Annotated in this window: 58 protein-coding genes (1 of these 58 running past the window's edge); 37 read left to right on the top strand and 21 right to left on the bottom strand. The window is 71.5% G+C overall.

The window, feature by feature from the left end; genetic code table 11:
* On the top strand, positions 1-57 hold the final stretch of the coding sequence (locus ABD709_RS19905) for a prenyltransferase (RefSeq protein ID WP_344778754.1). 1,092 nt of this gene lie to the left of the window's left edge; 57 of the gene's 1,149 nt are visible here — the last part of the coding sequence; its start codon lies off the left edge, out of view; the stop codon is at positions 55-57.
* On the opposite strand, the gene ABD709_RS19900 is transcribed toward ABD709_RS19905, so the two are convergent.
* Positions 47-706, bottom strand: a complete 660-nt coding sequence (locus tag ABD709_RS19900; RefSeq protein WP_344778752.1) for a class I SAM-dependent methyltransferase — start codon at positions 704-706, stop codon at positions 47-49. The genes ABD709_RS19905 and ABD709_RS19900 overlap by 11 nt on opposite strands.
* 57 nt (positions 707-763) lie before the next feature.
* Here ABD709_RS19900 and ABD709_RS19895 point away from each other — a divergent pair, with 57 nt between their 5' ends.
* Positions 764-2,734 carry an acyl-CoA dehydrogenase family protein gene (locus ABD709_RS19895; RefSeq protein WP_344778750.1) on the top strand — a complete coding sequence of 657 codons (1,971 nt, stop codon included), beginning with the start codon at positions 764-766 and terminating at the stop codon, positions 2,732-2,734.
* Here ABD709_RS19895 and ABD709_RS19890 read toward each other — a convergent pair.
* A complete protein-coding gene (locus tag ABD709_RS19890) occupies positions 2,723-3,970 on the bottom strand; it encodes an alpha/beta hydrolase fold domain-containing protein (RefSeq protein WP_344778748.1) in 1,248 nt (415 codons plus the stop codon). The genes ABD709_RS19895 and ABD709_RS19890 overlap by 12 nt on opposite strands.
* 61 nt (positions 3,971-4,031) lie before the next feature.
* On the opposite strand from ABD709_RS19890, the gene ABD709_RS19885 reads away from it, so the two are divergent.
* A complete protein-coding gene (locus ABD709_RS19885) occupies positions 4,032-5,453 on the top strand; it encodes a WS/DGAT/MGAT family O-acyltransferase (protein ID WP_344778746.1) in 1,422 nt (473 codons plus the stop codon).
* A 171-nt stretch (positions 5,454-5,624) separates the two neighbouring features.
* Here the strand turns inward: ABD709_RS19885 and ABD709_RS19880 are convergent, their stop codons facing one another.
* Entirely contained in the window at positions 5,625-6,533 is a 909-nt protein-coding gene (locus tag ABD709_RS19880; RefSeq protein ID WP_344778744.1) for an alpha/beta fold hydrolase, read from the bottom strand.
* Positions 6,534-6,567: 34 nt separating this feature from the next.
* Between ABD709_RS19880 and ABD709_RS19875 the strand changes: the two genes are divergently transcribed.
* The 5 genes from ABD709_RS19875 to ABD709_RS19855 are packed head-to-tail and all read left to right on the top strand — an operon-like array spanning position 6,568 to position 11,221.
* Complete coding sequence (locus tag ABD709_RS19875) at positions 6,568-8,751, top strand: acyl-CoA dehydrogenase family protein (protein ID WP_344778742.1); 2,184 nt, start codon at positions 6,568-6,570, stop codon at positions 8,749-8,751.
* The gene (locus ABD709_RS19870) at positions 8,748-9,263 is read left to right on the top strand and encodes an FAS1-like dehydratase domain-containing protein (RefSeq protein ID WP_344778740.1); all 516 of its coding nucleotides are present in this window, start codon (positions 8,748-8,750) and stop codon (positions 9,261-9,263) included. The genes ABD709_RS19875 and ABD709_RS19870 overlap by 4 nt, the downstream gene beginning before the upstream one ends.
* Positions 9,260-9,667: a Zn-ribbon domain-containing OB-fold protein gene (locus ABD709_RS19865; RefSeq protein WP_344778738.1), complete on the top strand. Its 408-nt coding sequence runs from the start codon at positions 9,260-9,262 to the stop codon at positions 9,665-9,667. The genes ABD709_RS19870 and ABD709_RS19865 overlap by 4 nt, the downstream gene beginning before the upstream one ends.
* A complete protein-coding gene (locus ABD709_RS19860) occupies positions 9,664-10,056 on the top strand; it encodes a MaoC family dehydratase (protein WP_344778736.1) in 393 nt (130 codons plus the stop codon). The genes ABD709_RS19865 and ABD709_RS19860 overlap by 4 nt, the downstream gene beginning before the upstream one ends.
* Positions 10,049-11,221 carry a lipid-transfer protein gene (locus ABD709_RS19855; RefSeq protein ID WP_344778734.1) on the top strand — a complete coding sequence of 391 codons (1,173 nt, stop codon included), beginning with the start codon at positions 10,049-10,051 and terminating at the stop codon, positions 11,219-11,221. Before ABD709_RS19860 ends, ABD709_RS19855 begins: the two co-directional genes overlap by 8 nt.
* A 3-nt stretch (positions 11,222-11,224) precedes the next feature.
* Here the strand turns inward: ABD709_RS19855 and ABD709_RS19850 are convergent, their stop codons facing one another.
* On the bottom strand, positions 11,225-11,716 hold the full coding sequence (locus tag ABD709_RS19850) for a cupin domain-containing protein (RefSeq protein ID WP_344778732.1): 492 nt from the start codon (positions 11,714-11,716) through the stop codon (positions 11,225-11,227).
* Between the two features lie 36 nt (positions 11,717-11,752).
* Between ABD709_RS19850 and ABD709_RS19845 the strand changes: the two genes are divergently transcribed.
* Positions 11,753-12,241, top strand: a complete 489-nt coding sequence (locus ABD709_RS19845; protein WP_344778730.1) for a DinB family protein — start codon at positions 11,753-11,755, stop codon at positions 12,239-12,241.
* 12 nt (positions 12,242-12,253) lie between these two features.
* Here ABD709_RS19845 and ABD709_RS19840 read toward each other — a convergent pair whose 3' ends face one another.
* Positions 12,254-13,018: a L,D-transpeptidase family protein gene (locus ABD709_RS19840; protein WP_344778728.1), complete on the bottom strand. Its 765-nt coding sequence runs from the start codon at positions 13,016-13,018 to the stop codon at positions 12,254-12,256.
* Between the two features lie 28 nt (positions 13,019-13,046).
* Here ABD709_RS19840 and ABD709_RS19835 point away from each other — a divergent pair, with 28 nt between their 5' ends.
* Positions 13,047-13,433 carry an MmcQ/YjbR family DNA-binding protein gene (locus ABD709_RS19835; RefSeq protein ID WP_344778725.1) on the top strand — a complete coding sequence of 129 codons (387 nt, stop codon included), beginning with the start codon at positions 13,047-13,049 and terminating at the stop codon, positions 13,431-13,433.
* A gap of 191 nt (positions 13,434-13,624) precedes the next feature.
* Here ABD709_RS19835 and ABD709_RS19830 read toward each other — a convergent pair whose 3' ends face one another.
* Entirely contained in the window at positions 13,625-13,954 is a 330-nt protein-coding gene (locus ABD709_RS19830; RefSeq protein ID WP_344778723.1) for a GIY-YIG nuclease family protein, read from the bottom strand.
* A gap of 312 nt (positions 13,955-14,266) precedes the next feature.
* Between ABD709_RS19830 and ABD709_RS19825 the strand changes: the two genes are divergently transcribed.
* From ABD709_RS19825 to ABD709_RS19815, 3 genes are read left to right on the top strand one after another with little or no spacing between them, the layout of a single operon-like run.
* Complete coding sequence (locus ABD709_RS19825) at positions 14,267-14,680, top strand: MOSC domain-containing protein (RefSeq protein WP_344778721.1); 414 nt, start codon at positions 14,267-14,269, stop codon at positions 14,678-14,680.
* Positions 14,681-14,740: 60 nt separating this feature from the next.
* Positions 14,741-16,483: a sodium:solute symporter family protein gene (locus tag ABD709_RS19820; protein ID WP_344778719.1), complete on the top strand. Its 1,743-nt coding sequence runs from the start codon at positions 14,741-14,743 to the stop codon at positions 16,481-16,483.
* Between the two features lie 9 nt (positions 16,484-16,492).
* Positions 16,493-16,798, top strand: coding sequence for a hypothetical protein (locus ABD709_RS19815; RefSeq protein WP_344778717.1), 306 nt, complete (start codon positions 16,493-16,495; stop codon positions 16,796-16,798).
* Between the two features lie 6 nt (positions 16,799-16,804).
* Here the strand turns inward: ABD709_RS19815 and ABD709_RS19810 are convergent, their stop codons facing one another.
* Genes ABD709_RS19810 through kstD form a run of 3 tightly spaced genes read right to left on the bottom strand, consistent with a single transcriptional unit; the run spans position 16,805 to position 19,877 of the window.
* The gene (locus ABD709_RS19810) at positions 16,805-17,245 is read right to left on the bottom strand and encodes an OsmC family peroxiredoxin (RefSeq protein WP_344778715.1); all 441 of its coding nucleotides are present in this window, start codon (positions 17,243-17,245) and stop codon (positions 16,805-16,807) included.
* Positions 17,246-17,269: 24 nt separating this feature from the next.
* Positions 17,270-18,145 (bottom strand): MaoC/PaaZ C-terminal domain-containing protein, encoded by an 876-nt coding sequence (locus tag ABD709_RS19805; RefSeq protein ID WP_344778713.1) that lies wholly within the window; start codon positions 18,143-18,145, stop codon positions 17,270-17,272.
* Between the two features lies 1 nt (position 18,146).
* The gene (gene kstD, locus ABD709_RS19800; RefSeq protein ID WP_344778711.1) at positions 18,147-19,877 is read right to left on the bottom strand and encodes a 3-oxosteroid 1-dehydrogenase; all 1,731 of its coding nucleotides are present in this window, start codon (positions 19,875-19,877) and stop codon (positions 18,147-18,149) included.
* A 34-nt stretch (positions 19,878-19,911) separates the two neighbouring features.
* On the opposite strand from kstD, the gene ABD709_RS19795 reads away from it, so the two are divergent.
* The 9 genes from ABD709_RS19795 (at position 19,912) to ABD709_RS19755 (ending at position 28,114) form a co-directional block, all read left to right on the top strand.
* Complete coding sequence (locus ABD709_RS19795; protein WP_344778709.1) at positions 19,912-20,709, top strand: 2-keto-4-pentenoate hydratase; 798 nt, start codon at positions 19,912-19,914, stop codon at positions 20,707-20,709.
* Position 20,710: 1 nt separating this feature from the next.
* Positions 20,711-21,637 carry an acetaldehyde dehydrogenase (acetylating) gene (locus ABD709_RS19790; protein WP_344778707.1) on the top strand — a complete coding sequence of 309 codons (927 nt, stop codon included), beginning with the start codon at positions 20,711-20,713 and terminating at the stop codon, positions 21,635-21,637.
* On the top strand, positions 21,634-22,773 hold the full coding sequence (gene dmpG, locus ABD709_RS19785; protein WP_344778705.1) for a 4-hydroxy-2-oxovalerate aldolase: 1,140 nt from the start codon (positions 21,634-21,636) through the stop codon (positions 22,771-22,773). Before ABD709_RS19790 ends, dmpG begins: the two co-directional genes overlap by 4 nt.
* Before the next feature lie 60 nt (positions 22,774-22,833).
* Positions 22,834-24,024: a 3-hydroxy-9,10-secoandrosta-1,3,5(10)-triene-9,17-dione monooxygenase oxygenase subunit gene (gene hsaA / locus ABD709_RS19780; protein WP_344778704.1), complete on the top strand. Its 1,191-nt coding sequence runs from the start codon at positions 22,834-22,836 to the stop codon at positions 24,022-24,024.
* Complete coding sequence (hsaD, locus tag ABD709_RS19775) at positions 24,024-24,950, top strand: 4,5:9,10-diseco-3-hydroxy-5,9,17-trioxoandrosta-1(10),2-diene-4-oate hydrolase (protein ID WP_344778702.1); 927 nt, start codon at positions 24,024-24,026, stop codon at positions 24,948-24,950. The genes hsaA and hsaD overlap by 1 nt, the downstream gene beginning before the upstream one ends.
* A 5-nt stretch (positions 24,951-24,955) precedes the next feature.
* Positions 24,956-25,855, top strand: a complete 900-nt coding sequence (gene hsaC / locus ABD709_RS19770) for an iron-dependent extradiol dioxygenase HsaC (protein ID WP_344778808.1) — start codon at positions 24,956-24,958, stop codon at positions 25,853-25,855.
* Positions 25,856-25,874: 19 nt separating this feature from the next.
* Entirely contained in the window at positions 25,875-26,540 is a 666-nt protein-coding gene (locus ABD709_RS19765; RefSeq protein ID WP_344778700.1) for a flavin reductase family protein, read from the top strand.
* A 99-nt stretch (positions 26,541-26,639) separates the two neighbouring features.
* The gene (locus ABD709_RS19760; RefSeq protein WP_344778698.1) at positions 26,640-27,587 is read left to right on the top strand and encodes a trypsin-like serine peptidase; all 948 of its coding nucleotides are present in this window, start codon (positions 26,640-26,642) and stop codon (positions 27,585-27,587) included.
* An 11-nt stretch (positions 27,588-27,598) separates the two neighbouring features.
* Entirely contained in the window at positions 27,599-28,114 is a 516-nt protein-coding gene (locus tag ABD709_RS19755; protein WP_344778696.1) for a TetR/AcrR family transcriptional regulator, read from the top strand.
* On the opposite strand, the gene ABD709_RS19750 is transcribed toward ABD709_RS19755, so the two are convergent.
* Genes ABD709_RS19750 through ABD709_RS19730 form a run of 5 tightly spaced genes read right to left on the bottom strand, consistent with a single transcriptional unit; the run spans position 28,044 to position 33,830 of the window.
* Complete coding sequence (locus ABD709_RS19750; RefSeq protein ID WP_344778694.1) at positions 28,044-29,045, bottom strand: acyl-CoA dehydrogenase family protein; 1,002 nt, start codon at positions 29,043-29,045, stop codon at positions 28,044-28,046. The genes ABD709_RS19755 and ABD709_RS19750 overlap by 71 nt on opposite strands.
* A complete protein-coding gene (locus ABD709_RS19745; protein WP_344778692.1) occupies positions 29,045-29,692 on the bottom strand; it encodes an acyl-CoA dehydrogenase family protein in 648 nt (215 codons plus the stop codon). Before ABD709_RS19745 ends, ABD709_RS19750 begins: the two co-directional genes overlap by 1 nt.
* A complete protein-coding gene (locus ABD709_RS19740) occupies positions 29,689-30,849 on the bottom strand; it encodes an acyl-CoA dehydrogenase family protein (protein WP_344778690.1) in 1,161 nt (386 codons plus the stop codon). The genes ABD709_RS19745 and ABD709_RS19740 overlap by 4 nt, the downstream gene beginning before the upstream one ends.
* On the bottom strand, positions 30,846-32,384 hold the full coding sequence (locus ABD709_RS19735; protein WP_344778688.1) for a FadD3 family acyl-CoA ligase: 1,539 nt from the start codon (positions 32,382-32,384) through the stop codon (positions 30,846-30,848). Before ABD709_RS19735 ends, ABD709_RS19740 begins: the two co-directional genes overlap by 4 nt.
* Positions 32,385-32,429: 45 nt before the next feature.
* Positions 32,430-33,830: an MFS transporter gene (locus ABD709_RS19730; RefSeq protein ID WP_344778686.1), complete on the bottom strand. Its 1,401-nt coding sequence runs from the start codon at positions 33,828-33,830 to the stop codon at positions 32,430-32,432.
* Between the two features lie 57 nt (positions 33,831-33,887).
* Here ABD709_RS19730 and ABD709_RS19725 point away from each other — a divergent pair, with 57 nt between their 5' ends.
* From ABD709_RS19725 to ABD709_RS19705, 5 genes are read left to right on the top strand one after another with little or no spacing between them, the layout of a single operon-like run.
* Positions 33,888-34,367 (top strand): winged helix-turn-helix transcriptional regulator, encoded by a 480-nt coding sequence (locus tag ABD709_RS19725; RefSeq protein ID WP_344778684.1) that lies wholly within the window; start codon positions 33,888-33,890, stop codon positions 34,365-34,367.
* A gap of 36 nt (positions 34,368-34,403) precedes the next feature.
* Positions 34,404-35,594: an acyl-CoA dehydrogenase family protein gene (locus tag ABD709_RS19720; RefSeq protein ID WP_344778682.1), complete on the top strand. Its 1,191-nt coding sequence runs from the start codon at positions 34,404-34,406 to the stop codon at positions 35,592-35,594.
* Positions 35,591-36,394: an SDR family oxidoreductase gene (locus ABD709_RS19715; protein WP_344778680.1), complete on the top strand. Its 804-nt coding sequence runs from the start codon at positions 35,591-35,593 to the stop codon at positions 36,392-36,394. The genes ABD709_RS19720 and ABD709_RS19715 overlap by 4 nt, the downstream gene beginning before the upstream one ends.
* Entirely contained in the window at positions 36,372-36,986 is a 615-nt protein-coding gene (locus ABD709_RS19710) for a TetR/AcrR family transcriptional regulator (protein WP_344778678.1), read from the top strand. The genes ABD709_RS19715 and ABD709_RS19710 overlap by 23 nt, the downstream gene beginning before the upstream one ends.
* Positions 36,979-38,142, top strand: coding sequence for an acetyl-CoA C-acetyltransferase (locus ABD709_RS19705; RefSeq protein ID WP_344778676.1), 1,164 nt, complete (start codon positions 36,979-36,981; stop codon positions 38,140-38,142). The genes ABD709_RS19710 and ABD709_RS19705 overlap by 8 nt, the downstream gene beginning before the upstream one ends.
* Positions 38,143-38,145: 3 nt before the next feature.
* Here ABD709_RS19705 and ABD709_RS19700 read toward each other — a convergent pair whose 3' ends face one another.
* Positions 38,146-38,505: a hypothetical protein gene (locus ABD709_RS19700; protein ID WP_344778674.1), complete on the bottom strand. Its 360-nt coding sequence runs from the start codon at positions 38,503-38,505 to the stop codon at positions 38,146-38,148.
* A 65-nt stretch (positions 38,506-38,570) separates the two neighbouring features.
* Between ABD709_RS19700 and ABD709_RS19695 the strand changes: the two genes are divergently transcribed.
* A complete protein-coding gene (locus tag ABD709_RS19695) occupies positions 38,571-39,557 on the top strand; it encodes a GNAT family N-acetyltransferase (RefSeq protein ID WP_344778672.1) in 987 nt (328 codons plus the stop codon).
* A 16-nt stretch (positions 39,558-39,573) separates the two neighbouring features.
* Here ABD709_RS19695 and ABD709_RS19690 read toward each other — a convergent pair whose 3' ends face one another.
* Positions 39,574-40,245 (bottom strand): PilZ domain-containing protein, encoded by a 672-nt coding sequence (locus ABD709_RS19690; protein WP_344778670.1) that lies wholly within the window; start codon positions 40,243-40,245, stop codon positions 39,574-39,576.
* A 272-nt stretch (positions 40,246-40,517) separates the two neighbouring features.
* Between ABD709_RS19690 and ABD709_RS19685 the strand changes: the two genes are divergently transcribed.
* The 3 genes from ABD709_RS19685 (at position 40,518) to ABD709_RS19675 (ending at position 44,414) form a co-directional block, all read left to right on the top strand.
* Positions 40,518-42,779, top strand: coding sequence for a M4 family metallopeptidase (locus tag ABD709_RS19685; RefSeq protein WP_344778668.1), 2,262 nt, complete (start codon positions 40,518-40,520; stop codon positions 42,777-42,779).
* A gap of 91 nt (positions 42,780-42,870) precedes the next feature.
* Entirely contained in the window at positions 42,871-43,929 is a 1,059-nt protein-coding gene (locus ABD709_RS19680) for an alpha/beta fold hydrolase (protein ID WP_344778666.1), read from the top strand.
* 119 nt (positions 43,930-44,048) lie between these two features.
* The gene (locus ABD709_RS19675; RefSeq protein WP_344778664.1) at positions 44,049-44,414 is read left to right on the top strand and encodes a DsrE family protein; all 366 of its coding nucleotides are present in this window, start codon (positions 44,049-44,051) and stop codon (positions 44,412-44,414) included.
* Here ABD709_RS19675 and ABD709_RS19670 read toward each other — a convergent pair.
* Genes ABD709_RS19670 through ABD709_RS19655 form a run of 4 tightly spaced genes read right to left on the bottom strand, consistent with a single transcriptional unit; the run spans position 44,408 to position 47,896 of the window.
* Entirely contained in the window at positions 44,408-45,496 is a 1,089-nt protein-coding gene (locus ABD709_RS19670) for an NAD(P)H-dependent flavin oxidoreductase (RefSeq protein ID WP_344778663.1), read from the bottom strand. The two genes, ABD709_RS19675 and ABD709_RS19670, sit on opposite strands and share 7 nt — an antisense overlap.
* Positions 45,493-46,266: a CoA-transferase subunit beta gene (locus ABD709_RS19665; protein ID WP_344778661.1), complete on the bottom strand. Its 774-nt coding sequence runs from the start codon at positions 46,264-46,266 to the stop codon at positions 45,493-45,495. Before ABD709_RS19665 ends, ABD709_RS19670 begins: the two co-directional genes overlap by 4 nt.
* Complete coding sequence (locus ABD709_RS19660) at positions 46,263-47,147, bottom strand: CoA transferase subunit A (RefSeq protein ID WP_344778659.1); 885 nt, start codon at positions 47,145-47,147, stop codon at positions 46,263-46,265. Before ABD709_RS19660 ends, ABD709_RS19665 begins: the two co-directional genes overlap by 4 nt.
* Entirely contained in the window at positions 47,144-47,896 is a 753-nt protein-coding gene (locus tag ABD709_RS19655; protein ID WP_344778657.1) for an enoyl-CoA hydratase family protein, read from the bottom strand. The genes ABD709_RS19660 and ABD709_RS19655 overlap by 4 nt, the downstream gene beginning before the upstream one ends.
* A gap of 41 nt (positions 47,897-47,937) precedes the next feature.
* On the opposite strand from ABD709_RS19655, the gene ABD709_RS19650 reads away from it, so the two are divergent.
* Together ABD709_RS19650 and ABD709_RS19645 are read left to right on the top strand one after the other, a co-directional pair.
* Positions 47,938-48,717: an SDR family oxidoreductase gene (locus tag ABD709_RS19650; protein WP_344778655.1), complete on the top strand. Its 780-nt coding sequence runs from the start codon at positions 47,938-47,940 to the stop codon at positions 48,715-48,717.
* A complete protein-coding gene (locus tag ABD709_RS19645) occupies positions 48,718-49,599 on the top strand; it encodes an SDR family oxidoreductase (RefSeq protein ID WP_344778653.1) in 882 nt (293 codons plus the stop codon). It abuts the gene before it with no gap.
* Here ABD709_RS19645 and ABD709_RS19640 read toward each other — a convergent pair.
* Positions 49,596-50,759 (bottom strand): steroid 3-ketoacyl-CoA thiolase, encoded by a 1,164-nt coding sequence (locus ABD709_RS19640; RefSeq protein ID WP_344778651.1) that lies wholly within the window; start codon positions 50,757-50,759, stop codon positions 49,596-49,598. The genes ABD709_RS19645 and ABD709_RS19640 overlap by 4 nt on opposite strands.
* 162 nt (positions 50,760-50,921) lie before the next feature.
* On the opposite strand from ABD709_RS19640, the gene ABD709_RS19635 reads away from it, so the two are divergent.
* From ABD709_RS19635 to ABD709_RS19620, 4 genes are all read left to right on the top strand, one after another.
* Positions 50,922-52,160, top strand: a complete 1,239-nt coding sequence (locus ABD709_RS19635) for a cytochrome P450 (RefSeq protein ID WP_344778649.1) — start codon at positions 50,922-50,924, stop codon at positions 52,158-52,160.
* Between the two features lie 13 nt (positions 52,161-52,173).
* Positions 52,174-53,427, top strand: coding sequence for a cytochrome P450 (locus ABD709_RS19630; protein ID WP_344778647.1), 1,254 nt, complete (start codon positions 52,174-52,176; stop codon positions 53,425-53,427).
* A 66-nt stretch (positions 53,428-53,493) separates the two neighbouring features.
* The gene (locus ABD709_RS19625) at positions 53,494-53,649 is read left to right on the top strand and encodes a hypothetical protein (RefSeq protein ID WP_344778645.1); all 156 of its coding nucleotides are present in this window, start codon (positions 53,494-53,496) and stop codon (positions 53,647-53,649) included.
* A gap of 499 nt (positions 53,650-54,148) precedes the next feature.
* Positions 54,149-54,710, top strand: a 562-nt coding sequence (locus tag ABD709_RS19620) for a DUF222 domain-containing protein (RefSeq protein ID WP_344778643.1), incomplete at its 3' end; no start/stop codon positions are given.

Genomic DNA, 54,710 nt, shown 5'->3' with positions numbered 1-54,710 from the left:
TTCGAGGAGCTCGCGCTGGAGTGCGACTGCCCGTCGGGCGACCGCGTCAGCTCCTGACCCGTCTGAGGATCCGCATCGAACCGACCGCCTCGACCTCCTCGAAGCGGCCGCTGTCGAGCGCCGGCAGGTAGATCTGCTCGTAGGGCGGCCGGCCACCGTCGGCGGGGTCGGGGAAGACGTCGTGGATGGCGAGGTAGCCGCCCGGCATGACGTGCGGTGTCCAGCCCTCGTAGTCGGCGCGAGCGGGCTGCTCGCCGTGCCCGCCGTCGATGAAGAGCAGGCTGAGCGGCGTGCGCCAGAGTGCCGCGACGGTGGCCGACTGCCCGACGACCGCGACGACGTGGTCCTCGAGCCCGGCGCGGGCGAGATTCCTGCGGAACTCGCCGAGGGTGTCCATCAGGCCGAGCTCGGGGTCCACCACGGTCGGGTCGTGGTGCTCCCAGCCGGCCTGGTTCTCCTCCGAGCCCCGGTGGTGGTCGACGGTGAACACGACGCCGCCGGGCGTCCCGACCTCCCGGGCCGCCGCCCCCAGGTAGATCGCGGACTTGCCGCAGTAGGTGCCGACCTCGAGCGCCGGCCCGTGGGGGAGCCGCTCGCGGGCCACGCGGTGCAGGAGCTCGCCCTCCTCGGGGGGCATGAAGCCCTTGGCGTCGAGGGCGTGCTGGAGCAGGTCGGACGGAATCCGGTCGGACGAGGTGTCGGGCACGCCCCGACTCTAGTAAACTGGAACGTGTTCTAGTTCGACCGACCACCGAGGAGCCCGATGTCGATCGCAGTTTCCGACGACCAGGTCGAGCTGGCCGCCAGCCTGCGCAAGTGGGCGGCGAGCCTGGGTGCGATCGAGGCCGTCCGGGCCGCGGCGGAGGACCCCGGCGCGCGCTTCGACGACGTGTGGGGTGCCGTCGAGGAGATGGGCGTGCACGCGATCGCGGTGCCGGAGTCGGCCGGCGGCGGGGGCGGGACGGTGGTCGACCAGTCGATCGCCCTGGAGGCCTGTGCCTACGAGCTGGTGCCGGGCGGGCTGCTCGGCGCTGCCGTGGGCTCCCTCGTCAGTGGCACGCCGGGCCGGCACGCGGTGCAGGTGTTCCCGGGCGGGGTCGTGTGGGACGGGGGCACCGGGACGGGTCTCGACCTCAGCACCCGGCACGGCGCGGCGGGCGAGGGCGACGGGCTGGACGACCGCGGTCGTCGTACGGCGATCACGTTGGCGGCCGCGGAGGCCTCCGGCGTCGCGCGGTGGTGCCTGGACACCGCGGTGGAGTACGCGAAGGTGCGCGAGCAGTTCGGAGCCCGGATCGGGTCCTTCCAGGCGGTCAAGCACCTGTGCGCCGAGATGCTGGAGACCTGCGAGGCGGTGACCGCCGCGGCCTGGGACGCCGCGGTCGCGGCCGATGCCGGCGACGACGAGCAGTGGGCGTTCGCGGTCGACGTGGCGCTCGCGACCTGCTTCGACGGAGCCGTGGAGGTCGCCAAGGGCTGCGTCCAGGTGCTGGGCGGGATCGGCTTCACCTACGAGCACGACGCGCACCTCTACCTGCGCCGCGGGCTGTCGCTGCGGGCCCTGGTCGGCTCCGCCGACGACGCCGCGGAGCGGATCACGGCGGCGGCGACGTCCGGCGTACGACGACGCGTGGACCTCGACCTCGACGGCCTGGACGAGCCGATCCGGCCCGACATCCGGGCCGAGGCCGAGCGGGTCGCGGCGCTGCCGGAGGGCGAGCGCCGCGCGGAGCTGGTCGAGGACGGGTACCTGACGCCGCACTGGCCCGCGCCGTACGGCCTGGGCGCGGACCCGGTGACCCAGGTCGTCATCGACCAGGAGCTGGCGCGGGCCGAGGTCGAGCGTCCGGACCTGGTGATCGCGGGCTGGGCGGTGCCGACGATCCTGCAGCACGGGACCGACGAGCAGCGGGAGCGGTTCGTGCGCCCGTCCCTCCTCGGCGAGATCACCTGGTGCCAGCTGTTCTCCGAGCCGGGCGCCGGCTCCGACCTGGCCTCGCTGCGGACCCGCGCCGAGCGGGTCGACGGCGGCTGGTCGCTGACCGGGCAGAAGGTGTGGACGTCGGTGGCCGAGCGCGCGGACTGGGCGATCTGCCTCGCGCGGACCGACCCGGACGTGCCGCAGCACAAGGGGATCACCTACTTCCTCGTCGAGATGCGCACCGCCGGCATCGAGGTGCGGCCGCTGCGCGAGATCACCGGCGAGACGCTGTTCAACGAGGTCTTCCTCGACGAGGTGTTCGTGCCCGACGAGTGCGTGGTCGCCGAGCCCGGCGACGGCTGGCGGCTGGCGCGGACCACCCTCGCCAACGAGCGCGTCGCGATGGCCGGCGCGCGGCTGGGGAAGAGCGTCGAGCGGGCGGTCGACCTGGCCTCCACCGGCGACCTCGGGCCGGTCGGCCGGGTCGCGGTCGGGCACGCGGTCGCCCTGGCGACCGTGTGCGGGCTGCTCGGCGTACGGACGACGATGCGGGCCATCGGCGGCCACGGACCCGGCCCGGAGTCGAGCGTGGCCAAGCTGCTCGGCGTACGCAGCCGTCAGGACTCCTCCGAGCTGGTGGTGAAGCTCCAGGGCGATGCGCTGGCCCTCGTCGGCGAGGTGGCCCGCGACGAGCCGGGCCTGACCGCCGACGTCTGGGAGATGCTCAACACCCGCTGCCTGTCCATCGCCGGCGGCACCACCCAGATCCTCCGGAACGTTGCCGCCGAGCGGATCCTCGGCCTACCCCGCTGAGGCGGTCTCCCGGCGCCAGGTCGTCCAGTGGTGGTTGAGGTAGCGCTCGATCGCGTGGACGACCTGCTGGGAGCGGATCGACGGGAACACGTCGAAGGCGTGCTGGGCGCCAGGGAGCTCGGCGTACACGACCGTCCGCTTGGAGATCTCGCGCAGCTTGGCCACGAACTGGCGTGCCTGGCCGACCCCGACGAGGGTGTCGTGCGAGCCGTGCAGCACGAAGAAGTCCGGTGCGTCCGGCGTGATCCGCAGGATCGGCGAGGCCGCCTCGTAGACGTCCGGCGCGTCCGCGTACCGCTTCCTCATCACGCGCGGCCCCATGAACTTGTCGCGCATGAGGGCGACGTTGCGGATGCCGGTGACCCCTGCGAGGTCGTAGACCCCGTAGTGGGGGACCGCGACCTGGACCGTGGTGTCCGCGTCCTCGAACCCCTCCTGGAACGCGGGGTCGTTCGGCGTGAGGGCCGCGAGGGCGCTCAGGTGGCCGCCGGCGGAGCCGCCGGTGATCGCGAGGTACGACGGGTGGCCGCCGTACTCGTGGATGTGCTCCTTGATCCAGGCGATCGCCGCCTTGACGTCGGTGATCTGGGCGGGCCAGGGATCACGCGGCGCGAGCCGGTAGTTGATCGCGACGCAGACCCAGCCGCGGGTGGCGAGGTGCTGCATCAGCGGGATGCCCTGCTGGTCCTTGGTGCCGATCACCCAGGCGCCGCCGTGCACCTGGAGCAGCACCGGTGCGCCCTCGGCCGGGGTGGCGTCCGAGGCGTAGACGTCGAGCATGCCGCGCTTGCCGTACGGCGCGAACTCGATGTTGTGGTGGACCCTCACGCCGGCGCGCTTGCCCGCGCGGCGCATGGCGAAGGGGTTGACCAGGCTGCGCCACTGCGTCGCGACGGCAGCCGGGGTCGGCTCCGCCTCCAGCTGCTCCATGTAGTCGACGCCCAGCCCCTCGACCAGCGCGTCCTCGGCCTCCTTCCCGACCGCCCGGCTCTGGGCGATCAGGTAGCCGAGCCCGACCGCGGACCCGGCGGCGAGCGCCAGGCCGAGCTTGTCGCGCCGGCCCCGCGCGAGCTGGGCAGCGGTGTCCGCCGTGGTGAGCGCGAGGATGTGCGGCGCGAGCTCACCGGTCAGCCAGCCGGCGAAGAACGCCGGGATGCCGGCACGGAAGCCCGGGAGCGGTCGGATCGCGTTGGCGGTGAGGGCCGCGGTGACCGCGCGCCGTCGTACGAAGCCCATGACGTGAGACTAACCGCCTCGTTGGGCGATACTGGAACCTGTTCCACCGAGGAGGTCAGGTATGGACCGGCTGTCGGGGCTCGACGCGAGCTTCCTCTACCTGGAGACGCCCGCACAGCTGATGCACGTCTGCGCGGTGATGGTGCTCGATCCGAGCACGATGCCCGAGCCGTACAGCTTCGACCGTCTGCAGAGCGCGCTCGACGGGCAGGTGCGAGACGTCCCGGAGTTCACCCGGAAGCTCCGCCGTGTGCCGCTGCGGCTCGACCACCCGATCTGGGTGCGTGATCAAGGCTTCGACATCGAGAGGCACGTCCACCGGCTCGCGCTCCCGTCGCCGGGCGGTTACGACGAGCTGGTGAGCCTGTGCGCGCACCTCGCAGCACTGCCGCTCGACCGCTCCCGCCCGCTGTGGGAGATGTGGGTGATCGAGGGCTACCGGCCGGACGGCGAGGACGGTGTCGAGCAGGTCGTCGTCTTCACGAAGATCCACCACGCGACCGTCGACGGCGTCTCGGGCGCGAGCCTGATCTCGCACCTCTGCTCGCTCGAGCCGGAGGCCGAGCCGATGGGCGAGGCGAAGGCCAGGTTCGGACGTGACCCGGGATATCCGGAGCTGCTCGGCAGGAGTCTGATCGGTACGGCGACGAGGCCCCTCACGCTCGCGAAGGTGCTCAAGCCGTCGGCCCAGATCGTGACCCGCAGCATCGCTCGCGCGCGCGCCGGGACGGCCATGGCGGCGCCCTTCTCGGCTCCGCGGACCTCGTTCAACGGCACCATCACCGGGCACCGCACCATCGCCCTTGCCGACGCCTCCCTCGACGAGATCCGCGAGATCAAGCGCGCGACGGGCACGACGGTCAACGACGTCGTGCTCACCCTCGCGGGCGGTGCTCTGCGCGCCTACCTCGAGGAGCGCGGCGAGCTGCCGTCCACCTCGCTGCTGGCGACGGTGCCGGTGAGCGTCCGCGAGTCCTCCCAGCGGGAGGGCGGGGCCAACAAGGTCTCGGCGCTGTTCACCAAGCTGGGCACCGACATCGAGCACCCGCTGGAGCGGCTGCAGATGCTCGCCGAGCGCAACCGGAACGCCAAGGAGCACCACAAGGCGATCGACGCCGACACGCTCCAGGACTGGGCGGAGTTCGCCGCGCCGCGCACCTTCGGGCTCGCGGTGCGCACCTACGCCAACCTGCGGCTCGCCGAGAAGCACCCCGTGGTCCACAACCTGGTGATCTCCAACGTGCCCGGCCCGCCGATGCCGCTCTACTTCATGGGCGCCCGGATCGCCGCTCTCTACCCCCTCGGACCCGTCTTCCACGGCGCCGGCCTCAACATCACGGTGATGTCCAACGCCGGCGAGGTGCACATCGGCGCCATCGCCTGCCGCGAGTCGGTACCCGACGCCGACGCCCTCGTCCGCCACTTCCCGAAGGAGCTCGAGCGCCTCCGGAAGCAGGTTGAATCGAAGGTCGCTAGCAGTTGATTCGAAGGTCTGTCGTGGTCGAATCGATGGTCTGTACGGGGTGAGTCGACGATCGGTGCGAGCGCGCCGCACGGATCTTCGATTCACCGTCAACCGATCTTCGATTCAACCTCGACCGATCATCGATTCAACGGCGACGGGGCTTTGATTCAACCCCGAGAGACCTTCGATTCAACGGCGGCGGAGGTCGCGGCGGCGGGCGTTGACGGTGGCGACGGCCTCGAGGAAGCCGGGGACGAACCGCTCGGCGCCGAGCACGCAGGCGGCGTGCCCGTCCTCGACCTCGTGCACGGTCGCGCCGGGGATGGCGCGGGCCAGGGCGTACTGGCGCGCCGTCGGGACCACCCGGTCCCGCGTGTTCACGACGACAGCCGTCGGCACGTCGATCCGACCCAGCCAGGGCCGCGAGTGGTGCCGGCCGAGCGCGGCGAGCGCCTGGCCGACCGCCCACGGGCTGGTCGAGCGGAACTCCCGCAGCGCCCAGGCCTGGATGTCCGTCGGCTCGAGGTCGACCCGCTCGGCAGCGGCCCGCGCGGCGCGGACGGCTGAGCGGGACCGCGAGAGCTCCCGGGTCGCGAGCATCGTCGCGCCCATGCCCGCGAAGAAGAAGCGCTCGTACGGCGTGCGCTGGAAGCGGTCCGTCGACGCCGCGAGCACCAGCCCCTGGAGGCAGTCGGGGTGCTGCCGCCACACGCGCTGGGCGACGATCGAGCCCATCGAGTAGCCGGCCACGATCACGTCCTCGAGCCCTAGCAGGCCGATCAGGGCCGCCACGTCGTCCGCGCAGTCCACGAGCGAGAACTCCTCGCTCCGGATGCCCTGGCCGTGCCAGCGCAGGTCGAGGGTGACCACCCGGAACCGCTCGGACAGCGGCTCGATCGCCGGGAACCACGTCAGCAGCCCGGTGCAGCCGAGCGCGTGCAGCAGCACGACCGTCGGAGAGTCCGGGCTCGGCCCTGCCGTGTCCGTGACGTACGTCGACCCGCCCCGCCCGGGCAGGTCGACCATCCGGCCCTCGGGGATCGGCACGTCCGGGACGTCGATCCGGTTCCGGACGACGTCGAGCGGCAGGACCCCCATGCGCCGCATACTAGAACACGTTACAGTTCTGCTCGTGGATGCTGTGGCACAGAGCGAGTCCCTCGAGGCCGTCCGCTCCGTCGTGACCGACCTGCTCGGCCGCGAGGACCGGGCCGGCGACTGGTCCGCGTGGGCGGGAGCGGGCCTCACCGCGCTGCCGGTCCCCGAGGAGCACGGCGGCGACGGGCTCGGCCTGCCCGAGGTCGCCGTCCTGCTGCGCGAGGCTGGTCGTGCCGCGGCGCGGGTACCTGCCTGGGAGACGCTCTGCTGCGGCGCGCTCACGCTCGCCGCGCACGGGAGCGAGGCCCAGCGCTCCGGCCTGCTGGCCGCCGTGGCTTCGGGGGAGACGGTCCTCACGCCGGCACTGCACGACCCCCACGGTACGACCACGACCTTCGCCGACGGCGCCGTGACCGGCCGCAAGACGGGGGTGACCTACGCAGAGACCGCGGCCCGGCTGCTCGTGACCGCGCGCGACGGCGACCGCGAGGTCGTCGCCCTGATCGACCCGAACGATCCCGGCGTCACGCTGCTCGCCGCCTCCGCGTCGAGCGAGGTCCCCCAGCACACCGTCGTGCTGGACGGCGCGTCGGCCGAGCTGCTCGGCGACGGTGCGGCGGCCTACCTGCGCCAGGTCGCCGCCGGGGGCCTCGCCGTCACGGCGGCGGGCGTCCTGGCGGGTGCGCGCGACCTCACCGCCGTCTACGTCAAGGGACGGCGCCAGTTCGGACGCTCCCTCGCCGAGTTCCAGGCCGTCAGCCTGCAGATGGCCGACGTCTACGTCGCCTCACGCACGCTCGACCTCGCCGCCGACAACGCCGTGGCCCGGGTGTCCGCCGGTCTCCCGGCGACGTCCGACCTCGCGGTGGCCGGCTACTGGGCGAGCCGCGTGGCGCCGTACGCCCTCCGCACCTGCCACCACCTGCACGGCGGCATGGGCGTCGACGTCACCTACCCCCTGGTCGGCTTCACGACGTGGGGCACCGACCTCGCGCACGCGCTCGACACCAACGGCGCCGACGTGCCGGTCGAGGCCGCGGACGAGAAGAACCTCGAGCTGTCCGAGGACCAGCGCGCGCTCAAGGACCGGCTGCGCGGCTACTTCGCCGGCCTGTCCGAGGAGTTCGGGCACCTCGACGACCCCGACCCGGTCGAGGGTGCCTGGGACCGGCACGGCCCGTCCTACGAGCGCCTGATCAAGCAGCTCGGGAGCGACGGCTGGATGGGCGTCGGCTGGCCCGAGGAGTTCGGCGGCCACGGCCTCGGCGAGGTCGAGCAGACGATCTTCGCCAACGAGGCGCAGTACGCCGACGTGCACCTGCCGTCCGTCACGCTGCAGACCGTCGGCCCGACGCTGATCCGCTACGGCTCGCAGAAGCAGAAGGAGATGTTCCTCCCGCGGATCCTCGCCGGCGACGTGCACTTCGCGATCGGCTACTCCGAGCCCGACGCCGGGACCGATCTCGCGTCGCTGCGCACCACGGCCCGGCGGGACGGCGACGAGTTCGTCGTCAACGGGCAGAAGATGTGGACCACCGGCGGCCACCAGGCCGACTACGTCTGGCTCGCGGTCCGGACCGACCCCGACGCGCCCAAGCACAAGGGCATCTCGATCCTCATCGTCGACACCCGCGACCCGGGGTACAGCTGGACGCCCATCATCACCGCCGACGGCTCGCACCACGTCAACGCGACCTACTACAACGACGTCCGGGTGCCGGCCGACATGCTCGTCGGCGAGGAGAACCAGGGCTGGCGGCTGATCACCACCCAGCTCAACCACGAGCGGGTCATGCTCGGCCCGGCCGGCCGGATCGAGGGCCTGCGCGACCGGGTCGCGACCTGGGCGGAGACCGCCGGCGTACGCAACGAGCCCGACGTCGCCGAGCTGCTCGGCAAGGCCACCGCGGTCTTCCGCGTCAACGAGCTCCTGAACTGGCAGGTCGCGCGCCAGGCGGCCGCGGGCGAGGTCGAGGTGGCCGACGCGTCGGCGACCAAGGTGTTCGCGTCCGACCAGGTCCAGCACCTGCTCGCCGACCTGATCTCGCTCATCCACCGGTACGGCGATCCCGCCGACCCGCCAACGAAGGACCTGATCGACTACCTGGACGCCCAGGCGAAGCGGAACCTGGTGCTGACCTTCGGCGGCGGCGTGCAGGAGGTGCAGCGCGAGCTGATCGCGATGTTCGGGCTCGGGCTGCCGAGGGTGCCGCGATGAGCACGACGCAGGACCTCGTGGCCGCCGACGTGCACGAGCGGATCATGGCGGAGGCCGAGCGGCTCGAGGCGCTCGGCGAGGCGTCGGAGTCGCTGGCTCCTTACCCGGTCAACCAGCCGACGATCGGCACCTGGCTGGACGCGATGGACTACGACAACGAGCGGTTCCGCAACGGCGAGGCCCCGCCGTCGATGGCGCAGGTGTGGACGATGCCCGGCCTCGGCCGGCGGCGGCCGGACGACGACCCGCTGAGCAAGATGATGGAGGTGCTGACCCGCGAGGGCTTCACCGCCGTCCTCGGGACCAACTGCGAGCAGACCTACGAGCGCTACCTGCGGGTCGGCGAGCACGTCCGGGTCACCTCCGCGCTGCACGCGGTCGCCGGCCCGAAGAACACCGCGATGGGCGTCGGCTACTTCGTGACCTCGCGCAACACCTGGTACGTCGGCGAGGAGAAGGTCGCGACCATGCTGTTCCGGGTGCTCAAGTTCATCCCGAGGGAACGCGCATGACCGCCGCGATCCGGCCGATGGTCAACCGCGACTCGGCGTACTTCTGGGAAGGCACCCTGAAGGGCGAGCTCCGCATCCAGTCCTGCAACGCCTGCGGGGTGCTGCGGCACCCGCCCGGCCCGGCCTGCCCGGAGTGCGGCGCCCTGGACCGCGGCTACGTCGTGGCGTCCGGGCTCGGCACGGTCTTCTCCTACGTCGTGCACCGGCACCCGCCGGTCCCGGGCAAGGAGCTGCCGATCGTGATCGCGCTGATCGACCTCGACGAGGGCGTGCGGATGATCGGAGAGGTGGTCGGCGACGGCGTCGCCGAGATGGTCGCCATCGGGACCAGGCTGCGGGTCGACTTCAACCGCGTCGACGACGACCTGGCGATGCCGATCTGGCACGTCGAGGAGGGGCGATGAGGACCATCGAGACCGGCCAGCAGATCCCGGAGTGGAGCCTGCCGATGACGCCGACGACCATCGTGAGCACCGCGATCGCGACCCGGGACTGGCAGGACGTCCACCACGACCGGGACGTCGCGCAGGCGGCCGGGTCCAAGGACATCTTCATGAACATCCTGACCAGCAACGGCCTGGTGGAGAAGTACGTCGCCGACTGGCTCGGGCACGACTGCGAGCTCGCGGGCATCGCGATCCGGCTGGGGGCACCGGCGCACCCCTACGACACGCTGACGTTCAGCGGCACGGTCGGCGAGATCGCGGACGGAATCGCGACGATCGACGTCGTCGGACGGGTCTCGCTCGGCGACCACGTCACCGGCACGGTGAAGGTGCGCTGCGATGGCTGACGACCGACTGAGCGGCCGCGCCGCGATCGCCGGCATCGGCGCGACGGAGTTCTCCAAGGAGTCGGGCCGCTCCGAGCTGCAGCTCTCGGTCGAGGCCGTCCAGCACGCGCTCGCCGACTGCGGGCTGACGGTCGCCGACGTCGACGGGCTGACCACCTTCACCATGGACACGTCCTCGGAGATCGCCCTGGCCCGCGAGCTGGGGATCGACGAGCTGCGGTTCTTCAGCCGGATCAACTACGGCGGCGGAGCCGCCTGCGCCACGGTGCAGCAGGCCGCGATGGCGGTCGCGACCGGGGTCGCGGACGTGGTCGTCGCCTACCGCGGCTTCAACGAGCGCTCGGAGTCGCGGTTCGGTCAGTTCTCGGTCGCCGCGGCCACGCAGGTCAACACCAACGGCCTCGACAACGCCTGGACCTACCCGATGGGCCTCGGCACGCCGGCAGCGACGGTCGCGATGCAGGCGCGGCGCTACATGCACGAGTACGGCGCCACGTCCGAGGACTTCGGCCGGGTCGCGGTCGCGGACCGGCGGCACGCCGCGAACAACCCCAACGCGTTCTTCCACGGCAAGCCGATCACGCTCGAGGACCACCAGGCCTCGCGGATGATCGTCGACCCGCTCCACCTGCTCGACTGCTGCCAGGAGAGCGACGGAGCCGTGGCGCTGGTCGTCACCTCGGCCGAGCGTGCCCGCGACCTGAAGCAGCGGCCGGCGTACATCGCCGCTGCGGCGCAGGGGAGCGGCCGCGACCAGTTCGTGATGACGTCCTACTACCGCGACGACATCGGCATCCCCGAGATGGGCGTCGTCGGCCGCGAGCTGTGGCGCCAGTCGGGGCTCACGCCGGGCGACATGCCGATGGCGATCCTCTACGACCACTTCACGCCGTACGTCCTCATGCAGCTGGAGGAGCTCGGCTTCTGCGGCCGCGGCGAGGCGAAGGACTTCGTCAAGGACGGCGCGATCGAGGTGGGCGGCCGGCTGCCGCTGAACACCCACGGCGGCCAGCTCGGCGAGGCCTACATCCACGGCATGAACGGCATCGCCGAGGGCGTGCGGCAGATCCGCGGCACCTCGGTCAACCCTGTGGCCGACGCGCACCACGTGCTCGTCACCGCCGGCACGGGGGTGCCGACGAGCGGCCTGGTGCTGTCGGCCTGAGGCTCACTCCACCCAGAGGTTGTCGTGCTCGACCATGAAGGCGGTCAGCTCGTCGTGCGACCACTCCTCGCCGCCGGCAAGCCGCTGCAGCCCTTCGAAGTAGGCCTCGCGAGGAGCACCGGGCGCGAAGTGCAGCAGCATCGAGGCCTCGGCACCTGACTCGTTCCGGAAGCCGTGCAGGCCTCCCGGCGGCACGTGGATGAAGTCGCCCGACGTCGCGGTCACCCAGCCGTTGCCGTCGTAGACCCGCACCTCGCCGGCGAGGATGTAGAACGACTCGGCGATGGTGCGGTGGAAGTGCGGGCCGGGGCCGCTCGGAGCGCCAGAGAAGTCCCAGCGGTAGAGGCCGAACAGCCCAGCCGTCGACTCACCCGTGGCCAGGTAGCTGACCCGGTTGCCGTCCGGGTAGACGAGGTCCGGCTCCGCGCCGGCGGGGCGGACCCACGCCGAGACCTCGCCGGAGTCGCCGTCGTAGAGCGGGGGAGGGTAGGACATGCGCTCACCGTACGGCGGGTCGATAGCCTGCGCGGCGTGAGCAGCGAAGATCCGGACACCACCGCCTCCGAGCGGAAGACCCTGGCCGACCTCCTGGCCGGCAACCGGGACGAGATCCTCGCCCTGCTCGACGGGCTCACCGAGGAGCAGGCGCGCCGCAGTCTCGTCCCGTCGCTGACCACGCTCCTCGGCCTGGTCAAGCACGCGTCGTTCGCCGAGCAGGTCTGGTTCCACGTCACGCTCCAGGGGCGCACGCGTGCCGAGCTCGGCGTGCCCGTGACCGTCGACGAGAGCTTCACGCTGACCGACGACGACTCGATCGCATCCGTCAGCGAGACGTTCCGCCGGGTGTGCACGGAGTCCGACCGGATCGCGTCCGAGCACTCCCTGGACGACACGGGCGACCACCACCGGCTGGGTGCGGTGAGCGTGCGCTGGATGTACGGCCACATGATCGAGGAGCTCGCCCGGCACGCCGGGCACGGCGACATCCTGCGCGAGCAGATCCTCGCCGCCGACGGCTGATCCGGCGCCCGCTCAGGTGTCCTGGACGACCCGCGGGTCGGCGCCCGGGCGCAGCCAGGTGAGCAGCCAGTGCATGTCGTCGGGGTCACCGACCTGGGTGCAGCCCTCGGTCGGCGACCACCGGGCTCCGGGCCGCGAGGTGTGGTAGAAGATCCCGCTGCCTGCGTCGGGCACCGGCGCCGGCCCCGCGCCGGGCTGCAGCCTGACGTTGTTGTAGTCGACGACGAAGCCCCACCGCATCGCTGGCCGGTTGCCGTCGGTGCGTCCGGGCTCCTCGATCCAGGTGTTGTAGAGCGGGCCGTCCTCGTCGGTCACGTTGGACGTCGGCAGGCGGCGCCGCCACGGCATCCGGCCCGGGTTCGCCTCCGAGGTGGAGAAGGTGACCTTGATCCGGTAGACGCCGATCGGCGTACCGAAGTCGTCCTGCTTCTCCTTGCCCCACCCGCCCGAGGCGATCGACGAGCGGAACTCACGCACCAGCCGCCAGCCGTCGGCGCCGCGCGCCCAGGCCTGCGTGATCGTGCACCATGGCTTCGTGCACCACCGGTCGCTGGAGACGGTACGGACCACCTGGGTGGTGTCAGCCGGCACCTCGTCGGCCCAGGAGGGCTGCGGGTAGCTCGCGGTGGTCGGTGCCGAGGTCGGCACCCGGTGGGTGCCGTGCGCGGATCGCGTGTCCTTGGCGGGGCTCGGCTGCGCTGCCGGCGACTGGTCCGCGCACCCGGCAGCGCAGGCCAGCAGTGCCGCCAGCGCCGCGATCGTCCGGGTCGCCCCCATGGGCTCGATCGTCGCATAGCCTGCACGGGTGGACCTCGACAATGCCGCTGCGCTCGCGCGCTCGCTCCCCGGTGTCGAGGAGGGCGAGCGCCGCGGAACGCTCACGTGGTCCGTCGGTGGCAAGACGTTCGCCTGGGAGCGCGGCTACAGCAAGGCCGACATCCGCCGCTTCGGCGACGACCCCTACCCGCAGCCGCCGCTCGTCGCGGTCCGCACCGCCGGCCTCGCCGAGAAGGAGGCGCTGCTCGCCAGCAGCTCACCCGCGGTGTTCACCATCGAGCACTTCAACGGCTACGCCGCCGTCCTCGTCGAGCTCGCCGCGGTCAGCGACGACGAGCTGCGCGAGGTGCTCGTCGACGGCTGGTCGCTCTACGCCCCACCCGACGCCCTCGCCGAGTACGACGCCCGCGGGTAGCCATCACCGGTCGTTGAGGTGCGAGACGACCCAGCGCCGGGGAGGGCGTCGGTGGTTGAGGTGCGAGGCGCCCCAGCGCCGGGGAGGGCGCCGGTGGTTGAGGTGCGAGGCGCCCCAGCGCCGGGGAGGGCGCCGGTGGTTGAGGTGCGAGGCGCCCCAGCGCCGAGCCTCGAAACCTCCGGCGCACCCGGTCAGGAAGGATCCGTCTCGACCTGCTGACGTGCGAGCCGCTCCTGGACGGCCGGACGTCGGGACAGGTCCGGCAGGCGCTCCCACTCGCCCCGGATCAGCGCCTCCCTCTTGCGGCGGTTCCAGCCCTGGACCTGCTTCTCGAACGCGAACGCGTCCTCGACGCGGTCGTAGAAACAGCTCCAGACCAGCTCGACAGGCCGGCGGCGGCGCGTGTAGGCCGCCCCCAGCTCGTCGCTGTGGTTGTGCTGCCACAGGCGGCCTTCGAGGTCGACGGTGCTGCCGACGTAGTAGGTGCCGTCAGCGCAGCGGAGCAGGTAGGTCCAGGCCATCGTGGTTGCTCGTTTCTGTCGGGGCCGGGGGTTTCGAGGCTCGGCGCTGGGGCGCCTCGCACCTCAACCACCGGCCGGTGGTGGGGGCTGGGGGTTTCGAGGCTCGGCGCTGGGGCGCCTCGCACCTCAACCACCGGCGGGTGGTGGGAGCCGGGGCGCCTCGCACCTCAACCACCGGCGGGTGGTGGAGCCGGGGGTTTCGAGGTTCATGCGCCTAGTTCTGGCACCGAGGGCCGACACATCCCAGGTGCGTGTCGGGATACTGCTCCCGTGTCGGGAGGGGAGCAGGAGCCCACGGTGGTGAGGATCCACGTGGCGAAGGCGAGCCGACTGCCGATGCAGGAGAAGCAGGCCGTCGAGGTCGAGGCGGGCAAGGGGATCGTGGGGGACCGCTATCACGGCACCAGGCACCGGCACGTGACCGTGCAGAGCAGGGAGCGGCTCGCGGAGGCGGCGGCGGTGTTCGGGGCGGACGTGCCGGAAGGACTGACCCGTCGCAACGTGACGATCAGTCATGGCGACGTGCCGCGCGAGCCCGGCGCCCGGCTGCGGATCGGCGACGTGCTCCTCGAGGCGGTGCGCGTGTCGGCGCCGTGCAAGCTCCTCGTCGACACGATCGGTCGCGGTGCGCAGGAGGCGCTGCGCCGGCGGGCGGGAACGGTGTTCCGGGTGCTGGAGGGCGGCACGATCGCCGTCGGCGACACGGTGCGGCGCTCGCCGGACTGAGGGCTGCCCGGGTCTAACTTGGGTACCGGCTCGCCGACCACGGAGTAGAAGGCCGAACAAATGAACCTCGGGAACACCGCACCACCGACGGCGCTCACGACACTGATCGACGCCAACGCCATCGACTACGTCATCCTCGCGACGTACTTCGTCTTCGTCCTCGGGATCGGTCTGCTGGCGCGCCGCCAGGTCTCCGACTCCGTCGACTTCTTCCTGTCCGGACGATCGCTCCCGGCGTGGGTGACCGGGCTGGCGTTCATCTCGGCGAACCTCGGCGCCGTCGAGATCATGGGCATGTCGGCCAACGGCGCCCAGTTCGGGCTGCCGTCGGTCCACTACTTCTGGGTGGGCGCCATCCCGGCGATGCTGTTCCTCGGCATCGTGATGATGCCGTTCTACTACGGCTCCAAGGTCCGGTCGGTCCCGGAGTTCATGCTCCGCCGGTTCGGGCCGGGCGCGCACCTGGTCAATTCGATCTCGTTCGCCGTCGCGCAGCTGCTCATCGCGGGCGTCAACCTGTTCCTGCTGGGGACCGTGATCCACGCGCTGCTCGGGTGGCCGCTGTGGATCGCGCTCACCGTCGCGGCCCTGGTGGTCCTCTCCTACATCACCCTCGGCGGCCTGTCGGCGGCGATCTACAACGAGGTGCTGCAGTTCTTCGTGATCGTCGCCGCCCTGCTGCCGCTCACGATCATCGGGCTGCACGAGGTGGGCGGCTGGAACGGGCTGATGGACGCCGTCCAGCCCGAGAAGGGCGGCGCGACCGTCGGCCAGCAGACCGAGTCCTGGCCCGGCCAGGCGCTGTCCGGGTTCGACTCCGGCTTCTGGTCGGTCGTCGGCATCGTCTTCGGCCTGGGCTTCGTGCTGTCCTTCGGCTACTGGACGACGAACTTCGTCGAGGTCCAGCGGGCGATGGCCACCAACTCGATCTCGTCGGCGCGGAAGACGCCGATCATCGGGGCCTTCCCCAAGATGTTCGTCCCCTTCATCACGATCGTGCCGGGCATGCTCGCTGCCGTCCTGGTCAAGGAGCTCGCCGAGCTGAAGGCCGGCGGCTCACCGCCCGGCGGCGCTTCGGGGAAGGGCGTCGCCTACAACGACGCGTTGCTCTACCTGATGCGGGACCTGTTGCCCAACGGCCTCCTCGGCGTCGCCATCACCGGCCTGCTCGCGGCCTTCATGGCCGGAATGGCGGCCAACATCTCGGCCTTCAACACCGTGTTCAGCTACGACCTCTACGGCGACTACCTGGTCAAGGGCAAGTCCGACCGGCACTACCTCCTCGTCGGCCGGATCGCGACCGTCGGGGCGACGGGCGTCGCTGTCCTCACGGCTGCGCTGGCGTCGCACTTCTCGAACATCATGGACTACCTCCAGGTGCTGTTCGGGTTCTTCAACGCCCCGTTGTTCGCGACGTTCATCCTGGGGATGTTCTGGAAGCGGATGAGTCCGACCGCCGGGTGGGTCGGCCTGGTCGCCGGTACGGCGTCCGCCATCGTGGTGGCGATCCTGACCCAGGGCACGCTCGGCAGCTACAGCACCGGCGTGATCCACGTGGGCGGCCAGGGCGCGGCGTTCCTCTGTGCCTCTGCCGCCTTCGTGGTGGACGTGGTCCTGAGCATCGCGATCTCCGTCGTCACCCGGCCCAAGCCTGCCGAGGAGCTGGTCGGCCTGGTCTACTCGGAGACACCGGCGGAGATGCGCACCGACCCCCACGAGTCGTCGTACCCCTGGTACCAGCGGCCCGCTCCGCTCGCCGGCATCGCGCTGGTGATGGTCATCGTTCTCAACGCGATCTTCTAGGAGCGAGTGATGTCTGCGAACCTCGACGACAACGACGCCGAGCGCCGCCAGCGGCACACCGCCGGCGCGTTCGACATCCGCAACGTGATCGGTGCGCTGCTCGGGATCTACGGCGTGGTGCTGCTCGTGCTCGGGCTCGTCAGCGACGACACCGGCGAGCACACCGGCGACCTCAACGCGAACCTCTGGGCCGGGGTCGCGCTGGTCGTCGTCTCGGCCGTCTTCCTCACCTGGGCGCGCGTGCGTCCCACCGTGGTGGACGAGGAGGCGGTCGCCGACAAGCGCGCCGAGGACGAGGACCCGCCCGCGTCCTGACCGGGCTCAGGACTCCAGTGCGGCGTCGAGGGTGATGTCGACGCCGGCGAGTGCCTTGCTGATCGGGCAGCCCGCCTTCGCGGTCTCCGCCGCCTTCGAGAAGCCGGCCTCGTCGAGCCCGGACACCTCGCCGCGCACGGTCAGCTTGATCCCGGTGAGCCGGAAGCCGCCGGCCGGGTCGGGACCGAGCGTGACGTCAGCGGTCACGTCGAGCGCCTCCGGCGTGCCGCCGGCCTGGGCGATCTCGTTGGAGAGCGACATGGCGTAGCAGGCCGAGTGCGCGGCGGCGACGAGCTCCTCGGGGCTGGTCGTCCCGTCCGCGTCGTCGGCGGCGCGCTTGGGGAACGACACCTCGTAGGTGCCGACGCCGGACGAGGTCAGCTCGACCTGGCCGGAGCCGTCCTGGAGACCACCGTTCCACGCGGTACGTGCAGTGCGAGTAGGCATGCACCGAACCTAGCGACCGGCCGGTCAGACCGACAGCACGCAGTCCGCCAGCACGGGCGAACCGTCCCGCTCGCCGCCCGCGATCGTCGCGGAGGCGACCACCCGCCCGTCCTCGTGCCAGCCGGAGACCTGGATCGTCTCGCCCGGGAACACGACGCCTGCGAAGCGCGCGGTGAAGCCGCGGACCGCGGTCGCGTCGCCGCCGAGCAGACCGCTGGTCAGCTCGCGCAGCACGATGCCGTAGGAGCAGAGCCCGTGCAGGATCGGCGCCGGGAACCCCGCACGCTTGGCGAAGTCCGGGTCGGCGTGCAGCGGGTTGCGGTCGCCGCACAGGCGGTAGAGCAGCGCCTGCTGCGGCGTGACGGCGTACGACGTCTGCAGGTCGGGGTCGCGGTCGGGCACGGCGACGGCCTCCGACGAGCCGCGTTCGCCACCGAAGCCGCCCTCGCCCCGCACGAAGATCGACGACCGGGTCCGCCACAGCTCCTCGCCCGAGTCGGCGCGTGCCACGCCCTCCTGCCAGATCACAGCGGCTTTGCCCTTGTCCCACACGTCGGTGAGCGTCGTGGTGACGGTGGCCGTGCCGGAGGTCGGCAGCGGGCCGGCCACCTCGACCGACTGGGAGCCGTGCACGACCTGCGCGAGGTTGATCTCGCAGCCGGGCAGGTCCAGCGGCGGCGGGTCGGTCGCGTGGAACGTCGGCACGACCACGCCGAAGGAGGGCAGCACCTGCAGGGACGGCCCGTCCAGGGTCCAGCGCAGTGCGTCGGGGGAGAGGTTGTCGCCCTCGCGCGAGCCGGCGCCGATCGCCAGGTGGTAGAGCAGCACGTCGCTCTCGGACCAGGAGAAGGTCGTGGAGCCGAGCTCGGCCCCGATCGCGACGGACGGGTCGATCGGCATGTCAGGCCTCCGGGTCTCGTGACGGTCGCTGCGCGACCTCCTCGACCACCGGGGCCGAGGCGATGTCCTCCGCGGCCAGGTAGCCGAAGACGATGGCGGGCCCGATCGTGGCACCGGGACCGGCGTAGGTGTAGCCCATGACGGCGGCCGACACGTTGCCGGCGGCGTAGAGGCCCGGGATCACCGACCCGTCGGCGCGCAGCACCCGCGCGCGCTCGTCGGTGAGCAGGCCGCCCTTGGTCCCCAGGTCGCCGGGCACGATCTTCACGGCGTAGAACGGCGCCTGGTCGATCGTGTGCAGCGAGGGGTTCGGCTTCACCGTGGGGTCGGAGTAGTACTTGTCGTAGGCCGACTCGCCCCGGTGGAAGTCCTCGTCGACGCCGGTGCGGGCGAACCCGTTGAAGCGCTCGACGGTCTCCGCCAGCGCGTCCGCCGGTACGTCGATCTCGGCCGCGAGCGCCTCGAGGGTGGCGCCCTTCCTGATCGTGCCGTTCTTGTACCAACGGCCCGGGAACGCCTGCCGCGGGCTCAGCCCGGCGAACAGGTACCGGTTGCGGTAGCGCTGGTCGATGATCATCCAGCTCGGCACGTGCGGCACGCCGGTCTGCTCGCCCTTGTACATCTCCTGGACGGCCTCGACGTAGGGCAGCGCCTCGTTCATGTACCGCCGGCCTGCCTGGTTGACCATGATCGAGCCGGGCAGGTTGCGTTCGGCCAGGCAGAACCACGGCCCGCTCGGCAGCGGGATCGTCGGGCCCCACCAGGCGTCGTCCATGATGTCGGTCGCCGCGCCCGCGGCGATGCCGGCCTCGAGGCCGGCGCCGGTGTTGAACGTCGAGCCGGTCGTCCACTCCTCGGAGGTGGGCTGCGGCAGGAACTTCGCGCGCAGCTCCTGGTTGCGCTCGAACCCGCCGCTGCCGAGGATCACGCCGCGCCGGGCGCGGACCTCGTGCTGCCGGCCGTCGTGCTCGACGACCACACCGGCGACCCGGCCGTTCTCGAGGAGCAGCCGCATGAGCGCGTGGTCGTAGAAGACGGGGACGCCGGCGTCCATCAGCCCCTTGCGCAGCCCGATCGCGATCGCGTTTCCCATCGCGAACATCTTCCGGCCGAGCACGATGCTCACCAGCCGCCGGAGCAGCACCATGACCATCGTGAGCGGCCCCTGCAGGGTGCGCAGGCCCAGGCTGATCTTGCGGTACATCGCCTGGGTGACGATCAGGTTCGCCGGCGCCTTGGTGTACGGCGGGTGCAGGCGGTCGAGCTCCTCGCCCAGGAACCGGGCGTCCAGCGGCACCGGCTCGACGGTCCGGCCGCGCGGGCGGCCACCGGGGGCCTCGGGGTGGTAGTCGGCGTACTGCGGGACCCAGGTGAACCGGACCGGGGTGTTCGCCTTGAGGAAGTCCATGACCTCGGCGCCGCGGTCGACGTAGGTGTCCCGGCGGACCTTCGACACAGCGTCGCCGACGATGGAGTCGAGGTAGAGCTTGGCGTTGGCGAGGTCGTCGTCCTCGCCGGCGGCCTTGAGGGCGTAGTTCCCGGGGATCCAGACGCCCCCGCCGCTGCGCGCGGTCGAGCCGCCGAAGTAGTCGCTCTTCTCCACCAGGACGGTGTCCAGCCCCCGCCGGGCGGCCGCCAGGGCAGCGCTCATGCCGGCGCCGCCCGCGCCCACGACGACAACGTCCACCTCGCCCGGAAGCGCGGCGAGCGCGCCCGGCGTACCACCCGTCATGGCACAAAACTGTAACAGGTTCTAGTATGGCGACGTGACCTCCTCCGACGCGATCGCCGCCGCGGTCGACCGCCTGGTGCTGGCCCAGGAGAAGCGAGTGCCGTGCGCGGCCGTGCGCGACCTGATCGGCACCGACGACCTCGAGTCGGCGTACGCCGTGCAGCAGGGCATCGTGCAGCGGCGCCTCGCCGGCGGTTCCCGCGTCGTCGGCCGGAAGATCGGCGCGACGTCCGAGGCCGTGCAGAGGCAGCTGGGCGTCGACCAGCCCGACTTCGGCTACCTGTTCGACGACATGGACGTGAGCGGGCGCGAGCGGGTCTCGATGGAGAGCCTGCTCCAGCCCCGGGTCGAGGCCGAGGTCGCGTTCCGGCTGGCCGCGGACATCGCGCCGGAGACCGAGGAGGAGATCACGCTCGCCCTGGTGCGAGCGGCGGTCGACGTCGCGATCCCGGCGCTCGAGATCGTCGACTCGCGGATCGAGGGCTGGGACATCACGTTCACCGACACCGTCGCCGACCAGGCATCCAGCGGCCTGTTCGTGGTCGGCACCGAGGGTCGGTCGCTCGACGACCTCGAGCCGCGCGACGTCACGATGTCGCTCACCATCAACGGCGAGGAGCGCTCCGCCGGCAACGGCGCGGCCTGCCTCGGCGACCCGCTGGAGGCGCTGCGCTGGCTCGCCGTCCAGGCCTGGCGGTTCGGAGACCCGCTCCGCGCCGGCCACCTGATCCTGTCCGGGGCCCTGGGCCCGTTCGTCCCCTTCGCGCCGGGCGACCGCGTGGAGGCAGCGATCAGCGGCTTCGAGCCGCTCGTCGCCGACTTCGAGGAGTGAAATGGTTTCGACAGGCGCAACCACCGGCGGGAAGCTGACTGCCGCCATCGTGGGGCCCGGCAACATCGGCACCGACCTGCTCTACAAGCTGCTCCGCAGCGACGTCGTCGAGCCGCGCTGGATGATCGGCGTCGACCCGACCAGCGAGGGGCTCAAGCTCGCGGCTGACAAGGGCCTCGAGGCGAGCCACGAGGGCGTCGACTGGCTGCTCAAGCAGGAGCAGCTGCCGGACCTGATCTTCGAGGCCACCTCGGCCTACGTGCACCGCGAGTACGCGCCGCGCTACGCCGAGGCGGGCATCCGTGCCGTCGACCTCACGCCGGCAGCCGTCGGCCCCGCGGTGATCCCGCCCGTCAACGGCGAGGAGCACGTCGGTGCGCCGAACGTCAACATGATCACCTGTGGCGGCCAGGCGACGATCCCGATGGTGGCGGCGGTCTCGCGCGTCACCCCGGTGTCCTACGCCGAGATCGTCGCGTCGGTCTCCTCGGTCAGCGCCGGCCCGGGCACCCGCGCCAACATCGACGAGTTCACCCGGACCACGAGCAAGGGTGTGGAGACGATCGGCGGCGCCGAGCGCGGCAAGGCGATCATCATCCTGAACCCTGCAGAGCCGCCCATGATCATGCGCGACACGATCTTCTGCGCGGTCGATCCCGACGCCGACACCGACGCGATCGCGGCGTCGATCGTCGACATGGAGCGGGCGGTCCAGGAGTACGTCCCGGGCTACCGGCTGCTCCAGGAGCCGCAGTTCGACGGCCCGTCCGACTTCACGCGCGGCATGCGCCGCGTGTCGATCTTCGTCGAGGTCGAGGGTGCCGGCGACTACCTGCCGCCGTACTCCGGGAACCTCGACATCATGACCGCCGCCGCGACGCAGGTCGGCGAGAACATCGCCCGTTCGATCCTCGGGAGGAACCAGTGACCGACCTCGACGAGCTGACCAGGACCTGGTCCGGCGCCCACGGCGACGAGCCCTGGGGCGAGCTCGACCTCCGGCTGACCGACACCTGCCTGCGCGACGGCTCGCACCACAAGCGGCACCAGTTCACCGCGCAGGAGGTGCACGACATCGTCGAGGCGCTGGACACCTCCGGCATCCCCGTCATCGAGGTGACCCACGGTGACGGGCTCGGCGGGAGCAGCTTCAACTACGGGTTCTCCAAGACCCCGGAGCAGGAGCTGATCCGGATCGCGGCCGAGACGGCCAAGCGCGCCAAGATCGCGTTCCTGATGCTGCCCGGCGTCGGCACCAAGGACGACATCCGGGCAGCGCAGGACAACGGCGGCCAGATCTGCCGGATCGCGACCCACTGCACCGAGGCGGACGTCTCCATCCAGCACTTCGGCCTGGCCCGCGAGCTGGGCCTCGAGACGGTCGGCTTCCTGATGATGAGCCACACCCAGCCGCCCGAGGTGCTCGCGAAGCAGGCCCGGATCATGGTCGACGCGGGCTGCCAGTGCGTCTACGTCGTCGACTCCGCCGGTGCCCTGATCATGGAGCAGACCGCCGACCGCGTGTCCGCGCTCGTCGCCGAGATCGGCGACCAGGCCGACGTCGGCTTCCACGGCCACGAGAACCTCGGGCTCGGCGTCGCGAACACCGTGATCGCGGCGCGAGCCGGGGCGACCCAGATCGACGGCTCCGTGCGCCGGTTCGGCGCCGGCGCCGGGAACACGCCGCTCGAGGCGTTCATCGGGGTGTGCGACAAGCTCGGCTGGACCACCGGCGTCGACTTCATGAGCATCATCGACGCGTCCGAGGAGGTCATCAAGCCGGCCATGCCCGAGGAGTGCCAGCTGGACCGGATGACGCTGATGATGGGCTACGCCGGGGTCTACTCCTCCTTCCTCAAGCACGCCGGCAACGCCGCCGAGCGGTACGGCGTCAGCGGCGCCGAGATCCTGCTCGAGGCCGGCCGCCGCAAGCTGATCGGCGGCCAGGAGGACCAGCTCATCGACATCGCGCTGCTGCTCAAGGCCAAGGGTCTCGATACGGCCTCGCCCAGGGGCTCGGCCTACTCGACCACCGAAACCGCGGATGCCGGAAGCGTTGCGTGACACGAAACTAGAACGTGTTCTAGTATGGTTGGACCAGTCGACCCGACAGGAGCTCCCGAGATGACCAACGCTTCGCGACCCGCCGCCGTCCAGGCAGTCCTGGACGGCGTGCGTGACCTGCTCCCGACCCTCCGCGAGCGGGCGGACGAGGCCGAGCGGCTCCGCGTCGTCCCCGACGCGTCGATCAAGGAGCTCGAGGAGACCGGGTTCTTCCGGCTGCTCCAGCCGGCCCGCTACGACGGCCTCGAGGCCGACCCGGTCGACTTCTACACCGCGGTGCGCGACATCGCGTCGGCCTGCGGCTCGACCGGCTGGGTCTCCAGCGTCGTCGGCGTGCACCCGTGGCAGGTGGCGCTCTTCGACGACGCGGCGCAGCAGGCGGTCTGGGGCGAGGACACCAACGTCCGGCTGAGCTCCTCCTACGCGCCGACGGGCAAGGCGGTGCTCACCGAGGGCGGGTTCAAGCTCAGCGGCAAGTGGAGCTTCTCCTCCGGCTGCGACCACTGCTCCTGGGTGCTGCTCGGCGGCCTGGTGTTCAACGAGGAGGGCCAGGTCGTTGACTTCCGCACGTTCATGGTCCCGCGGGAGAAGTACCAGATCATCGACGTCTGGAACGTCGTCGGTCTCCGCGGCACGGGCTCCAACGACATCGTGGTCGAGGAGACCTTCATCCCCGAGGCGTTCACGCTGTCGATGGGGGAGACCGGCCAGTGCAAGGGCCCCGGCCAGGCCGTGAACACCAGCGACCTCTACAAGCTGCCCTTCCACTCGATCTTCACCGGCACCATCACCACGCCGATCATCGGCATGGCCAAGGGCGCCTACGCCGAGCACGTCGAGATGCAGCAGAAGCGGGTGCGGGCGGCGTACCTCGGCGAGAAGGCGGCTCTCGACCCGTTCGCCGCGGTCCGGATCGCACGGGCATCGTCGGAGATCGACGCCGCCTGGGCGCTGCTGGTCAACAACATCCGCGAGGAGCAGGACCACGTCGCCCGGGGCGAGAAGATCCCGCTGGAGCTCCGGCTGCGGGTGCGGCGCGACCAGGTCCTGGGCTCCCAGCGCGCGATCGACGCGATCGACGAGCTGTTCGAGGCCTCCGGCGGCCGCGCGCTCGCCGAGGGCACCTACCTCCAGCGCGCCTGGCGCGACGCGCACGCCGGCCGCGTGCACGCCGCCAACGACCCCGAGCGGGCCCTGCAGATGTACGGCGCCCAGCAGTTCGGCCACAAGGTCGATCCCGGGATGTACTGATGGCCCTGACTCGGGAGCAGGCCCGCCGCACCACCACGGTCAAGACCGAGGCGGCCGGCGAGATCACCCTCGCCTACTACGAGGCAGGCCCCCTCGACAGGGGCGGTGATCGAGGAGGTCGCGCTAGCGACCGTCACGAGATCCCGCTGGTGATGCTGCACGGCGGTGGCCCCGGCGCGTCGTCGTGGTCCAACTTCGGCTCCGCGCTGGAGGGGTTCGCGGCGTCGTACCGGACCATCCTGGTGGACCAGCCGGGCTTCGGCGCCTCGGACAAGCCGCCGGTCGTGGGCAACTACTACCGGTTCTCCGCGGACGCCGTCGTGGCGCTGCTCGACGAGCTCGGCATCGAGAAGGTGCACCTGCTCGGCAACAGCCTCGGCGGCGGTACGGCGATGCGGCTCGCGCTGTCCTACCCCGACCGGGTCGGCCGGCTCGTGCTGATGGGTCCCGGCGGGCTCTCGCTCAACGTCTTCCACGCCGACCCCACCGAGGGGGTCCAGCGACTGATGGACTTCGGGGCGAACCCGTCCAAGGAGGCGCTGCGCGCCTTCATCTCGACGATGGTCGTCGACCAGGACCTGGTCACCGACGAGCTGGTCGAGGAGCGGTACGCCGACGCGACGGCCCCAGGTGCCCGCGAGGCGATGGCGTCGATGGGCTGGTCCTTCTACAACCCCGAGACGGCCGAGGACGGGATGCTCTGGCGCGAGGCCCATCGGCTGCGGCACCAGACGCTGCTGACCTGGGGCCGTGAGGACCGGGTGAACCCGCTCGACGGTGCCATGGTCGCGCTCAAGCTGATCCCGAAGGCCCAGCTGCACGTGTTCCCGCGGTGCGGCCACTGGGCCCAGATCGAGGCCGCCGACGAGTTCCGCGAGATCGCTGTCGGGTTCCTGAGCCGGCACGTCGAGAAGAAGAGGGCGTGACCGAGATGTCGATCGATATCAAGTCCATGGGCTACGTCCGCGTGGCCAGCACCGACCTCGCTGCCTGGGAGACGTTCGCCGGCAAGGTCCTCGGCCTCGCTGCCGGCCGCGGCCCGAGCCCCGAGAACCAGTACTGGCGGATCGACCAGGTCTCCGCCCGCCTCGTCGTCTTCCCGTCCGACCGCGACGAGCTGTCGGCCACCGGGTGGGAGGTCGCCGACCACCAGGCGCTGCAGGAGGCGCGCGAGCACCTGCAGAAGGCCGGCGTGGACTTCGAGGAGGGCACCCGCGAGGAGCTCGACGAGCGCCGGGTCCAGGAGCTGGTCCGGTTCCGCGACCCCTGGGACAACGTGTTCGAGCTCTTCCACGGCATCACCTACGAGTCGCGGCCGGTCGTGACGCCGTACGCCGCGCGGTTCGTCACCGCCGACCAGGGCATGGGTCACATCGTGCTGCCCGTCCTCGACGACGTGGAGGCCCTCCGGTTCTACACGGAGGTGCTCGGCTTCCGGCTGCGCGACTCGATGAGCATGCCGGGGGAGTTCGTCGGCAAGGAGCCCGGCTCCAAGGTGTGGCTGCGGTTCCTCGGCGTGAACCCGCGGCACCACTCGCTCGCGTTCCTGCCGATGCCCAACCCGAGCAAGTGCGTCCACATCATGCTCGAGGTCGACGAGCTCGACCACGTGGGCCGCGCGCTGGAGCGGGTGCGCAAGCACAAGGCGCCGCTGTCCGCGACGCTCGGCCGCCACATGAACGACGAGATGATCTCGTTCTACGTGAAGTCACCGGCCGGCTTCGACGTGGAGTTCGGCACCGACGGACTTCGCGTCGACGACCATGCCTGGGTGGCCCGGGAGTCGACCGCGGTCTCGTACTGGGGGCACGACTTCGGCGGCGGCAGCTGAGGTCAGTACGGTGGCCAGCATGCCCGCCCACCAGGTCCCCGAGGAGCCGCTCCCCGAGGGGATGAGCCCCGACGCGCGGGAGACCTGGCCGAGCCCGACCCTCATCGACTCCTGGCTCGGCGACGCCGAGATCGACTTCGAGTTCCGTCCGGGCGAGGACGTCGCGGTCCACGACGACCCCGAGGCCCGCGCCGCCGCACGGAGGTTCCGCGACGTCATGGGGGCGTTCGCGTCGGGGATCACCGTCGTGACGACGATGAGCGGCGGGCAGCCCGTGGGCATGACCTGCCAGTCGTTCTCGAGCGTCTCGCTCGACCCGCCGCTGGTGCTTTTCGTGCCCGCGAAGACCTCGCGGGCCTGGCCGCTCATCCAGCGGGCCGGGCGGTTCGCCGTCAACGTGCTCGCCGCCGACCAGGAGCACATCTCGACCCAGATGGCCAGCAAGGGCAGCGACAAGTTCGCGGGCGTCGGGTGGCACCCCAGCGAGGTGACCGGGTCCCCGGTCATCGAGGGCACCCTCGCCCACCTCGACTGCACGATCCACGCGGTCCACGAGGGCGGGGACCACTTCGTCGTCATCGGACGGGTCCAGCACCTCCAGACCGGGCCGGGCGACGGCACCGCCGACCGGTTGGGCGAGCCGCTGCTCTACTTCCGCGGCCGCTACCGCACCACCGACGACTGAGCGCGGCCCGTCACCTCTCGTGGGTGAGACACGTTGCTACGGGTGACGTCGCGGCGTTCCGCGCGCGGCGGGCTCTGACACAGGGGGGATGGTGACCGCGTGCGCCGACCTGGCGTCGTACTCGTGACCGGCCTGTTGGCGCTGGCGGGGACCTTCGCTGCGACCGGCGCCGCCGATGTCGCCCACGCCGCGACCCGGCACGGGCACCGGACCAGCATCCTGCGGAGCCCTGCGCCCGTGACCGCCGACCGGGCGCGAGCCGTCCGCGACTACTGGACGCCGGCCCGGATGGCGGCGGCCACCCCGGTCGACGCGTTGCTGGGCCTCACGTCCACCCACGACCGCGGGCGCGCTCCGGCCCGGCAACGACGCGTGCACGTGCCCTCCTCGGTGGGCCGGCTGTTCTTCACCACCAGCGCCGGTGACGCCAGCTGCACCGCCTCCGCCATCCGCACCCGCAAGCGCAACCAGGTCATCACGGCCGGCCACTGCGTGAACACCGGCCCGGACGGCGGCGGGTTGCTCGGCCAGCCGGAGTGGTTCAGCAACTGGGTGTTCGTGCCGCGCTACCACGACGGGCAGCGACCGTTCGGGAAGTGGGTGGCCACCGACGCCTTCGCCTTCGGGGGCTGGGTCAACCACGGTCGCTACTCGCGCGACCAGGCCGTCATCAAGTTCCAGCGCCGCCACGGCCGCAAGCTCACCCGGGTCGTCGGCGCGAACCTGGTGCGCACCGGCCTGCACCAGCGGCAGCGCGGGGTCCGGATCTGGGGCTGGCCGGCGGAGTTCCAGTACGACGGCGAGCGCGCCGTGCACTGCGACGGCCGCACCACGCGGCGGGGGCTCAGCAAGGACGCCAAGATGCGCTGCCCGATGAACGGCGGCGCCAGCGGCGGGCCGTGGCTCCTGCGCAAGGACCGCCACGCGGACTGGGGTCTGATCTTCGCGGTCACGTCGCGCCGGACCGTGCACCACCGGCCGAAGCTGCTGCTCGCCGTACCGCTGCCCGACGCGCTCAAGGACCTGCTCCGCCACGTCAACCGGTAGCGTCCGGGGCCATGCGCAGCCTGGACCCGACCGAGGACCTCGCGATCACGCTGGTCCGGCGCTTCCTGGTCCTCTGCGAGCACCCGCGCAGCCGGGACCGGATGTTGCGCGTGGTCTCCCGGTCCATGCAGCCGGGAGCGGACGCCCCGCGGGTCTACCGCTGGCTGAACCGGGCGATGCTGACGCCGCGCATGCAACGGGGCGGCCGCACCATGTCGGCGATGAAGTGGGAGCTCGTCGCCTCGCAGCTGTTCGCCGTCGCGACGATGCGCTACCTGCTCGAGCTGGAGCCGATCGCGTCCGCTGCCCGGGACGACGTGGTGACGATGGCGGCACCGGGCGTCCTGGCGGTCCTCCAGGGCACCGACGTGTTCAGTGCGCTGGTCGTCGACGAGGACGAGGACCTCTCCGACCTCGGTGACACCGACGACCTGGCCGAGGTCGAGGAGCCGCGGGTCAGAGGGCGACGGCTGCCCGGTGTCGGTGCGGTGGCCCGGCGAGCTGCGCGAGTGCGTGCGCGCGCTTGAGGACGAGGTGCGCGTCGTGCTCCCAGGTGATCGCGATGCCGCCGTGCAGCTGGACGCACTCCCCGGCCAGGTGCGCCGCCGCTGACAGCGCGGTCGCAGCGGCAGCGTGCGCGAGCTGCTCGGCGTCCTCCGTGCGCCGGCTGACGGCGTACGACGCCGCCCAGCTCGCCGAGCGGGCCAGCTCGAGCTGCACGAGCATCTCGGCCATCCGGTGCTTCAGCGCCTGGAAGGACCCGATCGGGCGCCCGAACTGCACGCGCTCCTTGCTGTAGTCGACCGTCATCCGCAGGGCCCGGTCGCAGAGCCCGACGGCGAGCGCGGCACAGGCCGCCTCGCTGGTGCTCCGCGCGGCCGCGGCGGCGGCCGCGCCGTCGCCGACCACGGCGGTCGTCGCCGAGGCGAGATCCACCTCGGCGAGCCGGATGGTCTGGTCCATCGACCCGACCGCCCGCACCTCCGCCGTCCCCGGCTCGACCTCCACCAGGTCCCCGTCGACCACCGCCAGCAGGATCGAGGCCGCGCCGTCCAACGTCGACCCGTCGCCAACGTCGCATCGGTTCGGCACGAGGGTGGCGATCTCGCCGGCGGCGATGCGGGGGAGGAGGCGCTCCTTGCCGTCGTCGGTGCCGCCGGCGAGCAGCGCCGCGGTCGCGACGGTGGTGGCCAGCAGCGGCGACGGGGCGAGCGAGCGACCGAGCTCCTCGAGCACGATCGCCGTCTCGAAGAACGACGCGCCCACGCCGTCGTGGTCCTCGGGCACCATCAGCGCAGCGACGCCGATCTGCTCGCACAGCGTCGCCCACAGCGACTCGTCGAACCCCGTGTCGCTCGTCATGGCCGCGCGGACGGCGGCGGAGTCGGCGCGCTTGTCGAGCAGGGACCGCACCGTCGAGGCCAGCTCCGCCTGCTCACGGCTGAACGCGAACTCCATCAGCCCGCCCGCTCGGCGAGGAGGGCGTCGAGGATCCGACGGCGGTGGAAGGCCGCGGTGCCGTGGGCCGACTGCAGCTCCCGGATCGTCGTCAGCCAGGTGCTGAGCTCGAGCTCGAGCGTGTAGCCGATGGCGCCGTGCACCTGCAGGCCGGTGCGGGAGGCGAGGTAGGCCGCGTCGCCCGCGCCGACCTTCGCGGCCGACACGCTTCTCGGGGTCATGTCGAGGGCGGCGCCGTGGACGAGCGGGCGCGCGAAGTCGAGGGCGATCCGCACGTCGGCGAGCCGGTGCTTGATCGCCTGGTAGGAGCCGATCTCGCGACCGAACTGCCGGCGCTGCTTGGCGTAGGCGACGGTGTCGGCGAGGACCCGCTCGCCGGCGCCGAGGAGGTAGGCCGCGGTGGCCAGCGTCGCCAGCTCGGCGTCGTCCCGCACACCGGCTGTCGAAGCGACGGCGTCCCGCACCGCGTGCTTGCCGAGCACCTCGAACGCGACGACGACCTCGACCGCAGAAGCCTCGGCCGCGAGGTCGTTGATGCCCAGCTCCTCGAGGCGCTGCCACAGGTCGGGCGCGGCGCGGTTGCCGGCGACCAGCTTGTCGAGGGCGTCGCGCAGCGCGACCTGCTCGTCGTCGAGGGCGAACCTCATCGCGCCACTCCCTTGGGCTCGCGCGGGAGGCCGAGCAGGCGTTCGGCCACGATGTTGCGCTGGATCTCGTTGGTGCCCGCGTAGATGGGACCCGACAGGGCGAAGATGTAGCCGTCCAGCCAGCGCGAGTCCTCCGTGGCCCGCTCGCCGAGCAGGCCGAGCGCGGTCTCGTGGAGCGCGACGTCCAGCTCGGACCACCACACCTTGTTCACCGAGCCGGCCGGACCGATGTCGCCGCCGTCGGCGAGGGTCGTGACCGTGCCCCAGGTGTAGAGGCGGTAGGCCTCCGCGCGGATCCAGGCGTCGACCACGCCGCCGGTCGCCGCGTCGCGGTCCGGGCCGTCGGGCGTGGCGGCGTACAGGTCGACCAACCGGTCGGCGGCCGCGCAGAACCGACCGGGGGAGCGCAGGGACAGCCCGCGCTCGTTGCCGGCGGTGCTCATCGCCACCCGCCAGCCGTCGCCCGGCTCGCCGAGGACGTCCGCGTCGGGCACGAACACGTCATCGAAGAACACCTCGGCGAACCCGGCCTCGCCGTCCAGCTGGGCGATCGGCCGGACCGTGACGCCCTCGGCGTCCAGCGGGAACAGGAAGTAGGTGAGTCCGGCGTGCTTCTGCGCCTCGGGGTCGCTGCGGAACAGGCCGAAGCCCCAGTCGGCCAGCGCCGCCCGCGAGCACCAGATCTTCTGGCCGTTGAGGACCCAGCCGCCGCGGCCGTCGTCACGCCGGGCGGTCGACTTCAGCGAGGCCAGGTCCGACCCGGCCTCCGGCTCCGACCAGCACTGGGCCCAGATCCGCTCGCCGGTGCCCATCGTCGGCAGGAACCGGTCCTGCTGGTCCTTGGTGCCGTGCTCGAAGACGATCGGCGCGAGCAGGAAGATGCCGTTCTGGGAGACCCGGCCGGGCGCGCCGGCGCGGTAGTACTCCTCCTCGAAGATCACCCACTCGACGAGGGAGGCTCCGCGGCCGCCGTACTCCTCCGGCCAGGACACGACCGACCACCGGTCCGCGGCCAGCCGCGCCTCCCACTCCTGGTGCAGCGCCCAGCCCTCGGGCGTGTCCATCGACGGCAGCGGCTCGGCAGGCACGTTGGCGGCCAGCCACGCGCGGGCCTCGTCGCGGAAGGCGAGCTCGCTCGCGCTGAGGTCGAGATTCAATTCTTCTCCTCGGTCCCTGAGGTGCGAGCTTGCGAGCCTCGAAGGGCCTGCTTCAACACCTTGCCGGACAGGTTGCGGGGGAGGACGTCGACCGTCTCGACGTAGCGCGGCACCTTGAAGTTGGCGAGCCGCTCCTTGGCGAACGCGATCACCTCGTCGCGGGCCGCGGTACCGACGACGAACGCCTTGCCGACCTCGCCCATCCGCTCGTCGGGCACTCCGACCACCGCGACGTCCTGGACGCCGTCGAGCCGCAGCAGCGTCTGCTCGACCTCGGCCGGATAGACGTTGAAGCCGCCGGAGATGTACATGTCCTTGAGCCGGTCGGTGATCCTGAGATTGCCGAGCTCGTCCATCTCTCCGACGTCGCCGGTGTGCAGCCAGCCGTCGGCGTCGATCGCCTCGGCGGTGGCGGCGGGGTCGTCGAGGTAGCCGAGCATCACGTAGTCGCCGCGGACGAGCAGCTCGCCGTTCGCCGCGATCCGGGTCTCCATGCCCGGGATGGCGCGGCCGTTGGTCGTCGCGACGGTCTCGGCGGAGTCGTCCTCGCGGCACATCGTGACGACCACCGCCTCGGTCATCCCGAACGCGGTGACGACGTGGTCGATCCCGAGGCCCTCGGGGGCTTCCGCGCGCATCCGCTCGATGAGGACGACCGGTACGACGGCCGCGCCGGTGACGGCGAGCCGGAGGCTGGACAGGTCGCGATCCTCCCGGCCGGGGGCGGAGAGCAGCGACTGGTAGATCGTCGGTGCGCCGGGCAGCAGCGTGATCCGCTCGGTCTCGATGATCCGCATCGTCTCGTCGAGGTCGAAGGTCGCGACGGGGTAGAGGGTCGCCCCGGTGAGCAGGCCGACGAGGATCCCGATCTTGTAGCCGAACGAGTGGAAGAAGGGGTTGATCACCAGGTAGCGGTCGTCGGCGGTGACGCCGCCGAGCTCGGCCCACGCCCGGGCGACGCCGATGCTCTGCCGGTGGGCGCTCATCGCGCCCTTCGGGCGCCCGGTGGTCCCGGAGGTGAACAGGATGTCCGCCACGTCGTCGGGCGCGACGGCGTCGGCGCGCGACTCCACCTCCTCGCTGCTCGCCTCCCGGACCTGGCGCTCCTCCCCGCGATGGTCCAGTGAGAGGTCGGCGAGGCTGCCGAGCACCCTGGTCGAGGAGAGCTCGCTGGCCGCCCGCAGCTCGGCGAGCTGGCTGCGACCCAGGAAGCCGTCGGCCACGAGCACCGTCGTGGCCGCGGTCCGGTCGACCAGGTCGGCGACCTCGTGGCCGGTGTAGCGGGAGTTCGCGGGGACCAGGACGCCGCCCGCGTAGGTCGTCGCGAGCGCCGCGACCACCCACTCGATGCTGTTGGGACCCCAGACCACGACCCGCTCGCCGGCGGCCAGGCCGTGCCCGACATAGCGCCGCGCGAGGTCCCGGACGGCCTCCAGCAGCTCGGCGTAGGTCAGGGTGCGGTCGCCCGCGACGTAGGCCGGCCGGTCGCCGTACCTCTCCGCCGCGGCGCGGAGGAGTGCGGGAATTGTGTCCACGACGACACCCTACCAAGCATTTGCTTGGGTACTGGCGCGGATCGGTCAGACCGCGACGGTCGGGGCCGGCGCGCGCTCCCGGGCCGTGGCCATCACCAGCGCGGTCACGCCCGCGAGCAGGGAGCAGCCGGCGATGAACAGCCACGCCGCCCGGCCCGCCCCGGTGTCGACGGCGCCGTCACCGAGGATGGCGACGAGGACGCTCACGCCGAGGGCGATGCCGACCTGCCGGGCCATGCTCACGATCCCGCTCCCGGTGGCCCCGTGCTCGGGCGGGAGCGTGGCGGTCGCCGCCGCGACCAGGTTCGGGAACGCGAGGCCGACGCCGATGCCGCCGACGACCCACGCCGGCAGGAAGGCCGACCAGTAGGCCGGTTGGACGCTCAGCGCGCTCATCTGGGCGATGGCGCCGGCCGCGAACAGCGCGCTTCCCATTGCGATCAGGCGGGAGGGAGCCACGCGGGGCAGGTGGCGGGCGACGAGGATCGCCGTCGGTGGTACGGCGAGCGGTCCGAGCGCGATCGCGAGCCCGGTCTGGAGCGCGGAGAAGCCCCAGACCTGCTGCATCCACAAGATGCCGAGCAGCAGCGAGGCGCCGAACCCGGTGTTGAAGACGAGGGTCGTGACGTTGGCCCAGGCGAAGGAGCGGACGCGGAGCAGGGCGGGCTCGATCAGGGGGGAGGGGTGCCGCGCCGACTGGAGGGCGAAGCCGGCGAGACCGACCGCGGCGGCCACGAACGCACCGATCGTCCCGACCGACCGCCAGCCCCACTCGTCGGCCTGCACCAGCCCCAGCACCAGCGCACCGATCGCGGCAGCCAGCACGGCCGCTCCGGCCAGGTCCGGGCGCGGAGCCCCCTCGTTGTGCCGGACGTCCGGGACCACGCGCACCGCCACGATCGCCAGCAGTGAGCCGACCGGCACATTGATCCAGAACGCCCAGTGCCAGGAGAGCTGGACGAGCCCCCCGCCGGCGGCGGGACCCAGGGCGGCTGCGATCGCACCGGTGAGCGCCCAGAGCCGGGCGCCGGCGGCTCGGCGCTCCGGCGGGAGCGCGGCCAGCAGCAGGCCGAGGCTGGTCGGCGTCATCGCCGCGGCGCCGACGGCTTGCACGATCCGCGCGGCGACGAGGAACCCGACCCCCGGCGCCAGCCCGCACGCCAGGCTGGCCAGCGTGAAGACCACCAGTCCAGCCACGAAACCCGGCTTGCGTCCGTAGCGGTCGGTGAGCCGGCCCAGGGGCACGAGCAGCGCCGCGTAGACGACGGCGTAGGCGCTGAGGACCCAGCTGAGGCTCCCCAGGTCGGGCACGCCCGACGGCCCGGCGAAGTCGCGGCCGATCTGGTCGAAGGCCACGTTGACGATGAACAGGTCGAGCCCGGCCATGAAGGTGGCTCCGGTCAGGACGACGGTCAGCAGACCGGCGCGCTGGCTTGCGTTAGACATAGTCAGCACCCTAGATGCTGACTATGGATCACACAACCCAGGTGGTAGTCTGCAGCCATGGTGGTGCAGCTCGGCGGACGGTTGGCAACGCGCGGGGACGCGCCCCTCGGCGACCGGTGCCCGATCGACCGGACGCTGCAGGCGGTGGGGAACCGCACCGCGCTCCTCCTGGTGCGCGAGGTGCTCTACGGCGCAACCCGCTTCGAGAGCCTCGTCAAGCGGGTCGGCGTGACCGATGCCGTGGCGTCCCAGCGCCTCAAGGAGCTCGTCGCCGCGGGCGTCCTCGCCAAGCAGCCCTACCGCGAGCCCGGTCAGCGGACGCGTCACGAGTACGTCCTGACGCCTGCGGGGCACGAGCTCGCCCCGGTCCTCCTGACCCTGCTCGAGTGGGGGGTGCGTCACCGCCCCGACGGCCGTGGCCGGCTCGGCGTGACCCACGCCGGCTGCGGCGCCGAGGTGCACGTCGCGCTCCGGTGCGCGGCCGGTCACGACGTGCCCGAGGAGCAGCTGCTCGTCACCGGTGACGCCGCGGTCTAGTGCCCTACCAAGCATTTGCTTGGTAGGGTGCCGCCTGTGGACCTGACCGAGAGCAACGAGGACCGCGCGTTCCGCGCGGAGATCCGCGAGTGGCTCGGCGACCACCTGGCCGGCGAGTGGGCCGAGCTGAAGGGTCTCGGGGGCCCGGGCCGGGAGCACGAGGCGCACGACGAGCGGCTGGCCTGGAACCGGCACCTCGCCGCACACGGCTGGACCTGCGTCGGCTGGCCGGAGGAGCACGGCGGCCGCGGTCTCTCGCTGTGGCAGCAGGTGATCTTCCACGAGGAGTACGCCCGCTCCGACGCGCCCGCCGACGTCAACCACCTCGGCGAGACACTGCTCGGCCCCACCGTGATGGCCTTCGGCACCGAGGAGCAGAAGAAGCGCTTCCTCCCGCCGATCGTCGCGGTCGAGGAGCTCTGGGCGCAGGGGTACTCCGAGCCGGACGCCGGATCCGACCTGGCCAACGTGCAGACCCGGGCCCGCCTCGACGGGGACGAGTGGGTGATCGACGGCCAGAAGGTGTGGACCTCGATGGCGCACGTCTCCGACTGGTGCTTCGTGGTCGCCCGCACCGAACCGGGGTCGACCCGGCACCACGGACTCTCCTTCGTGCTGGTGCCGCTCCGGCAGGAGGGCGTCGAGATCCGGCCGATCGAGCAGCTGACGAGCGGCTCGGAGTTCAACGAGGTGTTCTTCAGCGGCGCGCGCGCGGCGGCCGACCTGGTCGTCGGCGAGCCCGGCAAGGGCTGGGCCGTCGCCATGGGGCTGCTCGGGTTCGAGCGCGGGGTCTCGACCCTGGGCCAGACGGTCGGCTTCGCGCGCGAGCTCGACGCCGTCGTCGCCCGGGCACGGGGCAACGGCTCGATCGACGACCCGATCGTGCGGGACCGGCTGGCCGACCTCAAGGTCGAGCTGAGCGCGATCCGGTCGTTCGCGCTGCGGGCGCTGGCCCAGGTCGAGGGCGGTCAGGACTCGGCTGCGGGAGGGGGCGCCGGCTCGATCTTCAAGCTGGCGTGGGCCCGCTGGCACCGCCGACTGGGCGAGGTGGCGATGGACGTGGCCGGCGCCGAGGGCCTGCTCGCCGGCCCGGGCTACACGCTCGACGAGCACCAGCGGCTCTTCCTCTTCTCGCGCGCCGACACCATCTACGGCGGCAGCGACGAGATCCAGCTCAACATCCTGGCCGAGCGGGTGCTTGGCCTCCCGAAGGAGCCACGCGGATGACAGCCACGCGACCCGAGCAGCCGATGCCCGGCTACGTGCCCGGACACGACCTCCTGGCCGGCAAGGTGGTGGTCGTGACCGCTGCTGCCGGCGCCGGGATCGGCGCGGCGGTGGTGCGCCGCGCGCTCGAGGAGGGCGCGAAGGCCGTCGTCTTCAGCGACACCCACGAGCGACGCCTCGCCGAGGCCGAGAAGACGCTCGCCGAGGAGTTCGGCGGGGACCGGGTGCGGAGCCTGGTCTGCGACGTGACCGACGAGGCGCAGGTCGCAGCGCTGCTGGACGCGGCCGACGGTCTCGGCGGCGTCGACGTGATGGTCAACAACGCCGGCCTCGGCGGCACCGCGAACATCCTGGAGATGGCCGACGAGGAGTGGGCCAAGGTCCTCGACATCACCCTGACCGGCACCTTCCGCTGCGTCCGCGCCGCGGGCCGGCGGATGACCGAGTCCGGCACCAGGGGAGTGATCGTCAACAACGCCTCGGTCATCGGGTGGCGGGCCCAGGAGGGCCAGGCGCACTACGCCGCGGCGAAGGCCGGTGTCATGGCGCTGACCCGTTGCGCCGCACTCGACCTGGCTCCGCACGGGATCCGGGTGAACGCCGTGGCGCCCAGCCTGGCGATGCACCCGTTCCTGGAGAAGGTCACCTCGGCGGAGCTGCTGGCCGAGCTCAAGCAGCGCGAGGCGTTCGGCCGTGCGGCCGCGCCCTGGGAGGTCGCCAACACGATGGTGTTCCTGGCGAGCGGCTACGCGTCGTACCTGACCGGTGAGGTGATCAGTGTCAGCAGCCAGCACGCCTAGGGCCTCGACCGGCTCGGCGACCGGCCGGCGCGAGCAGCTGCTCGCGATCGCCGCCCAGCTGTTCGCCGAGAAGGGCTTCAGGAACACGACGGTCCGCGACATCGCGGACGCCGCCGGGATCCTGTCGGGCAGCCTCTACCACCACTTCGACTCCAAGGAGTCGATGGTCGACGAGCTGCTCGACACCTTCCAGAGGGAGCTGTTCGCGGAGTACGACGCGACCGCGGCCAGCGACCTGACGCCGCTCGCCAAGCTGGAGTCGATGATCCGCAGCTCGTTCCGCGCGATCGACGAGCACCACAGCGAGGTCGCGATCTTCCAGAACGACTCGACCTACCTCGCGACGTTCGACCGGTTCGCCTACCTCCCCGAGCGCAACGAGCGCTTCGAGAAGCTCTGGCGCGGCCTCCTCCAGGAGGCCGTCGCCTCCGGCGAGCTCCGGGACGACCTCGACGTCGACCTCGTCTACCGCTTCCTCCGCGACACCGTCTGGGTCGCGGTCACCTGGTACCGCCCCGGCGGTGCCCTGTCGGCGGCACAGGTCGCCGACCAGTACCTCTCGATCCTGCTGAAGGGAATCTCCCGTGGTTGAGGCCTACATCGTCGACGCCGTCCGCACCCCCGTCGGGAAGCGCGGGGGAGCCCTCGCGCAGGTGCACTCCGCGGACCTGGCCGCGCACACGATCTCCGCGCTCGTCGACCGCACCGGGATCGACCCGGGCGCGGTCGACGACGTGATCCTCGGTTGCTGCGACACGATCGGCTCGCAGGCCGGCGACATCGCGCGCACCGCCTGGCTCGTTGCCGGCCTGCCGGACCACGTGCCGGGCGTCACGATCGACCGTCAGTGCGGCTCCTCGCAGCAGGCCGTGCACTTCGCCGCGCAGGGCGTGATGTCGGGCACCCAGGACCTCGTCGTGGCGGGCGGCGTGCAGAACATGAGCGCGATCCCGATCTCCGCCGCGATGATCGTCGCCCAGCAGTACGGGTTCAACGGCCCCTACGCCGAGTCGCCCGGGTGGCTGAAGCGGTACGGCGACCAGGAGGTCAGCCAGTTCCGGTCCGCGGAGATGATCGCCGAGCGCTGGGAGCTGTCCCGCGAGGAGATGGAGCGGTTCGCGCTCGCCTCGCACGAGCGGGCCAGGACCGCGATCGCGGAGGGCCGGTTCGACCGCGAGATCGTCCCCGTGCAGCTGCCGGACGGCACCGCCTTCGCCACCGACCAGTGCCCGCGCGACACCTCGCTGGAGAAGATGGCCGGGCTCGAGCCGCTCGCGCCCGGTGGCCGGATCACCGCCGGCGTCTCGTCGCAGATCTGCGACGCCTCCACTGCGATCCTCGTGGCGTCCGAGCGAGCCGTCGCCGACCACGGCCTCACGCCGCGGGCACGCATCCACCACCTGTCGGTGCGTGGCGACGACCCGGTGTGGATGCTCACCGGCCCGATCGGCGCGACCCAGCACGCGCTCGAGCGCGCGGGCATGACCGTCGACGACATCGACCTCTTCGAGTGCAACGAGGCGTTCGCGTCGGTGGTGCTCGCGTGGATGCGCGAGACCGGCGCGCCCCACGAGAAGGTCAACGTCAACGGCGGCGGCATCTCGCTCGGCCACCCGATCGGCGCCACCGGTGCGCGGCTGATGACCACGCTGCTCAACGAGCTCGAGCGCACCGGCGGGCGTTACGGCCTGCAGACGATGTGCGAGGGCGGCGGCCAGGCCAACGTCACGATCATCGAACGGCTCTGAAGCTCAGGCCAGGACGACCCACCAGATGCCCGCGACGAGCGGGACCAGCCCGGTCAGCAACCAGGTCGAGAGCAACGCCTTGCTGTTGAGCCCGCGCACCGCGGCGACGCCGCTCACCCAGAACAGCGCGCCGACCACGATCAGCACCACCTGGGCGTCGACCCGGTCGCCCGCGATCTCGGTCTTCGCCGCGAGGATGAAGCCGACGGTGAGGTGGAAGATCGTGGTCAGGATCAGGGCCGAGATCACTCGGCGCTGGACCCGGGCGAGCCGCTCGAGCGCCTCCGGATCGGGCGCCTTGCGCGGTGCGTCGGGGTCCAGCAGGTGCCGGCGCCGGGGCGCTGAGGTCGGCTGCTGGCTCATGCCCCCAGGGTACGTCGCCGGAAATCGGTGGCGCCGGGAGGACGCCGAAACCATGCTGGTGCGTCATGGAGATCACACCGTTCGGCCCCGACGACGCGGCCGCGATCAAGGAGTGGGTGGAGCTGTCCAACGCGGTGACCGCGGCGGACGCGCCCTGGCTCCACGACGTGACGCCGCTGACCACCGAGGCGCGCTTCCGGCACGGCTGGGACGGTGAGCCCTCGGAGCCCTTCCTGGCCCGAGCCGACGGGGCCGTCGTGGGTGCCGGAACGATCTCGACGAGCGACTACGACAACCTGCACCTGGCCTGGTTCGACATCCTCGTGCATCCCGAGCACCGGCGCCGCGGGCACGGCAGCGCGATGCTCGCGCACCTGGAGGAGCGGGCGCGGTCGAGAGGCCGCACGAGTGCCGGGATGGCGGGGTGGGAGGCGAACGCCGTGACCGCGTTCGCCGGCGCGCACGGCTACGAGAAGAAGCACCAGGCGATCAACCGCCGCCAGTACCTCGCCGACGTCGACCACGAGCGGCTGGAGCAGCAGTACGCCGACGCGCTCGACCACGCCTCCGACTACGCCCTCGAGCGCGCCACCTTCCCTACCCCGGACGACGGTCTGGACGAGCTCGCGGAGATGGCGGCGTCCATCAACGACGCGCCGACCGACGACCTCGACATCGAGGACGAGGTGTTCAACGCCGAGCGGATGCGGGCCTACGAGGACGCGTGCCTGTTCCGGCGCGAGCGGGTCTACCGCGTGGTCGCCCGGCACCTGCCCACCGGCCGGCTCGGCGGCCAGACCGTGGTCACGGTGGAGTCGGAGCGGCCGGCCTACGGCCACCAGCACGACACCTCGGTCGTCCGCGCGCACCGGGGCCACCGGCTCGGGCTGCTGCTCAAGGCCGAGATGCTGCGCTGGCTGGCCGAGGCGGAGCCGCAGCTGGAGGAGGTCGACACCTTCAACGCGGAGTCGAACGACCACATGATCGGCGTGAACGAGCTGCTCGGCTACCGGGTGATGGGCCGGGAGCTGGCGTTCCAGCGCTCGATCTGACCGGCGCGGGCGGTCGTCAGCGGCGGTTCAGCAGCGCGCGGCGCTCGGCCTCGAAGGCGGCCCGGCGGATCCGGTCGCCGTACAGGGCGGGGTCGACGAACGCGACGGCGACGCCCAGGCCGCCACCGGGGAACACCGCGTGCCGCACGACCAGCGCGGTCTGGTCGAGGGTGTCGCCGTCGAGCTTGATCGTGGCGGTGACCGTCGTCCCCGGGGACGGCAGCGGCCCGCGGATGGTTGCGAGGACACCACCCTCGCTGAGGTCGACCGCTGTGCAGTCGAGCCGCCGCTCGACGGGCTCGCCGTCGCGCTCGTCGGTCCAGCTCAGCTGTACCGGCGTGTGCATCCGCGCCCTGAAGAAGGCGCGGCGCTGGGTGCGGATCGCCCGTCCGATGGCGTGCGCCAGCCAGACCGGGCCGTACTCCCGGCGGCCGGTCCGCAGCGCGACCGGGCACTCGACCCGGCCGAGCAGCCCGGTCCACACCATCGCCACCGGCCGGGCCGTCAGGCCGTCCGTGCCGAGCTGGCGCGAGAGCACGACTGTCGCCGCGTCGAGACCGGACTGCTCCAGGTCGAGCACCTTGGTCTCCGTCTCGACGCCGCCCGCGGTGTCCGTGGGCTGGGCGACGAGGGTGACGGTCTGCAGCACCTCGGGCAGCGGCTCGGGCGCGCGACGGGTGGCAGACATACCTCTAAGGTCGGCCGCCCGGACGCCGACCTGAGGGCGGCGGGTCGGACCGGAATCCTTCCCGGATCATCAGGTGTTTGCATTGCGATTTTCTGAGGCGCGCGGCCGTTGACGCAGCCTTCGCGGCGGCGCGACAGTTCGCGAGGTTCGTGTCTCGGGGCAGCACCCCCGCCGCGTGGCAGGGCCACCTCTCATCGGGGGCTCAACCACGAGCCCGGACTCAAGGAGTGTCAGTGAAACGACAAGTCGCAGCGGGTTTGGCAGCAGCCGTCGTGTCAGCCTGCGCGTTCGCCTCGGTGCCCGTCGCCGAGGCATCAGCCCCGCACAACGCCTCGCCCGTCAAGCCCGCCAGTCGCCACGCCCACCCGCAGCGCGAGGCGGCGGACACCGCCCGCAAGCTGGTGGCGTCGCCGCCCGCAGCGCTGCGTGCCTCGGCCCACGACAGGTTCCAGGCGCACGCCGTGGTCTCCTCCCACGGCCTGCAGTACGTGCCCTACGACCGGACCTACCGCGGCCTCCCCGTCGTCGGCGGCGACTTCGTCGTCGTCACGGACGGCGCGGGCCGGCTGCTGGACACGAGCGTCGCGCAGAAGAAGGCCGTCTCCTTGGCGTCGGTGACCCCGACCGTCTCGCGCGACTCGGCTCGTCGGACCGCGCTGCGCGAGGTCAGCGACGGCCGCTACGACGGCGCCTCCCGGCTCGTGGTCCTGCAGCGAGCGAGCTCGGCGCTGGCCTGGGAGACCACGGTCGTCGGGCGACGCGCCGGCGGGCCCTCCCGGCTCAGCGTGTACGTCGACGCACGCTCCGGACGGGTCCTCGACACGATCGAGCACGTCATGGAGGGGACCGGCAACGGTGGTTGGGAAGGCACCGTCAGCATCCCCACGTCCGGGTCCGGGACGTCGTACTCGATGACGAACTCCAACGCACCGACGATGAAGTGCCAGAACGCCACCGGCAACGTGACCTTCACCGGCACCGACGACTCGTGGGGCAACGGCGACCCGACCAACCGGGAGACCGGCTGCGTCGACGCGTTCTACTCGGCCGAGAAGGAGCGCCAGATGCTGTCGGCGTGGCTCGGCCGCAACGGCATGGACGGCTCCGGCGGCTGGGTCCCGATCCGGGTCGGCCTCAACGACGTCAACGCCTACTACGACGGCACCCAGGTGCAGGTCGGCCACACGCAGACCGGTGGCAAGTGGATCGGCTCGGTCGACGTCGTCGCCCACGAGTTCGGTCACGGCGTGGACGACCACACCCCGGGTGGCATCTCGGGCAACGGAACCCAGGAGTTCGTGGCCGACACCTTCGGCGCGGCGACCGAGTGGTACGCCAACAACCCGGCCGACACCCCCGACTTCACCGTCGGCGAGGAGGTCAACCTGGTCGGCAACGGTCCGATCCGCTACATGTACAACCCCTCGCTGGCCGGTGACGACAACTGCTACTCGTCGTCGACGCCCAACGCCGAGGTGCACGCCGCCGCCGGCCCGGGCAACCACTGGTTCTACCTGCTCGCGGAGGGCACCAACCCGTCCGACGGCCAGCCGACCAGCCCGACCTGCAACAGCACCAGCGTGAGCGGCATCGGCATCCAGAAGGCCATCACGATCATGTACAACGCGATGCTGATGAAGACCTCGTCGTCGTCCTACCTCAAGTACCGGACCTGGACGCTGACGGCGGCCAAGAACCTCTTCCCGGGCTCGTGCACCGAGTTCAACGCCGTGAAGGCGGCCTGGAACGCGGTCAGCGTCCCGGCCCAGGCGGGCGACCCGACCTGCTCGACCAGCGGTGGCAACACCGTCACCGTCACCAACCCGGGCAGCCGGTCCGGCACGGTCGGCACGGCCACGAGCCTGCAGGTCACGGCCTCGGACTCCGCGTCGGGCCAGACGCTGACCTACTCGGCCACCGGCCTGCCGGCGGGCCTGTCGATCAACGCCTCCTCCGGCCTGATCTCGGGCACCCCGACGACCGCGGGCACCTACTCCACGACCGTCACCGCGAAGGACACCACCGGCGCCTCGGGGTCGGCCACGTTCACGTGGACGATCTCCGGCTCGGGAGGCGGTGGCACCTGCTCGGGCCAGAAGCTGCTCAACCCCGGCTTCGAGTCCGGCGCGGCTTCGTGGAGCTCGACCGCCGGTGTGATCACGACCGACGCCGGTGAGCCGGCCCACGCGGGCAGCTACAAGGCGTGGCTGGACGGCTACGGCCAGACCCACACCGACAGCCTGAGCCAGTCGGTCACCATCCCGGCCGGGTGCACGGCGACCCTGTCGTTCTACCTGCACGTCGACACGTCGGAGACGACGAGCTCGACGGCGTACGACAAGCTCACCGTGAAGGCGGGCTCGACGACGCTGGCGACGTACTCGAACCTCAACAGCGCATCGGGCTTCGTGCTGAAGTCGTTCAACGTGTCCTCGCTGGCGGGCCAGACGGTCACGATCAGCTTCTCGGGAACGGAGGACATCTCGCTGCAGACCAGCTTCGTGGTCGACGACACGTCGCTGAACCTGGGCTGATCTCGGCGCGGGTGGGTGAGCGGGGCGACGGAGGTCCGCTCACCCATCCGTAACGGCGTCCGAGCGCTGGCGGACGGACTAGCCTGACCACGTGGGCGCGACGAGCCGGCTGGGCGCCAAGCAGGAGGTGCGGTTCTGCCGTGCCGACGACGGCGTGCGGCTGGCGTGGGCGCGGCACGGCTCCGGCCCGCCGCTGGTGATCGCAGCCTGCTGGCTCAGCCATCTCCAGCACGATTGGCAGAGCCCGGTCTGGCGCCACTTCCTCGACGACCTCGGACAGATCGCCACGGTCTACCGCTACGACGAGCGCGGGTTCGGCCTGTCGGACTGGGACGTCGACGACTTCTCCCTCGAGCGGCGGCTGCGCGACCTCGAGATCCTCGTCGACGCCGCCGGCCTCGACCGCTTCGTCATCATGGGGATGTCGGGACAGGCGCCCGTCGCGCTCGCCTATGCCGCGAGACACCCCGATCGGGTCACCCGGCTGATCGCCTACGGCGCCTCCGCCGGCGGAGCGCTGGGCGGCGACGACCCCGACGCCGACGTCGCGTTCGCCGCGATGATCAGGGCTGGCTGGGCGCGGCCGGACCACCTCTTCCGCCGGGTGTTCACGACCGCCTTCATTCCCGGCGCGACAGAGCAGCAGATGTGCTGGATGGACGAGCTGATGCGCACGTCCACCAGCACCGAGAACGCCCTGGCGAGCCGGGCGGCTCGCCGCGACACCGATGTCTCCGATCTGCTGGCGAAGATCACGGCGCCCGCGCTGGTGGTCGTCGCCCGAGACGACCACACCATGCGTCCGGGTGAGGGCGCGGAGATGGCCGCGGCGGTACCCGACTCCCGTCTGGTCGTGCTGGAGTCCGAGAACCACATCCTCCTCGCCGACGAGCCGGCGTGGCCCGTCTTCGTGGAGGAGGTCGGCGCCTTCCTCGACGAGGCGGTCGTCCGGCCACCGCTGACGAACCTGTCGGCGCGCGAGCGGGAGATCCTGGTCCTGGCGGCCGAGGGTCTCGACAACGCCAGGATCGCCGACCGGCTGACCCTGAGCGTGCGCACCGTGGAGCGACACCTGCAGAACGTCTACCTCAAGCTGGGCCTCTCCGGACGGACGGCGCGCGCCGCCGCGGTCGCCCGCGTCCTGGCCTGACCGACGCGTACGCGCCGGGGCGTCCGAAGTGCCCCGACTACGCGTCGACGCGGATGCGCGGGCCGCCTGCGGCTTCCTACCTTCGTCGTGTTCCCGCACCCCGACGAAGAGGAGCCACCATGTCCACGAAAGCAGTTGTCAGCCTTGCCACCGGCCTCGAGGACCCGGAGAAGGTCACCGTCGCCTATTTGGTCGCGCTGGGCGCTGCCGAGCACGGCCGCCCGACGCTGATGTTCCTCACCAAGGAGGCGGTCCGCCTCGCGGTGCCCGGCGTGGCGGTCGGCACGGCGTGCGAGGGCTGCCCGTCGTTGCCGGAGCTTCAGGAGCGCTTCGTCGCGGCGGGCGGCAGCTACCTCGTGTGCCCCCTGTGCTTCAACGCCAAGGCGCTGGACCCCGAGAACCTGGTGAAGGGTGCCGAGCTCGGCGGGACGGTGCCGATGTGGCAGTGGATCGGGGACGAAGGTGCGACCACCTTCTCCTACTGAGCGGCCAGGAGCGACGACGTGCGGTGCAGCTCCTCGGCGGCGCGCACCACGACGCGGTCGATGAGCTCCTCGCAGGTGGGCAGGTCGTCGATGACCCCGACGACCTGCCCACTCGCGAGCACCCCCGCGGTCGTGTCGCCCTCGACCAGACCCGCCTTGAGCATCGTCGGTGTGTTCGCGGCGAGCGCCATCTGGCCGAGCGTGCGGCCCTGCTGCTTGCGCATCTCGCGACCGTCCTTGAGCAGCTGCGGCCAGGTCATCCCGGAGTCCCGCTTGAACTCCAGGGTCCGGCGCAGCGTCGGCCCCATCCGTCGTACGGCGCTCGTCTCCTCGAGCTCCTGGACCAGGTCGGTCCGCAGCATCCGGTGCGGCATGCCGTCGACCTTGGTGGTGACCACCGTGTCGGTCAGGCCGCGCTCGAGGTAGAGCCGCTTGACGGCGTCGGGGACCGCCGAGTCGGAGGTCAGCAGGAAGCGGGTGCCCATGCCGATCCCCGCGGCTCCGTAGGACAGGGCGGCCGCGAGGCCGCGCCCGTCGAAGAAGCCGCCGGCCGCGACGACCGGAATGTCATGGCCGGCGTCCAACACAGCATCCAACACCGTCGGGAGCAGGAGCGTCGTCGGCACCGGGCCGGTGTGGCCGCCGCCCTCGCCGCCCTGGACCATCACCGCGTCGGCGCCCCAGCCGGCGACCTTCTTCGCGTGCTTCGCGGCGCCGATCGACGGCATGACCACGATGTCGTGCTCCTTGAGGCGCGCGATCAGCTCGGGCTTGGGAGCGAGCGCGAACGAGGCGACCTTGACGCCGTACTCGATGAGGAGGTCGCAGCGGGCCGGCGCGTCGCCGGCGTCGGCGCGGAGGTTCACGCCGAAGGGGGCGTCGGTGCGGCTCTTGACCTCGACGATCGCCTTCTCCAGCTCCGCGAAGGTCATCGTGGCCGAGGCCAGGATCCCGAGGCCGCCGGCGTTGGCCGTCGCCGAGACCAGCCGCGGACCGCTGACCCAGCCCATGCCCGTCTGGACGACCGGGTGGCGGACGCCGACGAGGTCGGTGAACGGCGTCCTGATCAGCTGCTCGATCACCGCGCGGCCCCTTCCGGCTCGGGCACTTCCTTGAACCGCAGGCCCTTGGGGTCGAGGACCTCCCGGATGATGACGAGCTCGGCGTAGGTGGGTTCGCGCGTCGTGGCGACGTCGTCCGGCACCTCGAGCGCGAACCCGGTCGCCTCGACTACGTCGTCGACGCTCACGCCGGGGTGCACGCTCAGCAGCCGGACGGTGTCGTCGGGCCCGCCGACGTCGAAGACGCCGAGGTTGCTGACGATCCGGTGGATGTCGTTGAAGCGGGCGGCTGCCGGACCGGCGGCCCGCGCGCGGGCCGGGCCCACGCCGGACACCACGTCGACCTCCTCGACGAAGACGCGCGGCGAGTGCTTCGGCACCCAGTAGGACGTCCGGTTGTTGACCGTGTTGCCGGGCGCGCCGCGCACGCCGAGCAGCTGCCGCTTGGGTTGCGCCCAGTCGCCGATCGCGGAGATGTTCTGGTTGCCGTGCCGGTCGACCTGGGTCGCGCCCATCATCACGTGCCGCTTGCCGTAGGCGACGACGTCGAAGACCCGGCGGAACGGGATCCAGCCCTCGACCACGTCCTTGCCGCCCAACGGCGGGGTGCCTCCGAGGAAGACGGACTCGCCGTCGCTGATCACCAGGTCGGGGTTGGACGTCAGCCGTGCGAGCCGTACGCCGAGGGTCGGGAGCAGGCCCATCGGGCTGGCGAAGATCTCGCCGTCGTCCTTGAACGCGTCCGCGATCGCCGCGGCGCACACGTCGGCGCGCGTGTAGTCGTCGCTCATGCCTGCTTCTCCTCCTGGAAGGCGCGGACCGCCGCCTGGTAGTACTCCTCGTCGCCGGCGAGGAAGCGGTCGTGGAAGGCCTGCCAGTCCTCGTCGGAGCCGGAGGCCGCGGCGGCGTACGCCCGCTGGAAGCGCTCGTCGCGCTCGTAGTCGGGGGTGCAGGTCGTGAAGTGCGCGCCGTGCGGCGTCTCCACCACGCCGTCGACCATCATCCGACTGATCAGCAGCCGCTGGACCGGCGAGTCGACGGTCAGCCCCGCGGTGTCGACCAACTGCTCGGTGCTGACGTAGGCGCGCTTCGCCGCCATGCAGAACAGGTCGTCGAAGTAGGGGTCCGGACCGAGGTAGGCGGCGTTGCCGTGCATGTCGGCGCGGTTCATGTGCACGAGCGCGACGTCCAGCTCGAGGGCCGGTACGGCGACCAGCTCCTCGCCGTCGGCGTAGGGACTGGTGACCGTCCGCAGCGCCGGGTTGTTGGTCAGCACGTCGGAGCCGAGGCCGGCCCGCACGGGCAGGAAGGGGAGCCGCTGCGCGGCAGCCCGCAGCCCGGTCTGGAACATCCCCTCGTCGAGCTCCATCAGCTCGGGGATCGACTTGGTCTGGCGGGCGCGCTGGAAGTTCGGCTCGAGGGGGACCGAGTCGAGGGACACGAACGCATAGACGAGCTTGCGGATCTTCCCTGCGCGCGACAGCAGCCCCACGTCGGCGCCGCCCCAGCTCACGATCGTCAGGTCGGTCAGGTCGGAGCGGTAGAGCGCGCGCACCAGGGCCATCGGCTTGCGTCGCGGCCCCCAGCCGCCGATGCCGATCGTCATGCCGCTCTCGAGGGTGCCGATGACGTCGTCGGCCGTCATCCGCTTGTCGCGCGGCCGGGTGGTCACTTGGCCCCCTTGCTGGTGCCCGCGAAGTCGTCGCGCAGCTCGTCGCTGACGCCCATCAGGTTGAGCTCGAAGGTGAAGCCCTGCTCGAACCGGTAGGACCGGTTCACGTCGACGGGGTCGATGCCGTTGAGCGCCTCCTTGGCCGCGCGGATCACCCGGCCGTCCTTGGCCGCGATCTCGCCGGCCACCTCCAGCGCGGCGTCGTCGAGCCGGTCGCGCGGCACGACCTCGAGCACCGAGCCGAACTGCACCAGGTCCTTGGCCGGGATCGTGCGGGCGGTGAAGTAGAGGGTGCGCATCATGTGCTGGGGCACCAGCCGGGCCATGTGCGTCGCGGCGCCGAGCGCGCCCTGGTTGACCTCCGGTACGCCGAAGTAGGCGTCGTCGCTCGCGACGACCACGTCGGCGTTGCCGACCAGGCCGACGCCGCCGCCGAGGCAGTGGCCGTTGACCGCCGCGACCACGGGGACCTTGCACTCGTAGACCGCCTTGAACGCCGCGTAGCACCCGCGGTTGGCACCGAGCAGGGCGTCGAACCCGGTCGTCTTCTGCATCTCCTTGATGTCGACGCCCGCGTTGAAGCCGCGCCCCTCCGCCCGGAGCACGACGACCTTGGTGGCCTGGTCCGCACCGGCCTCGTCGAGGGCGGCGGCGACGTCGTACCACCCCTGAACGGTGAGTGCGTTGACCGGGGGCGCGGCCATGGTCACGACCCGGATGCCGTCGTCGCGGAGCTCGCTGCTGATCATGGGCGCCAGCCTACCAAGCATTTGCTTGGTATGGTTCGAGCATGGCGCTGACGATCGACCTCGCCGGCCGGGTCGCCCTGGTCACCGGCGGCACCCGCGGCATCGGCCGCGGGATCGCCGAGGTGCTCCGCGACGCCGGCGCCTCCGTCGTCGTCTGCTCCCGCTCGGACCCGGGGCAGTCGGGGCCGCCCGCCGGTACGACGCACCGGACCTGCGACGTGCGCGACCCGGAGTCCGTCCGGCGGCTGGTGGACGGGATCGTCGCCGACCACGGCGCCCTCGACGTCCTCGTGAACAACGCGGGCGGCGCGCCGTACGCGCTCGCCGGCGAGGCCTCGCCGCGCTTCCACGACAAGGTCCTCGGGCTGAACCTGAGCGCCCCGCTGCTGTGCGCCCAGGCGGCGTACGCCGTGATGCGCGGCCAGGAGGCCGGCGGCGCGATCGTGAACATCTCCTCGGTCTCGGCGAGCCGCCCGAGCCCCGGAACCGCGGCGTACGGCGCCGCGAAGGCGGGCCTCGACGCACTGACGACCTCGCTCGCCATGGAGTGGGGGCCGAAGGTCCGCGTGAACGCGGTCGACGTCGGCCTGGTGCGGACGCCGGACACGACCGACCACTACGGGGGTGACGAGACCGTCGCCGAGATCGAGCGGACCATCCCGCTCGGCCGGATGGCCGACGTCGCGGAGATCGGCCGCACCGTCGCGTTCCTGGCGAGCGACCTGGCGTCGTACGTCTCCGGCGCGCGGGTCGCGTGCCACGGCGGCGGTGAGCAGCCGGTTTTCCTGTACCTCGCCCAGCAATCGATGAAGGAGTCCTAGGTGAGCAAGCTGTTGGAGGGTCGGGTCGCGATCGTGACCGGGGCCGGACGAGGGATCGGTCGCGCGCACGCCCTCGAGCTCGCGCGGCACGGGGCGAAGGTCGTCGTGAACGACTACGGCGTCTCGCTCGCCGGCGAGGGGACGACCGAGACGCCGGCGCACGACGTGGTCGCCGAGATCCAGGCGAGAGGCGGCGAGGCGGTCGTCAACGGCGCGGACGTCGCGGACTTCGCGGCGGCCGAGGACATGGTCCGGCTGGCGATCGACACGTTCGGCGGTCTCGACATCCTGGTCAACAACGCGGGGTTCGTGCGGGACCGGATGCTCGTCAACACCTCCGAGGAGGAGTGGGACGCGGTGATCCGCGTGCACCTCAAGGGGCACTTCGCCCCGCTCCGGCACGCGGGCGCCTACTGGCGAGCGGAGGCCAAGGAGGGCCGGCAGCGCGCGGCGCGGGTGATCAACACGTCGTCGGGTGCCGGGTTGCAGGGCTCGATCGGGCAGGCGACGTACTCCGCCGCGAAGGCGGGGATCGCCGGCCTGACGCTGGTCGCGGCGGCCGAGCTGGGCCGGTACGGCGTGACCGTGAACGCGATCGCCCCGGTGGCGAAGACCCGGATGACCGAGGGTGCCTTCGACACCTCCGCGATGCCGCTGCCCGAGGACAACTCGCCGGTCGTCGCCTGGCTGGCCTCGGAGGAGGCCGCCGACGTCACCGGCCGCGTGATCGAGATCGAGGGCGGCAAGGTGACCGTCGAGAACGGCTGGTCGCACGGCCCGGCCGCCACGGCCGAGGGCCGCTGGGACGCCAGCGAGGTCGGCCCGGCGCTGCGGAAGCTGCTGGCCGAGGCACCCGCCCCCGAGCAGGTCTACGGCACCTAGATCCGCTCGAGCACGGTGCCGGTGGCCATCGCGCCGCCGGCACACATGGAGATCAGCGCGGTCGTCTGGTCGCGCCGCTCGAGCTCGTGCAGGGCGGTCGTGATCAGGCGTACGCCGGTGGCGCCCACCGGGTGACCGAGCGCGATGGCGCCGCCGTTGACGTTCACCTTGTCCAGGTCGGGCTGGTGCGCACCGGCCCAGGAGAGGACGACCGAGGCGAACGCCTCGTTGACCTCGAACAGGTCGAAGTCTCCGATCGACATCCCGGTCTTGTCGAGCACCCGCTGGGTGGCGTCGATCGGGCCGTCGAGGTGGAAGTAGGGGTCGGAGCCGACCAGGCAGTGGTACTTGATGCGGGCGCGGGGGGTGAGGCCGAGCGCCCTGGCCCGGTCCTCATCCATGATCACGAGGGCCGCGGCGCCGTCGGAGATCTGGGACGACGTGCCCGCCGTGTGCAGCCCGTCCGGCAGCACCGCCTTGAGGCCGGAGAGGCCCTCGAGAGTGGTCTCGCGGAGGCCCTGGTCGGTGTCGACCATCCGCGTCTCCCCGGTGGGCTTGCCCTCGTCGTCGAGCACGGGAGCCTCGATCGCGGCGATCTCGCGCTTGAAGCGGCCCTCGTCGACGGCGATCCGCGCCTTCTGCTGGGAGGCGAGGCCGAACTCCTCGAGGTCGGCGCGGCTGATCCCGCGGTTGCGGGCGATCCGGTCCGCTGCCTCGAACTGGTTCGGCATGTCGATCGACCAGTCGTCGGGCCGCGGGTCGCCGAGTCCCTGCGGCACGTTGCCGCCGAGCGGGATCCGGGTCATCGCCTCGACGCCGCACGCGATGCCGACGTCGATCGAGCCGGCCGCGACCAGGTCGTTGACCAGGTGCGCCGCCTGCTGGCCAGAGCCGCACTGGGCGTCGATGATCGTGCCGCCGGTGTGCTGGGGGAGCCCCTGGTAGAGCCAGGCGCGGCGGACCATGTCGTTGGACTGCTCGCCGGCCTGGGTGACGCACCCGCCGACGACCTGCTCGACGTACGCCGGGTCCACGCCCGCGCGTCGGAGCACCTCCTGCTGCACGAAGCCGAGCATCTGCGCGGGGTGCAGGCCGGCCAGCCAGCCCTTGCGCTTGCCGAGGGGGGTGCGGACGGCGTCGACGATCACAGGCGTTCCCATGGCCCAAAACTAGAACACGTTCTCGCCTTCGGCAATGTGTCTCATGCCTCTCCGCGCCGATTTACTGAAAGGCTTTCATATTCTCGCGGCGGCTTGTACTGTCCAACTAGAACGTGTTTCAACTTGGGCGTTCCTGCCCGCCCCACGAAAGGTTCCGACGACGTGACCGCAGTCGACCTCCTCCCCGCCGGGTTCGATCCGACCGATCCGGACATCAACGCCATCGCGTTGCCGCACGAGCAGTTCAAGGCGATGCGTGCCACCGCTCCGATCCACTGGGTCGAGCAGCCCCCGGAGGCGCGGGCCGGGTTCTACGGCACCGGCTACTGGGCGGTGACGCGGCACCAGGAGGTCCGCGAGATGTCCAAGGACAACGAGAACTGGTCGACGGCCGAGAACGGCGTGATCGTCCGGTTCGCGCCGGACATGACCCGCGACCAGGTCGAGCTGCAGGGCGCGCTGCTGATCCACCACGACCCGCCGGACCACACCAAGATGCGCGGCATCGTCTCGCGCGGCTTCACCCCGCGCGCGATCGCCTCGCTCAAGGAGAACCTGCGCGACCGCGCCTACAAGATCGTGCAGGAGGCCGTGGAGCGCGGCTCCGGCGACTTCGTCGAGGAGATCGCGGCCGAGCTGCCGCTGCAGGTGATCGCCGACTTCCTGGGCGTGCCGCAGGAGGACCGCAAGAAGCTCTTCGAGTGGTCGAACCAGATGATGGCCTACGACGACCCGGAGATCGGCTCGGACCCGGCGACGGCCTCGATGGAGATCCTCGCCTACTTCGACCAGCTCGCGAACGACCGTCGCGAGAACCCGCGCGACGACATCGTGACCAAGCTGATCAGCGTGGGTCAGGACGACGACCACGGTGCGCTCACCAACGACGAGTTCGGGTTCTTCGTGATCCTGCTGGCCGTCGCCGGCAACGAGACCACCCGGAACGCGATCAGCAACGGCATGCAGGCCTTCTTCGAGCATCCCGACCAGTGGGAGCTCTGGAAGCGGGAGCGTCCCGAGACGATGGTCGACGAGGTGATCCGCTGGGCGACCCCCGTGACCGTCTTCCAGCGCACCGCCAAGAAGGACGTCGAGCTCGCCGGCCAGCCCATCGCCAAGGGCGACCGGGTCTTCATGTTCTACGCGTCGGCGAACTTCGACGAGTCGGTCTTCGACGACCCCTTCTCCTTCAACATCCTGCGCGAGTCGAACCCGCACGTCGCGTTCGGCGGGCACGGCGCCCACTACTGCATCGGCGCCAACCTGGCGCGGATGGAGATCAAGCTGATGTTCGAGGCGCTGGCCGATCTCGCGCCTGACATCAAGCCGGTAGGCGAGCCGCGACGGCTGCGACATGGTTGGCTCAATGCCATCAAGGAGATGCAGGTCAACTACAAGTAGCGAGCGAGACGAGATGACCGCCGTACTGCCCGAGGGCTTCGACTTCACCGACCCCGACGTCAACTGGTCGGCCCTTCCGCACGACCAGTTCCGTGAGCTGCGCCTCAACGCCCCGGTCACGTGGATCGAGCAGAAGCCGGGGTCCTACGACGGCATGGCTCCTGAGTCCGGCACGGGCTACTGGGCGGTGTCCCAGCATGCCGACGTGGCTGCAGTGTCGAAGGACAGCAAGCGCTTCTCGTCGGCCGAGAACGGCGCCATCATCCGGTTCCCGGAGGGGATGACCCGCGACCAGCTCGAGCTCCAGCGGGTGATGATCCTCAACCAGGACCCGCCGGACCACACGACGATGCGGCACATCGTGTCCCGCGCGTTCACCCCGCGCTCGATCACCCAGCTCGAGGACATCATGCGCGAGCGGGCTCGGCTGATCGTGTCCGATGCGCTCGAACGCGGTTCCGGCAACTTCGTCGAGGAGGTCGCGGCCGAGCTGCCCCTGCAGGCGATCGCGGACCTGATCGGCGTACCGATGGAGGACCGGCACAAGCTCTTCCACTGGTCCAACCAGATGCTGGCCAACGAGGACCCCGACTACGCCGAGGTCGACGGGCAGGAGTCCGCGGCCGAGGTGCTGATGTACGCGATGGGCATGGCCGCCGAGCGCAAGGCCGACATCGAGCGGGGCGAGCCGCGCGACGATCTCGTGACGCGGCTGCTGATGGCGGACAAGGAGGGCCGGGGTCTCAACGACGACGAGTTCGGCTACTTCGTCATCATCCTCACCGTCGCCGGCAACGAGACCACCCGGAACGCGATCAGCCACGGCATGAACGCCTTCCTCGACAACCCCGACCAGTGGGAGCTCTGGAAGCGCGAGCGGCCCGACACGATGGTCGACGAGGTCGTGCGCTGGGCGACCCCGGTCACGGTGTTCCAGCGGACCGCCCTCACCGACGTCGAGGTCGGGGGAGTGCCAGTCAAGAAGGGCCAGCGGGTCGGCATGTTCTACGCCTCGGCCAACTTCGACGAGAAGGTCTTCGACGACCCGTTCCGCTTCGACATCACCCGCGACCCCAACCCGCACGTCGGCTTCGGTGGTCACGGCGCCCACTACTGCCTCGGCGCGAACCTCGCCCGCCAGGAGATCCGGGTCATCTTCGACGCCCTCGCCGACGTCGCACCGGACATCAGCAAGCTCGAGGAGCCCAAGCGGCTGCGGCACGGCTGGATCAACGGGATCAAGGATCTTCAGGTTCGTTACGCGTGACGCGCGCGAAGTGTGACCCGAGCCACTAACCTGATGGGAGTGGATCCGTCCGAAGGAGAGACTCCGATGAGCCAGGTCGATGCCGAGCAGAAGTTCGCCGGCTACTCCGAGAACCGCTACCAGCACACGATGCACACCCTCGCGATGTGGTCGCTGATCATCATCATCGTGCTCGGCGTCGGTGCCGGGATCTACGGCTTCATCTGGGGCCTGGGGAACTGACGACCCGGCTGCCGCCGGTCACGGTCCAGGCGGATGTCCCGGACCGCAATCGGCCGCACAGCGCCGTTGCCCGGTGCCCCGGTGGTCGAGGAGGTCGCGCAGCGACCGTCACGAGACCCCGTGGCCTCTCCGTCGGTCGGGTAGCCGTGGCGAGAGACGAGTCGCGGCGTATCGAGTTCGACCGTCAGGTCGTCGGTGGTCGGGGTTCAGGCGCTGGTTACGAGGGAGCGCCGCGGATGTCCCGGACCGCAGTCGGCCGCGCGGCGGCCGTTGCCCGGTGCCCCGGTGGTCGAGGAGGTCGCGCAGCGACCGTCACGAGACCCCGTGGCCTCTCCGCTGGTCGAGTAGCCGTCGCGAGGGACGAGCGACGGCGTATCGAGACCCCAACTGTCCCGCCACGGCCCGCAAACCGTGCACAGGCCTCGAAACCGGCGTTGGTCCTCCACAGGCCGGGGTCGAGGTATTCGGTGCTGTCGCCGCCGGCGGGAAGACTTCGGTCATGGACTTCTCCCCGCTCACACCGCACCCGGTGCTGGCCTGCGTGGAGAACCTCGAGGCCGAGCTGAAGGCCGTCCGCGATGTGCAGCCGACGTTCATGACCACCGGACAGAAGGAGCTGGCGCTGCTGGGGATCGCCTCGGCGCAGGCCCAGCTGGTCGAGCTGAAGCTGCGGGTGCTGGCGGCTGCGGGTGACCTGGCCGAGACCGAGGGCGCTCGCGACCTCGGCTCCTGGCTCTGCGGGCACACCCGCACCGACCTGCGCACCGCCCGCGCCGAGACCGCGCTGGCCGAGGCGCTGGACCGGCGCTGGCACCAGGTCGCGGCCGGGATGGCCGAGGGAGTGGTTTCACCGGCACAGGCCAAGGTCATCGTCGAGGCGCTCGACGCGCTCCCCGCGGAGGTCGACCCGGAGCTCGTCGCCAAGGCGGAGGGGCAGCTGGTCGCCTGGTGCACCCGGTTCACCCCCCACGAGCTGCGCGCCCTGGGCAAACGGATCCTGGCCGTCGTCGACCCCGACACCGGCAACCAGGCCGACGCCCAGCGCCTCCAAGAAGAGGAAC

It is taken from the genome of Nocardioides panacisoli (genome assembly GCF_039537325.1).
Taxonomy (GTDB): domain Bacteria; phylum Actinomycetota; class Actinomycetes; order Propionibacteriales; family Nocardioidaceae; genus Nocardioides; species Nocardioides panacisoli.
The sequence above is the reverse complement of the archived record's forward strand: the minus strand, read 5'-3'. Positions and strand labels throughout refer to the sequence as shown.

What these genes read in the sequence shown, in the direction of transcription:
- ABD709_RS19700 (WP_344778674.1), bottom strand. Translation starts at nt 38,505, where the DNA reads ATGAGCCAGCAGCCGACCTCAGCGCCCCGGCGCCGGCACCTGCTGGAC.
- ABD709_RS19810 (WP_344778715.1), bottom strand. Translation starts at nt 17,245, where the DNA reads ATGCCTACTCGCACTGCACGTACCGCGTGGAACGGTGGTCTCCAGGAC.
- ABD709_RS19880 (WP_344778744.1), bottom strand. Translation starts at nt 6,533, where the DNA reads ATGGGGGTCCTGCCGCTCGACGTCGTCCGGAACCGGATCGACGTCCCG.
- ABD709_RS19765 (WP_344778700.1), top strand. Translation starts at nt 25,875, where the DNA reads ATGCCCGCCCACCAGGTCCCCGAGGAGCCGCTCCCCGAGGGGATGAGC.
- ABD709_RS19850 (WP_344778732.1), bottom strand. Translation starts at nt 11,716, where the DNA reads ATGTCCTACCCTCCCCCGCTCTACGACGGCGACTCCGGCGAGGTCTCG.
- hsaD (WP_344778702.1), top strand. Translation starts at nt 24,024, where the DNA reads ATGGCCCTGACTCGGGAGCAGGCCCGCCGCACCACCACGGTCAAGACC.
- ABD709_RS19695 (WP_344778672.1), top strand. Translation starts at nt 38,571, where the DNA reads ATGGAGATCACACCGTTCGGCCCCGACGACGCGGCCGCGATCAAGGAG.
- ABD709_RS19820 (WP_344778719.1), top strand. Translation starts at nt 14,741, where the DNA reads ATGAACCTCGGGAACACCGCACCACCGACGGCGCTCACGACACTGATC.
- ABD709_RS19715 (WP_344778680.1), top strand. Translation starts at nt 35,591, where the DNA reads ATGACAGCCACGCGACCCGAGCAGCCGATGCCCGGCTACGTGCCCGGA.
- ABD709_RS19665 (WP_344778661.1), bottom strand. Translation starts at nt 46,266, where the DNA reads ATGAGCGACGACTACACGCGCGCCGACGTGTGCGCCGCGGCGATCGCG.
- ABD709_RS19630 (WP_344778647.1), top strand. Translation starts at nt 52,174, where the DNA reads ATGACCGCCGTACTGCCCGAGGGCTTCGACTTCACCGACCCCGACGTC.
- ABD709_RS19885 (WP_344778746.1), top strand. Translation starts at nt 4,032, where the DNA reads ATGGACCGGCTGTCGGGGCTCGACGCGAGCTTCCTCTACCTGGAGACG.
- ABD709_RS19655 (WP_344778657.1), bottom strand. Translation starts at nt 47,896, where the DNA reads ATGATCAGCAGCGAGCTCCGCGACGACGGCATCCGGGTCGTGACCATG.
- ABD709_RS19830 (WP_344778723.1), bottom strand. Translation starts at nt 13,954, where the DNA reads ATGGCCTGGACCTACCTGCTCCGCTGCGCTGACGGCACCTACTACGTC.
- ABD709_RS19865 (WP_344778738.1), top strand. Translation starts at nt 9,260, where the DNA reads ATGACCGCCGCGATCCGGCCGATGGTCAACCGCGACTCGGCGTACTTC.
- hsaA (WP_344778704.1), top strand. Translation starts at nt 22,834, where the DNA reads ATGACCAACGCTTCGCGACCCGCCGCCGTCCAGGCAGTCCTGGACGGC.
- ABD709_RS19640 (WP_344778651.1), bottom strand. Translation starts at nt 50,759, where the DNA reads ATGGGAACGCCTGTGATCGTCGACGCCGTCCGCACCCCCCTCGGCAAG.
- ABD709_RS19725 (WP_344778684.1), top strand. Translation starts at nt 33,888, where the DNA reads ATGGTGGTGCAGCTCGGCGGACGGTTGGCAACGCGCGGGGACGCGCCC.
- hsaC (WP_344778808.1), top strand. Translation starts at nt 24,956, where the DNA reads ATGTCGATCGATATCAAGTCCATGGGCTACGTCCGCGTGGCCAGCACC.
- ABD709_RS19650 (WP_344778655.1), top strand. Translation starts at nt 47,938, where the DNA reads ATGGCGCTGACGATCGACCTCGCCGGCCGGGTCGCCCTGGTCACCGGC.
- ABD709_RS19815 (WP_344778717.1), top strand. Translation starts at nt 16,493, where the DNA reads ATGTCTGCGAACCTCGACGACAACGACGCCGAGCGCCGCCAGCGGCAC.
- ABD709_RS19895 (WP_344778750.1), top strand. Translation starts at nt 764, where the DNA reads ATGTCGATCGCAGTTTCCGACGACCAGGTCGAGCTGGCCGCCAGCCTG.
- ABD709_RS19790 (WP_344778707.1), top strand. Translation starts at nt 20,711, where the DNA reads ATGGTTTCGACAGGCGCAACCACCGGCGGGAAGCTGACTGCCGCCATC.
- ABD709_RS19805 (WP_344778713.1), bottom strand. Translation starts at nt 18,145, where the DNA reads ATGCCGATCGACCCGTCCGTCGCGATCGGGGCCGAGCTCGGCTCCACG.
- ABD709_RS19690 (WP_344778670.1), bottom strand. Translation starts at nt 40,245, where the DNA reads ATGTCTGCCACCCGTCGCGCGCCCGAGCCGCTGCCCGAGGTGCTGCAG.
- kstD (WP_344778711.1), bottom strand. Translation starts at nt 19,877, where the DNA reads ATGACGGGTGGTACGCCGGGCGCGCTCGCCGCGCTTCCGGGCGAGGTG.
- ABD709_RS19675 (WP_344778664.1), top strand. Translation starts at nt 44,049, where the DNA reads ATGTCCACGAAAGCAGTTGTCAGCCTTGCCACCGGCCTCGAGGACCCG.
- ABD709_RS19870 (WP_344778740.1), top strand. Translation starts at nt 8,748, where the DNA reads ATGAGCACGACGCAGGACCTCGTGGCCGCCGACGTGCACGAGCGGATC.
- ABD709_RS19860 (WP_344778736.1), top strand. Translation starts at nt 9,664, where the DNA reads ATGAGGACCATCGAGACCGGCCAGCAGATCCCGGAGTGGAGCCTGCCG.
- ABD709_RS19840 (WP_344778728.1), bottom strand. Translation starts at nt 13,018, where the DNA reads ATGGGGGCGACCCGGACGATCGCGGCGCTGGCGGCACTGCTGGCCTGC.
- ABD709_RS19755 (WP_344778696.1), top strand. Translation starts at nt 27,599, where the DNA reads ATGCGCAGCCTGGACCCGACCGAGGACCTCGCGATCACGCTGGTCCGG.
- ABD709_RS19890 (WP_344778748.1), bottom strand. Translation starts at nt 3,970, where the DNA reads ATGGGCTTCGTACGACGGCGCGCGGTCACCGCGGCCCTCACCGCCAAC.
- ABD709_RS19730 (WP_344778686.1), bottom strand. Translation starts at nt 33,830, where the DNA reads ATGTCTAACGCAAGCCAGCGCGCCGGTCTGCTGACCGTCGTCCTGACC.
- ABD709_RS19750 (WP_344778694.1), bottom strand. Translation starts at nt 29,045, where the DNA reads ATGGAGTTCGCGTTCAGCCGTGAGCAGGCGGAGCTGGCCTCGACGGTG.
- ABD709_RS19625 (WP_344778645.1), top strand. Translation starts at nt 53,494, where the DNA reads ATGAGCCAGGTCGATGCCGAGCAGAAGTTCGCCGGCTACTCCGAGAAC.
- ABD709_RS19745 (WP_344778692.1), bottom strand. Translation starts at nt 29,692, where the DNA reads ATGAGGTTCGCCCTCGACGACGAGCAGGTCGCGCTGCGCGACGCCCTC.
- ABD709_RS19855 (WP_344778734.1), top strand. Translation starts at nt 10,049, where the DNA reads ATGGCTGACGACCGACTGAGCGGCCGCGCCGCGATCGCCGGCATCGGC.